Below are 57671 nucleotides of genomic sequence, written 5' to 3'. Positions count from 1 at the left end.
GCAACTCCGATATCGACTGGTTGCTGTTCAGTGACTGCGGTACGCCCGAAAATCTGCCGCCCAATGTAACTGTCGAGGCTATGAGCTTCAGTGAGTACTGCGCGCTGGTGTCGCAACGGCTGAATATCGACTTTGCGCCTGAGGCGGCGTACAAGCTCTGCGACATCAAGCCGGCTCTGGGACATATCCATGTCGACCGCCTGCAAGGCTATGATTTCTGGGCGTTCGGGGATATCGATCTGGTGTACGGTGACCTGCGAAGTTATTTCACCTCTGCTCGGCTGGCCAGTTATGACCTTTTCTCCACCCATGAGCGGCGAGTGGCGGGGCATCTTTGCCTGATGCGTAATACTGCGCGCAAGCGTGAGTTGTTCATGCAGATCAAGGACTGGCAAAAGCGATTTACCGATCAGGCGCATCACGCGCTGGATGAGGGCGCATTCAGTCGAATCTTCCTCTGGCGCAAAAATTTTCCCGAGCCGTTGTTCTCCCTGGTGGGCAAGTTCAATCCCTGGCGTCGCCGCAGCGAGTTCACCGAGGCGTTCAGCACCCCGGGTGGCTGCATCAAATGGCACGACGGCACGGATGATTTTCCGCATCACTGGTATTGGCGCGATGGCTGTTTGAGCAATGATCGCGATGGCGATCGCCGGTTTCCGTACTTTCACTTCGTCTGCTGGAAACGCAACGAATGGTCACGGTTGCCTCCACCCGATCCGGCCGAGGTCAAGCGCATCGCCGCCGAACCGGCCTGGGTCATCGATGCGACTGGTTTTCACCGGGGAGAGTTATGAGTCAACGGTCAAAGGTTCTGCAATTGCAGCCTGACTACAACGTCAAAGCCCATGATTTTGCCGACCTCGCAGAGCAAATCGTCAAGGCCTTGCCGAGCGATCGCTATGAAGTGACCGCGGCGTTCCTGCGCGGCAAGCCCGGGGCAGGCGAGGCGGTGAGCCGCGCTGACCGTTCGGTGTATTTCGAGTTTTCCGACAAGTCCCTCAAGGGCATGCGCCTGCGCGCCATGTGGCAGCTGTACAAACTCTGCCGCAAAGAAAAATTCGATGTGGTGATTTGCAACCGCTTCAAACCGGTGAACATGATGCTGGCGCTCAATCGCTGGTTGAAAGTGCCGTTGTGCATCGGCATCTCCCATGGTTTTGGCGAGTACGACCGGTTTTACCGGCGCCGCCAGACTCAGCGCCTGATCAGTCGCCATTGGCGCTTCGTCGGTGTGTCGCCGGCGGTCAAACAGTACTTGCTCGATTGTGACTGCGGCTTTACCGACCAGAATACCTACGCCATCACCAACGCCATCGACATCGAGCAGGCTGAAGGTTTGCAGCACAGTCGAGAGCATGCTCGCGAGCTGCTGGGCATCGACCCGTCGGTGCGTTTGATCGGCGCATTGGGGCGGCTGGTGCCGGTCAAGGGCCACACCTATCTGTTGCAGGCTTTTGCCGCGCTCAAGGACAAATACCCTGACACCCAACTGGCAATCATCGGGGCGGGGCGGGAAGAGTCGCGCCTGGCCGCCGAGATCGAGCGCCTGGGGTTGACCGGCCGCGCGCATTTGCTGGGTTTCAAGGAAAACGCCTTGCAGTATGTTCGGGCGTTCGACATCTGGACCATGCCATCGCTGGCTGAAGGCCTGGGGCTGGCATTGCTCGAGGGCATGAGCGGGCACCTGCCGGTAATCGCCTCGAACGTACCGGCCATGTTGCCGCTGATTCAGGGCGCGGGCGGTCTGGCGATCACCCCGGCGGACGTGCCGACGCTGGTCGCGGCGCTGGATAACTACCTGGGGCTGTCGGACGACGAGCTCAAGGCCAAGGGCGAACAGGCCTACCGTTATCTTCAGGAGCAACATGACATCGAGGTGTTCCGCCAGGAGTACCTGAACCTGATCGACTCCGGCTTGAGTCAAGCCCGCAAGGAACAACCATGAGCGACGCGCAACCCCTCGTCACGGTCATCATCGCGTCGTACAACCACGGTCGCTATATCGAGGAAAGCATTCTCAGCGTCCTCAACCAGACCTACAAAAATATCGAGTTGCTGGTCATCGATGACGGCTCCAGCGATGACAGTGTCGAGCGGATCAATGCCTTGCAGGCGCAGCACGGTTTCGATTTCCGGGTCCAGCAGAACCAGGGGCTGACCAACACCCTCAACGGCGCCATTGCGCGCTCAAAGGGCAGTTTGATCGTGCCGTTCGGGTCCGATGACATCATGCTGCCGGAGCGCATCGCCACTCAGGTGGCATATATGGATGGCAAGCCCGAGGTCGGGATCTGTGCGGGCAACATCGAACTGATCGACGCCGACGGCAATCTCTATCCGGAGAAACGTCAGCGTCGTGATGTACCGTTCCGTCGTCTGGATTTCGATGACATGTTCCTGGAGCGCAAACCCTACCCGCCGGCACCGACCCTGATGATCCGCCGCGAAGCGCTGGACAAGGTGGGTGGCTTCGATCCGAACATTCGGCTGGAGGACTTGTTGATCGAGTTGAAGGTGACCCGCGCCGGTTACTACATCGATGGCCTGAATGTGCTGATGGCGCGCTATCGCAAGCACGCCACCAACTCTTACAAGAATCATCGCTTCATGATTGACAACATCCTGCGCTCCTACGCGCTGTTCAGTGATCATCCGCTGTATGACGAGGTACGTTACAAGTTCCTCAGCTCGATGTTCCTGAAAGCCTCCAATCGTGATCACAAACTGGCGCGGGAGCTGCTGGCGCAAATACCGTTCAAGGCCTGGAACAAGAAGACCTGGCGCGGTCTGGGCCGGCTATATTTCTCGCCGCTGGAAAAAGACTGATTCAGTCTTGAGGCGTACTTCGTAGCAACTGGCGAAGCCTGCGCCAGCTGCTACATAGCCTTATCAAGCCTCAGCGAGTGATCTTCTCGGTGGAAGGTTGGTGGATGGTTTGGCTGATCAATGAACCCGTGCCGGGTGTCCTCCGGCCAGCACTTGCCTGTGCAGACTATCGACCGCGGATTTCGACGCTGCTGCGGCGTATCCCTGGAGTAGCGCGTCAAAGTGGTCTTCGAACAACCAGCGTCGGTCCTCGTTATAACGCTGCATATGACGCAGATTGCGCTGTCGCAGGGACAGGCTCAGCGACGAAGGATAGATGCGCATGTCCGCCAGGTCGATCAGGCCAAACTCACCGTCGTTCAGTACTAATACGTTGCCCAGATGCAGGGAGCGGAAATAGACGCCTTGCTCATGCAACTGCGCCATGAACTTGCCAAAACGCTCTACCAGCGCCTGACGCACAGCGGGGGCGGTGATGCCTTGAAGCACCTGGCGCAAGGTGCTGCCCGGCAGTGGCGAATAGTGCACGGCACTGCTGCCGTCATTGAGTCGGTACAGATCCAGAATTGGTGGAGTCGGGATTCCCTTGTTGCGCAATTGCTCGCTGTTGACGGCAAAACGTTCGGAGTAGGGGTTGAAGCTGCCCGAGGTGTACCAGCGGCGGCGGCGGAACAGCTTGAGGAAGCTGCTATCGACCAGGCGCAGGACTTTGGGGCCAAGCCCGTCTTCTTCGATCACCTGGGCATTGGCGGTCAGCTGTTGTAAGGCCGTCGGCGTCAACGTCTTGACTGGCATCGCCAACAGGCGCCTGGCTCGCCGGTTGATGCTCAGCGCGGCGATCAGTGCCAGTGGAATCCACAGCAGTAACCAGTGTTCCTTGGGCCGAGAGATGATCCCGCCGCCTTCGGTCAGGCCTGCCCCGATGCCGAATACCAGCCAGGTCGAGGCGATGATGAACAGCGGTTGCAGGCGGTTCCGCCAGCTGCTCAGCAAACCCCAGATCTGGAAAAACAACCATGGCAGCAGGCCGAAGATGCCGACGTAGTAAAGCACGCCCAAGGCGAAGCTATGAGGCTCCTGCAAGGTGTAACCAATACCCGGGTCGAGGGTCAGGCTGGCGTTGTAGCCATGACCTATCCACGGGTGCTCGGCAATTTTTTGCAGGGCCAACTGCCAGATTTCGAAGCGATAAGAGTCGCCGCGTTCGATGACCATCTTTGAAAACAGTATGGCAATCGCCGCGCTGCTGATAAGCAAGGCCCCTATCAATACGAAAGAACGGCGGTTCCAGCAAATGAAGCTCAGCCAAAGGGCGGCCAGTGTCAACGCAACCAATGGCGTTCTGGACCCGGTAGCGATCACTGCGGCGAACATGATTAGCATCGCCGGAATGCTCAGCCAGAGCATCTGGCGACGCTTGCAGGTCATGCTCAGGCTCAGCCAGTAGGTACAAAAGAAACCGAATACATGGGAACTGAGCAGCGGATTGTCGAATGCGCCGCCCCCGATCAGGCGCATGCCCGGCTCATAGATGCGGGCAAACATGAACAAGTTGTAGACCGAAGCGATCAGCCCGACCATTGCGGCACTGAATAGAAGCGGCTGGACGATCTCGCTGCGGTAGCGCACCAGCAGGTAGCAGCCGGTGACCAGCATCAGGGTATGCAAGGCGGGCTTGGACTGACCCAGGACGCTCACCTCCATCGGCGGCCCCCAGCTCAGGCTGAGCAATGCCCAGGCGGCGAACAGCAGCATCGCGACGAAGATCGGTTCGCGCAGCAGTTCCTTGAATTCACGGGGGCGCAGGCACAGGGCGATCAGCGATGGAATGCTGAACAGGCCATAAAAAAGTTTGTGATACAGACTGCGGCCCGGCAGAAAGAACAGCGCACACAGGAGCAGAAAATAGCCGAGTGGAAGAATCCAGAGGCAAATGAAATCGAAGACTCGATTGGACGTGCTGTTGAAACCACTGAGTTGCATGCTGAGAGATTCAATCCTGAAGTTGATCGGCCATTTCGGGATGATGGCTATTTGGCGCTGAATATGACGCCTAACAATAACAGCCTTTATGCGATTGCCAGAACCCCGCAGAAGCTGTGCTAAAGTCAGCGTCCTTTTTATCGACATTCGCGTGATATGACCGACTCCAGTCTCGCTGCAAGCCCATCGAGCTTGAAAATCTACTTCCGCCTGCTCGGCTATGTCCGGCCGTACATCAGTCTGTTCCTGATCAGCATTGTCGGTTTCCTGATTTTCGCTTCGACTCAGCCAATGCTCGGCTACGTCCTCAAGTACTTCGTCGACGGCCTGTCCAACCCCGAAGCCGTGCTGTTTCCAGGCGTACCGTTCCTGCGGGACCTGCAACTGCTGCAGGCGGTACCCTTGCTGATCATCCTGATTGCCGCGTGGCAGGGGTTGGGATCTTATCTGGGCAACTACTTCCTGGCCAAGGTTTCCCTCGGGCTGGTTCACGACTTGCGTGTGCAGTTGTTCAACAACCTGCTTGTCTTGCCCAACCGCTACTTCGACAAGCATAACTCGGGTCATCTGATTTCGCGCATCACCTTCAACGTGACCATGGTCACGGGGGCGGCTACAGATGCGATCAAGGTCGTAATCCGAGAAGGCATGACGGTGATCTTCCTGTTTGCCTCGCTGCTGTACATGAACTGGCGCCTGACGCTGGTCATGGTTGCGATTCTGCCGTTGATCGCCTTGATGGTGCGTACCGCCAGCAAAAAATTCCGCAAACAGAGCAAGAAGATCCAGGCCGCCATGGGTGACGTGACCCATGTGGCTTCGGAAACCATCCAGGGCTATCGCGTGGTGCGCAGCTTCGGCGGCGAGGTCTACGAAGAGAAACGCTTCTTTAATGCCAGCCAGGGCAATACCGACAAGCAACTGCGCATGACCCGTACCGGCGCCATCTATACGCCATTGTTGCAACTGGTGATCTACAGCGCCATGGCGGTGCTGATGTTCCTGGTGCTGTTCCTGCGCGGTGATGCATCCGCCGGTGATATGGTGGCCTACATCACCCTGGCGGGCTTGCTGCCCAAGCCGATCCGTCAATTGTCGGAAGTCAGTTCGACCATCCAGAAAGGTGTGGCCGGCGCCGAGAGCATCTTCGAGCAACTGGACGTCGAGCCCGAAGTCGATACCGGTACCATCGAACGCGATGCTGTCAGCGGTCGGCTGGATGTGCGTCACTTGAGCTTCACTTATCCGGGTACCGATCGCCAGGTACTCGATGACATCAGTTTCTCGGTCGAACCGGGGCAAATGGTGGCGTTGGTGGGGCGTTCGGGCAGTGGCAAGTCGACCCTGGCCAACCTGATTCCGCGCTTCTATCACCATGACAAGGGCGAGATTCTTATCGATGGCGTTGAAGTGGAGCAGTACAAACTGCTGAACCTGCGCAGACACATCGCCCAGGTAACGCAGCATGTGACACTGTTCAGCGACACAGTGGCCAACAACATTGCTTATGGCGATCTGGCGGGTGCACCCCGCGAAGACATCGAGAAAGCCGCAAGCGACGCTTACGCGATGGACTTCATCGCGCAATTGCCCGAAGGCCTGGACACCCAGGTCGGCGAGAACGGCGTACTGCTGTCCGGCGGTCAGCGTCAGCGTCTGGCAATTGCCCGGGCCTTGTTGAAGAACGCGCCGTTATTGATCCTCGACGAAGCTACTTCAGCCCTCGATACCGAGTCCGAGCGGCATATTCAGGCCGCTCTGGATCAGGTCATGAAAGGCCGGACTACCCTGGTGATTGCTCACAGGTTGTCGACGATCGAGAAGGCTGACCTGATTCTGGTCATGGATCAGGGCCGGATCGTCGAGCGTGGCACCCATGCCGAGCTTCTTGCGAAAAATGGCTACTACGCTCGCCTGAATGCCATGGGCCTCGACGCCCCGGCTGAAGATATTGCCTGACCGCGCCGCGAGGGTGGGCCCAGCCACCCTCGCACTCCCCCGGCGTGCAACGCGTCCGGTGGCTTTGATCCAGGCCGTTACGTGTCTTCACCAGGCCGGAATAGATCCTGCCAGCATTTTTTGATCAATAAATGAACAGAAAACTCCGCTGTTTCATCCGGTTGCAGCCATCGCGCAAGCCAGCGGCAACCCTGTGCTAATATCGCGCCCCTGTTCATTTTGTATGTGGGTTGCTCCATGAAGTTGTCCATGCCGCGATTCGATCAAGCCCCTGTCTTGGTGGTCGGTGATGTCATGCTCGACCGTTACTGGCATGGTGGTACCTCACGGATCTCCCCTGAGGCGCCGGTACCGGTGGTCAAGGTCGAGCAAATCGAAGACCGCCCGGGCGGTGCCGCCAACGTTGCCCTGAACATTGCCGCGCTCGGTGCGCCGGCGTCGCTGGTCGGCGTGACCGGCGACGACGAAGCGGCCGATAGCCTGGTCAATAGCCTCAAGGGTGCTGGCGTGCGGGCGTTGTTCCAGCGCATCGCGCACCAGCCGACCATCGTCAAGCTGCGGGTCATGAGCCGTCACCAGCAATTACTCCGTATCGACTTCGAAGAACCCTTCGCAACCGACGCCCTGGCGTTGGGCGAGCAAGTCGACGAATTGCTCGAAGGTATCAAGGTGCTGGTGCTGTCCGACTACGGTAAAGGTGCGCTGAAAAACCATCAGGTGCTGATCCAGGCCGCCCGTGCCCGTGGCATTCCAGTGCTGGCCGATCCCAAGGGCAAGGATTTCTCGATTTACCGTGGCGCAAGCCTGATCACCCCGAACCTCAGCGAATTCGAAACCATCGTCGGCGGTTGCGCCGATGAGCACGAGCTGGTCAGCAAGGGCGCGCAGCTGATGCACGACCTTGATCTCGGCGCGTTGCTGGTGACCCGTGGCGAGCACGGCATGACGTTGTTGCGCCCGGATCATCCGGCGTTGCACCTGCCGGCCCGTGCCCGTGAAGTGTTCGACGTGACCGGTGCCGGTGACACGGTGATTTCTACCTTGGCGGCCGCGATCGCCGCTGGTGAAGAACTGCCCCACGCGGTGGCTCTGGCCAACCTGGCGGCGGGCATCGTCGTCGGCAAGCTCGGCACGGCAGCCATCAGCGCACCGGAACTGCGTCGCGCGATCCAGCGCGAAGAGGGCTCGGAACGCGGTGTCTTGGGGCTGGAGCAGTTGTTGCTTGCAGTCGACGATGCTCGTGCGCACAAAGAAAAGATCGTCTTCACCAACGGCTGCTTCGACATCTTGCATGCCGGCCACGTGACCTACCTCGAGCAGGCGCGGGCCCAGGGCGATCGTCTGATCGTGGCGGTCAACGACGATGCGTCGGTGAGTCGCTTGAAAGGGCCAGGTCGTCCGATCAACAGCGTCGACCGTCGCATGGCGGTACTGGCGGGGTTGGGTGCCGTGGATTGGGTGATCAGCTTCCCTGAAGGCACGCCGGAAAACCTGCTGCGCGAGGTCAAGCCGGACGTGCTGGTCAAGGGCGGGGATTATGGAATCGACCAAGTGGTTGGCGCGGACATCGTGACCGCTTACGGCGGGACCGTGAAAGTTCTGGGGCTGGTGGAAAACAGCTCGACAACAGCAATTGTCGAGAAGATCCGTAGCCGTTAATGAGATGGACTTTTTCGCCTTGCCCTGTGTGGATGTTCCATAAGGATAATATTCGTCCCTCCGTTAATATCGGCAGGTAAGAACCCAATGCGCCTAGCTGCTTTTGCCCCGCGGTAAATTAATATATGAAAGTCATGCTTCTGGTGATGGACGAGCAACGAGTCATTCTGGATCGTCTGTATGAGATCGTGCAGCAGAACTGCGAGGATTGTGTCGTCTATCGCCTGAGCAAAAAACAGCAGATGAACCTCGGTCCGTTCCTTGCCTCGGTTAATTACCAGGGCTTCGACCGGGTCGTGATTTTCTCCAGGGTCAAGCGCCTCGTACGACAACTGCGCGTTCTGAAGTGTATTCCCGGGCTGATTTTTCTTGAGCATGACGCCTATCAAAACTACATGCCTGACAGTAAGTACCGGCGAGTATATTCACGCCTGTATAGCCGTCTGCCGAGTTCTCGCGTACTGGTATCCGGGGCTGTTGTTGCACGTCGGATGAAAGCCGAGAATATTGACGCCGTATTCGTTTCCAAGGGATACGACGAACAAATGCTGCGGAACATGGGCGGTGTTCGAGATATTCCCGTCGGTTTTCTGGGGAGTTTGAAAAGCTCCGAGTATGCACAGCGCAAAGCACTCCTCGAATCGCTATCTCAGCGCACTGGAATGTTGGTGACCCGCACCCAGTCCGGCGCCGAGTATCTGGAAATGCTCAATCGCATCAAGATTTTTGTCAGCGCTGACATCGGCATGAACGAGTTCATGATCAAGAACTTTGAAGCGATGGCGTGTGGCTGTGTGCTGCTGGCCTGGAGTCAGGGGGAAGAAGACGAGCTACTGGGTTTTCGGGATATGCACAACACGGTGTTCTATCGTTCTGAAGACGAGGCCGTGGAAAAGCTCAAGTTGCTTCAGAGCGACCCGTTGCTGACAGCTCGTATCGCCAGTAACGGACAGGCATTCGCGCAGAGCCAGTATTCCTTTGCCCGGGTGGGGCGTACGCTCGCTGCCGAGATACAGCGTGAGATGCGCCCCTGGCAACCACCATCGTCGTTCATTCGCCTGTGGGTAAAGTTACGTCATGGAATGAAGGTCCCGGGGTAGACGATGGATTCTCAACAGCCTCAAGCCGATGAGCAAATGGTGCTGGATGCGCTGCCTGGTGGTTACCAGTCTGTTCTGGATGGACTGCCGGAGGCGCTGAAAATGAGTTTGCACGGCGCTACTCGTGTTGTACTCATCGCCAATAATCCGGCCATTACACCGGCCGATTTCGAGGCGCTGGAGATTGGCATTGATGATGTAGTAGTCAGCTTCAACACCTGTGTTAAATCGGCACTGCTTTGCCCACAGAGCGTCAATGTATTCGTACATGGTTTCAATGCGCCTGACGCTTATTTCTTTGGTCTTCCGTACGGACCTGAAGTCCAGCGACTTTTCAAACAGGCTGGCGCCCGTTGTTTCACGATGTTGGTGGGAAGCACGCAAGCGATGTGCCCTTTGCCGAACGTCGCTCTTTATTGGGAGCGTATTCCGTTACCGGCATTGTGGAACTACCCGGTCGATCGGCCGGGAGGAAAACATTACGTCGGACCCTCCACGGGCTTCAATGCGCTGGTGTTATTCGATTGGCTGCGCAGTCAGGCGGGTTTTAGCTATCAACTCCTGACATTAGGTTTTTCCAACGAAGCGGGAAAGCTTTGGGGGGGGCATGCCTGGAGCTATGAGCGAGATTGGTTGCAGAAGGCAGACGTCATCGTCGTACCGCTGCGACGCCGCAGTTGGTGGCAAGTATTGCTCCGTCGCAAATGAATGATGGTTTGTGACCGGTGCCGGCAAGCAGCGAAAAGTGAGCTTTTTTCAGGGGAGCTGTCGAGTGTTAAATGTTGCGGTGGCTTTTTTTGGTATTCCAAGAAATTCGGAGATTTGCTTTCCCTCCATCCAGGAAAACGTGCTTGCGCAGTTGCCTTCGAACAGCAACGTAAAGTGCTTTTACCATCTCTATAAGATTGATGAAGTCCATAACTCGCGCTCAGGTGAAACGGGTGAGCTGAAGGCAGACAACTACGAAGCTTTCGAGGGTATGACAGGCTTGCTCACCTCAACGGACGGTGTTCTGGAGCGTTGGAACTTTGAGCAAGTCAAATCACTTGGTGATACATGGGCTGATGAGTATGCATCTCTCAGGAATCTGGTCTATCAGCTGAATTCGCTGCATACCGTCACCGCCATGATGGAGTCGTTCAATCCTGATTTCGTAGTGTTCGTGCGGCCGGACAATTTCTATCACTCCTCACTTCCCGCTTATGTGTTCAAGCACCCCAAGGCCAGGCGGCTGAATTGCTACATCCCTGATTGGCAGTGGTGGGGAGGGCTGAACGATCGTTTTGCCATTTGCGGACGTGATACCTACGGCGGCTTATGGGAACAGGATCGAGCAAATCTTCGACTTCTGTAAGGCGACGGGAAGAAAGCTACATTCCGAGCGACTGCTCAAATATGCACTCCAACAAGCGGGAGCCAGGATCTGCACCATGGATACCAAGGCTTCCCGCGTTCGTATCACCGGTGCATTTGCTGAAGAGTCGTTCTCTCCCAAGCGAGGGATGGGCAAGCGCGAGAATCGTTACTTCCATCTGTTTGCGCGGTTTCGCACTTTCATGGACAAACAGCGATCGGATTAGCTTGCAGCCGCATGAGGTGCGCCTTTCGGTCGACTCTTCAGGATGAGAATCTCACCTCATGTGCGCAACAGCTTTGCAATTATTTACGCATTGTTCCCCGTACCAGGTTCACCAGTCGTAGAGCCTTGACACTCAGTTGCTTCAGCCCTTGTCGCTGAGCTTTCGGAGCCAGTCCTTGTTGTGCAATCCAGTCCTTCCAGCGAATACGTTCTTCACGGACCACCCAACCGTCCTGGACAGCGAAGCTCTCCGCCAGATGCAGTCCACGGGTACTGGCCGGTACAAGGTTATCGCGCTTGAGCGTATACAGTTCGGGAAGAGGCACTCCATCCTTAAGTGGCATCAGGTACAGATCGGGACGCTTGCGATCGAGCCGTGCGATCAGTTGATCGCCTTCTAGCCGTTCGTCGACATGAAACAGGCTCAGGGACTTGGCTTCCTTGGGCACGTCCAGGCGCAAGTCGTAGATCAATTGCAGCGATGCAGTCGGCAAATGTACGTAGGCCCGTGGGCGTTCGATCAGTGGCATGTTGGCGCAGCGCACCGGGCGCGCCGAGCCGGATAGCGGCGTCAGGCGAAACGGCAGGGCTTCGCGGTAATGCAGGGCGCTCGAGTAGGGTGCTGGCAGCCAGGTATCGTTGAAGCGCCCGCTGAGCCAGCCTTCCGGGGTTTCCAGCAGGCACTCTTCGGCAATTTCCTGGGTCGCCGTGAGCAGCGGCAGGTTCAGCTCATGGGCCGGCACGTAACCGGAGATCAGCTTGAGTACCACATCGCCGCGGTCCTGCCGACGCTGACGCACCAATACCCAGTAATCGCGATTCTGCCAATGCAGGGTCAGACGCACCGAGACCCCGAGGTTTGCCAGCTCAAGGGCGAAGCGTTCGGCATCCGGCACGCTGACCGGACGCCGCCGTTGCAGGGTCTGGGCGAAATTCAGCGGCATGCCGACACTCTGGTAAGTCAGGCCTTCGGGGGTTGCTTCGACGAATAACGGCAGGGTCTTGAAATTGCTCGGGTTCTTTCTGATCAGCGTACGCGGCATGTCGGCTCCTGCTTAAGGCCGCGTGGGCGGCGTCAATGGCTAGGGTCTGTTGACGTTTGGCGTCGCGGTCGTCACCACACGTCAACAGGCCCTATGAAGGACCTGGGCAACGGTCGCGACGTTGTGGGCGAGGTGCAGCGGATTGATGGTCCCGACAATAGCACTGGCCACGCCCGGATGTTCAAACAACAACTCGAAGCTGGCGCGTACCGGGTCCACGCCCGGGCTCAGGCAGACATGGCCGCTGGCCAGGGCTTTTTTGACCAGGATCGCTTTGCCGTGAGCAGCAGCATAGTCAATGACTGCCTTCTCGTTCTGTTCGTTCAGATTGTAGGTGACCATTGCGCAATCACCTTGTTCCAGAGCCTTCAAGCCGCCGTCGACGGTTTTGCCGGAAAAACCGAAACCGCGAATCTTGCCTTCGCGCTTAAGCTCGGCGAGGGTGGCATAGACCTCGCTGTCATTGAGGATCGCCAGGTCGTTGCCGTCGGAATGCACCAGCACCAGATCGATGACCTCCGTTTCCAGGCGTTGCAGGCTGCGTTCCACCGAAAACCGGGTATGCGCGGCGCTGAAATCATGGCGAGACTGGCCGTCGGCAAACTCTTCGCCGACCTTGCTGACGATCACCCAATCCTGACGCTGACCACGCAGCAATGGGCCGAGACGCTCTTCACTGCGGCCATAGGCCGGTGCGGTGTCGATCAGGTTGATGCCCAGGTCGCGCGCGAGTTTGAGCAGCATGCGGGCTTCGTCGTCGCCGGGGATCTGAAAACCGTTGGGGTATTTCACCCCTTGATCGCGGCCAAGTTTCACTGTGCCCAGGCCCAGGGGCGATACCAGCAGGCCGGTGCTGCCCAGCGGACGATGCAGGTCATGCAGGGTCGGTTGGCTCATGGCAGCAGTTGCTCCCAGGCAGGGGTGCCTATCGGCGGTTTCGGCAGTTCCGGCAGCGGGGCCGGATGGCTCGGCTGAATACCGTCGCGTTGCAGCGTGGCGAAGACGCGGTCGGCGAAGTCCGGTGCCAGGGCCAGTTTGGTCGGCCAGCCCACCAGCAGACGATTCTGTTCGGCGAGGAAGGCGTTGTCCGGGCGGGTCAGGCCCGATTGCAGCGGCTCGGCGCGTTCGACCCGCAAGGTCGCCCACTGTGCGGTGCTCAGGTCGATCCACGGCAGAAGTTGGCCAAGTTCTTTCTGGGCGGCGGCAATTTGCGCGGCTGGCTCGCGGGCCACGCCTTCGGCTTCGGCGATGTCGCCGCCCACGTACCAGACCCACTGGCCATCGGCGGCCGGGTGAGTGGTCACGGTGACGCGCGGCTTCGGCCCGCCGCCCAGGCAGTGGGCGTACAGCGGTTTGAGGCTCGGGCCTTTGACGATGATCATGTGCAGGGGACGGCGCTGCATGGCCGGCTGGCTCAGGCCCAGCGCGGTCAGCAGGTCAGCGGTGCCGGCACCGGCACTGAGAACGATGCGCTGGGCGCGGATTTCGCGTTCGTCGACTTTCAAACCGACCAGTTCGCCATTCTCCAGCAGCGGTTCGATGTGCTGACCGGCCAGCAGACCGTCGCCAGCCAGGTCGGCCAGGCGCTGGATCAGGCTTGGCACGTCGACCACCAGTTCCGTCAGGCGATAGACCTTGCCCTTGAAGCGCTTGTCTTGCAGCGCCGGCGGCAATTGATCACCTTTGACCTGATCGACCCGCCCGCGCACAGCTTTGCTGGCGAAAAAGCTGGTGAGGTTGCCAGCGAGGGTGCCGGGGGACCAGAGGTAATGGGCATCGGACAATACACGCACGCCGGACAGGTCCAGTTCACCGTCGCCGGCCAGCGCTTCACGCCAGCGACGCGGCATGTCAGCAATGGCTTCCGAGGCGCCGGTCAGGGCGCCGTGCAACGCGTATTTGGCACCGCCGTGGATGATGCCCTGGGACTTCAGGCTTTGCCCGCCACCGAGGCTGGCGCTTTCCACCAGCACGGTCGAGAAACCCTGGCGGCGCAGGCGTGCATTCAGCCAGAGGCCGGCGACACCAGCGCCGACAATCAGAACGTCGGTGGAAATAACGGATGGCATGCAGCGACCTCAGTGTTCAAGACGAGGGCGCAGTATACAGACTCATAGATTGGAGGTTTTGCTGGCGATCAAGAGATTCATTGTGGCGAGGGGGCTTGCCCCCGTTCGACTGCGAAGCAGTCGCAAAACCTGCCGCTGCAATATGTCAGAAAAAAGCGGTGACTGGATTTGGGGCCGCTTCGCAGCCCAGTGGGGGCAAGCCCCCTCGCCACAAGAGCATTGGTTGTGTCAGTTAATGCCCCGCAGTTTTCGAGAACAGCTGAATAACCACAACCCCCAGCACAATCAACGCCATCCCCAGCATCGCCGGCACATCCAGTTTCTGCCCGTAGATAAACAGCGCCGCGACGCTGACCATCACGATGCCCATGCCGGCCCACACCGCGTAGGCCACGCCGACCGGAACGCTGCGCACCACCAGGGTCAGCATCCCGAAAGCAATGCCGTAACCGACGATGACCAGCAGCAGCGGCAGTGGCGTGCTGATACCCTTGACCGCTTTCATCGACACGGTGGCGATCACTTCGGCGCAGATGGCGATGGCCAAGTAGTAGTAAGCGGTCATGGGTCAATCCTCGTATGAAGTGTTGCTTCTGAGGTCGGCATTCTAGAGATCCGCCAGATGCGGTAAAGTCATTACCTATCTGTTCTGAAGATGGGTTGAGCCATGAACATGCAATGGAGTCTGGAACAGCTGCACTTGTTTGTCAGTGTCGCGGAACAGCGTTCCTTTTCCGCGGTGGCGCGGGATCAGCGCAAGGCGCAGTCGGCGGTCAGCAGTTCGATTGCGCTGCTGGAAGAAGACCTGGGCGTCAGCCTGTTCGATCGCAGCAGTGGTCGCCAGCCGAAACTCACCGAAGCCGGCACCGCGCTGCTTGAAGAGGCGCGGGAAGTGCTGCGCCAATGTGAACGCCTCAATGGTCGGGCACTGGCGATGATGCGCGGCCAGGAAGCGAGCCTGCGTGTGGCTCAGGACGAGGCAATGCCCTATCAAGCGGTGGTTGAAAGCTTCGAGGCTCTGGCGGAAAAATTTCCCAGCCTCGAAGTGCAGCTGACCAGCGCCGCCCAGGGGGATGTTGCGCGCAAGCTAGTGGAGCGCAGGGCCGATCTGGGCTTGCTGTTTTATCACGAGCAGATTCCCGAAGCCCTCGAGCGGCGGGTGCTGGGCAGCGTGGAAATGGTCACGGTGTGCGGCACGGGGCATCCTTTGGCGAAACAGACGCAGGTCGATTGCCAGCAATTGGCGCAGCATCGACAGCTGCTGATGTCCACGCAGTCCAGCGTTTATCCCGGCAGCGAACCGGCCAGCCCGCAGGTCTGGCGCGCCGACAGTTTCTACGTGATGGCCGAATGGGTGATGCGCGGCCTTGGCTGGGCCTGGTTGCCGCGCCATGTGGTGCAGTACCCGGCGTATCAGAATCTGATGGTCGAACTGGCCAGCGAATGGACGCCGCCGGCATTGATTGTGGAACTGGTCTGGCGTCGTGACGAACCCCTTGGCCCGGCGGCCCGCTGGCTGGCGGAACGTTTTGCCGTGCACTTGCAGGCGATCGGCTAAAAAACCGATAAACTCCGCCGCCATGAATAGAACTCTCTACACCGCGCTGTTTTACCTGGGGCTGCCGTTGGTAGCGATTCGGCTTTGGCTGCGGGCGCGCAAGGCGCCGGCGTACGCTAAACGCATTGGCGAGCGTTTCTCCCTCGCGCTGCCCGCGATGAGGCCGGACGGTATCTGGGTGCATGCGGTATCGGTAGGCGAAAGCATCGCTGCGGCGCCGATGATCCGTGCCTTGTTGCAACGTTATCCGACGTTGCCGATCACCGTTACCTGCATGACTCCGACCGGGTCCGAGCGGATCCAGGCATTGTTCGCCAACGAGCCACGCATCCAGCACTGTTATTTGCCTTACGATTTGCCATGCGCGGCCAAGCGGTTCCTTGATCAGGCCCGGCCGAAACTGGCGGTGATCATGGAAACCGAACTCTGGCCCAACCATATCCACCAATGTGCCAAGCGGGGCATTCCCGTGGCACTGGCCAATGCGCGATTGTCCGAGCGCTCGGCTAAAGGCTATGGCCGCTTCCATAAACTGACCGGACCAATGCTCGCCGAAATGAGTTTGTTCGCGGTGCAGACCGAAGCCGAGGCGCAGCGTTTCCGAGATTTGGGTGCGCGCCCGGAAACCGTCGAAGTGACCGGTTCGATCAAGTTCGACCTGACCATCGACCCGCAACTGCTGCAGCGTGCTGCCGACTTGCGCGGGCAATGGCAGGCGCAGGAGCGCCCGGTGTGGATCGGGGCGAGTACCCATGAAGGTGAAGACGAAGTGGTGCTCGATGCCCATCGTCGGCTACTGGCTAATCATCCCGATGCCTTGCTGATTCTGGTACCGCGTCATCCGGAGCGCTTCAACCCGGTGTTTGAGTTGTGCCGGCAAAAAGGTTTCGCCACGGTGCGGCGTTCGACGGGCGAGCCGGTGACCGCAGACACTTCGGTGCTGCTGGGTGACACCATGGGCGAGTTGCTGTTTCTCTACGCCTTGGCCGACAGTGCTTTCGTCGGTGGCAGCCTGGTGCCCAACGGCGGCCATAACCTGCTGGAGCCGGCGGCCTTGGCCAAACCGGTGCTCAGTGGGCCGCACCTGTTCAACTTCCTCGAAATCGCCGCGCAGTTACGCAGCGCCGGAGCGTTGGCCGAAGTCGATGATGCCGAAAGTCTGGCGCTGGCGGTGCAGCGGCTGTTCGAACTGCCGCGCGATGCACAGCGGATGGCGGAGGCGGGGCTGAAGGTGATGCGCACCAATCAGGGCGCGTTGCAGCGCTTGCTGGATGGGTTGGGGCGGTTGATCGACAAGTCCTGAATTTGTCACTGCTCCTTTGTGGCGAGGGAGCTTGCTCCCGCTCGGCTGCGAAGCAGTCGTGGAATCAGCCGATATGATGTACCTGACAGACCGCATGCTCAGGATTTGGGGCCGCTTCGCAGCCCAGCGGGAGCAAGCTCCCTCGCCACAGGCAAGCCCCCTCGCCACAGGTTTACTTTTTATTGATGAGTGGGATTAGCCCGTAATTGCTCCGCCGCAGCCTTGGCCAGATCCGGCGGCAGGAAGTCCTTGTCCGGGTTGTAGTCGGCTTTGAGATAGCGCGTCAGGTCCTGCAAATCCCCTGGGTTCAGCGTGCCGGCGGCCTGCTTCAGGCGCAAGTTGTCGAGGATGTAGTCGTAGCGGGTGTTGTTGTAGTTACGCACCGAGGTGTACAGCTGACGCTGGGCATCAAGTACGTCGACGATGTTGCGCGTCCCCACCTGATAACCGATTTCGGTCGCTTCCACCGCGCTCTGGTTGGAGATGATCGACTGTCGGCGTGCCTGCACCTGCTCGACGTCGGTATTCACGGCGCGGTGCAGGTTACGGGTGTTTTCCACGACCTGGCGACGCAGCGCTTCGCGTTGTTGTTCGGTCTGATCCAGCCGTGAGTAAGACTCGCGCACCTGGGAGCTGGTCAGCCCGCCGCTGTAGAGCGGAATGCTCAGTTGCAGGCCAACCGTGCGCTGCTCGACATCGCCACCGTAACGCACGCCGTTCGGGTTCGGGTTGGTAAGGCCGAGGGCGTCGTTGTCACCTTTCTTGTATTGCGCGACTGCATCCAGGGTGGGCGCATGCCCGGCCTTGCGCTGCTTGAGGGTTTCTTCGGCGGCGCTCACCGCGTAGTTGCTGGCCAGCAAATTCAGGTTCTGCTTGGCGGCAGTGTCAACCCAGGCCTTGGCATCGTTCGGCGCTGGCGGCAGGATCGGCAAGGTGTGGACGATGCCCTGGATCGAGTTGTACTGACGGTTGGTCAGGGTGATCAGCGCTTCGAACGCGTCATCCACCTGACGCTGAGCGAGAATCCGGTTGGCCCGCGCCGTGTCGTAACTGGCCTGGGATTGCAGCACATCGGTCTTGTCCGACAGGCCGACGTCGAAGCGCTCGTTGGACTGGTCGAGCTGGCGTTTGAACGCTGCTTCTTCGGCCTTGGTCGAGGCCAGGTTGTCCTGGCTGCGCAGCACGTTGAAATAACTTTCGGCGCTTTGCAGGATCAGGTTCTGTTCGGTGGCCGAGAGTTGCAACGCCGCCTGTTCGTTGACGTCCTTGGCGGCCTGGAACTGGAACCAGCGATCGGCGCGGAAAATCGGTTGCGCCAGGGTCGCCTGATACACCGTGCCGCTGCGGGTCGAGGTCACCGATGGTTGATCGATCGAGGTGCGGGTGTTGTTCAGGTCGGCACCGGCTGACAGGTTGGGCAGCAGCCCGGCACGGGCCTGGGGTACGACTTCCTTCTGGGCGCCATATTGGGCGCGGGCGGCGGCGATATCGGCGTTGTTGTCCACCGCTTCCTGATAGACGCTGACCAGGTCGGTCTTGGTCGATAAGGGCGCTTCTGCTGCCCAGGCCATTCCATTGGACGCACAAGACACGGCAAGGGCCAGTGAGAGTTTGCGCAGCATGAGGCCATCCCTAAAAATTACGCTGATAATTTGAGCGCCAAGGCTACGGCGCGGCTCGTGCAGCGTCAAGGCGCGGCACGGCGTAGCGAGTGTAGTAGCACGCGCGTACCGCAACAATCCGGCAATTGCGCCATTCATCATGTGTTTGCAGCGGTGTTGGCGTTCTTTGCCGGTTGTGTCTAGACTGGCCGGGTTCTTGTCGGGGTGCCTTGCTATGAGGCTGAGATCGAATAATTTCGGATCCCGTTGAACCTGATCAGGTTAGCGCCTGCGTAGGGAACAAGATTTCTCGTCACCCGGCGAGTCCTCTTGTGCTTCGTCCGGGATGTTGTTCGACAATCGAACACCCCTCGAGCTCCGAGCACAGCACCTGCTGGAATTTCCAGCGCCCGTGCGTCCATTCGTTTACAGGTTCGCTCCGACAAAAATCCACTGCCTGGATGTGTGTCTGGAGAGCCCGTGATGACTACAAAATCAAAAATCGAAACCAATCTGAGTGACTCGGCCAAGGTCGATCAGCAATCGGTTCAGCCGTTTACCCGCTCGCAAAAAATCTATGTCCAGGGCTCTCGCCCCGACATCCTTGTGCCGATGCGCGAAATCAGCCTGGACGTGACCCCGACCGACTTCGGCGGCGAAATCAACGCGCCGGTGGTGGTGTATGACACCTCGGGCCCGTACACCGATCCCAACGTCATCATCGATGTGCGCAAAGGTCTGGCCGATGTGCGTTCGCCTTGGATCGAATCCCGTGGCGACACTGAGCGTCTGCCGGGTTTGAGCTCGAACTTCGGCAAGGAGCGCCTCGCAGATCCGGAACTGACCAAGCTGCGCTTCGCTCACGTGAACAACCCGCGCCGCGCCAAGGCCGGTGGCAACGTCACCCAGATGCACTACGCCCGCAAAGGTATCATCACGCCCGAGATGGAATACGTTGCCATCCGCGAAAACATGAAGCTGGAAGTGGCCCGCGCCGCTGGTTTGCTGGACCAGCAACACGCCGGTCACAGCTTCGGCGCCAGCGTGCCGAAAATCATCACCCCCGAATTTGTCCGTGAAGAGATCGCCCGGGGTCGCGCGATCATTCCCGCCAACATCAACCACACCGAACTGGAACCGATGATCATCGGCCGTAACTTCCTGGTGAAGATCAACGGCAACATCGGCAACAGCGCACTGGGTTCGTCCATCGAAGAAGAAGTGGCGAAACTGACCTGGGGCATTCGCTGGGGCGCGGACAACATCATGGACTTGTCCACCGGTAAGCACATTCACGAAACCCGCGAGTGGATCATCCGTAACTCGCCGGTACCGATCGGTACTGTGCCGATCTACCAGGCCCTGGAGAAAGTCGGCGGCGCCGCTGAAGACCTGACCTGGGAGCTGTTCCGCGACACGCTGATCGAACAGGCCGAACAGGGCGTCGACTACTTCACCATCCACGCTGGCGTGTTGCTGCGCTACGTGCCGCTGACCGCCAAACGCGTGACCGGTATTGTTTCCCGTGGCGGTTCGATCATGGCCAAGTGGTGCCTGGCGCACCATAAAGAGAACTTCGCTTACACGCATTTCGAAGAGATTTGCGAAATCATGAAGGCCTACGACGTCAGCTTCTCCCTGGGCGATGGCCTGCGTCCGGGCTCGATTGCCGACGCCAACGACGCGGCACAATTCGGTGAGCTGGAAACCCTCGGCGAGCTGACCAAAATCGCCTGGAAGCATGACGTACAAACCATGATCGAAGGCCCGGGCCACGTGCCGATGCAGTTGATCAAAGAGAACATGGACAAGCAGTTGGAGTGCTGCGACGAGGCGCCGTTCTACACCCTCGGCCCGCTGACCACCGACATTGCTCCAGGCTACGACCACATCACTTCCGGTATCGGCGCGGCGATGATCGGCTGGTTCGGTTGCGCCATGCTCTGCTACGTGACGCCGAAGGAACACCTGGGCCTGCCGAACAAGGATGACGTGAAGACCGGGATCATCACCTACAAGATCGCCGCTCACGCCGCCGACCTTGCCAAGGGCCATCCGGGGGCGCAAATTCGCGACAATGCCTTGAGCAAGGCGCGTTTCGAATTCCGTTGGGAAGACCAGTTCAACCTGGGCCTCGATCCGGACACCGCGCGCTCGTACCACGATGAAACCCTGCCGAAGGATTCGGCCAAGGTCGCGCATTTCTGCTCCATGTGCGGACCGAAATTCTGCTCGATGAAGATCACCCAGGAAGTCCGTGAATATGCGGCCAACCAGCGGATCGAAACCGTCGATGCCGAAGTCGCCAAGGGGCTGGCGGAACAGGCTGAGCGGTTCAAGCAGGAAGGCAGTCAGCTGTACAAGAAGGTTTGATCTGATCGGCGCACCCAAGTGCGCCGCTTACCCCTGTGGCGAGGGAGCTTGCACCCGCTCGACTGCGAAGCAGTCGTAAAAAACCGGCAATCGCGATCTGACAGTCAGAATGCGGTGACTGATTTTGGGGCTGCTGCGCAGCCCAGCGGGAGCAAGCGCCCTCGCCATAAAGGGTGGTCAACACAACAACATATGTTCCTCTGAGATAACACCCTTGAGCATCCAACCCAGCACTTACTCCCCGGATACCGCGGTGCCGACCGACAAACGTGTGTTCGGCGGCCGCGATCTGTTTTCTCTGTGGTTCTCCCTTGGCATCGGCCTGATGGTATTGCAGACCGGCGCGCTGCTCGCACCTGGCCTGGGCCTGTCCGGCTCGTTGCTGGCGATTTTTCTTGGCACGCTGGTCGGTGTTCTGTTGCTGGCTGCCGTTGGTGTGATCGGCAGCGACACCGGTCTGTCGTCGATGACGGCACTCAAGCTCAGCCTCGGTAAAAAAGGCGCGAGCCTTCCGGCGGTGCTGAACCTGCTGCAACTGATCGGTTGGGGTTCGTTCGAAATTATCGTGATGCGCGACGCCGCCAGCCTGCTGGGCGCCCGTGCATTCAGCGAAGGCAGCCTGTGGTCGAATCCGCTGCTGTGGACGCTGTTCTTCGGTGCACTGGCAACCCTGCTCGCCGTCAGCGGCCCGCTGACTTTCGTGCGCAAGATTCTGCGTAAGTGGGGCATCTGGCTGCTGCTGGCCGCGTGCGTCTGGCTGACCTGGAACCTGTTCGCCAAGGCTGATCTGGCCGCATTGTGGGCGCAAGCCGGTGATGGTTCGATGCCGTTTGCCGTGGGCTTTGACATTGCGATCGCCATGCCGCTGTCCTGGTTGCCGCTGATTGCCGACTACTCGCGTTTTGGCAAACGGGCGAAAAACGTCTTCGGCGGTACGGCGCTGGGTTTCTTTATCGGCAACTTCTGGCTGATGAGCCTGGGCGTGGCCTACACCCTGGCATTTGCGCCGAGCGGTGAAGTGAACGCCTTGCTGCTGGCGCTGGCCGGTGCAGGTCTGGGAATTCCGTTGCTGCTGATTCTGTTGGACGAGTCGGAAAATGCCTTTGCCGATATTCACTCGGCGGCGGTGTCCAGCGGGATCCTGTTGCGCTTGAAAGTCGAGCACCTGGCGTTGGCCATCGGTGTGATCTGCACGCTGATCGCCTGCCTGGCGCCATTGGCCCAGTACCAGAACTTCCTGTTGTTGATCGGTTCGGTGTTTGCGCCGCTGTTCGGCGTGGTGCTGGTGGATCACTTCATCCTGCGCAAACGCAGTGGCCAGGTGACGTCAGCCGCATTGCGCTGGCCGGCATTGCTCGCCTGGTTGGGCGGGGTCAGTACCTATCATTTGCTGGCCAGTCTCTATCCGGACATCGGCGCAACCCTGCCGTCGCTGGTACTGGCAGGGCTGCTGCAATTGCTGCTCGGTCGAGCCTTCAGCTACGGCCCGGAAACAGCTCAGGCTTGAGAATGCCGTTCAGGCGTGGGTAGGGGATCTTCAGTTCGACGTGGCCCAATGCGTAAGGCGCGAGGGTGCTCACTTCGTACTTGAGGATCACCCCGCCGTACGTCAACGCCACGTTCTGGGTTTTCACGAAGGGCCAGCTCTTGACGAACTCTGGCTCCTGATCGAGTTTGGTGCTGATCAGCCAGCTGTTGTGCGCCACCTGGGCCGCTTTCCAGAACGCTTCTTCCTGCCCCGGGATCACCATGTCCGACAGCGTCAGCACTTTATGCTGCTGACGTGAATAGTTGATGAAACCGCGACCCGGCGTGCCGTGGTCACCGCCGGTGTCCAGGTAGCTGGACAATTCAATGATCACCAAGCCGTCATGCTGTTCACGTACCTTGGCTTGCAGGTAGCTGCTGTAGTGCGGCCCGGCGCTGCTTAAAAACTGCTCTCGATACGCCGCCAGCGTCGGCGCCACAGGGGCGTCGGGCGCGGTGCGGGTCATTTGCAGCAGGCGTTTTTCGATGATGCCATCAAGCGCAGGCTCATCCGGGAAGCGCAGCGTATCGATGTTCACCAGCGGGCAATCAGGATTGGCGCAACCTGGTTTCAGCTGTTCAGAGGCATCGCGGGTGGTTTCCAGCGGCGCCCGGTAATTGGGTTGGAAAAGACTCTGGCACGCACCCAGGGTCAAGGCGATGGCGGCCACGGAGGCGATCTTGAAAAGCGACATGGGCGTCCTTAATGAAACAGGGGAAGGCGAAAAGTTACCCGCTTCGACTCTCAACGAGGCAGTCAGTTCGCCACTAAGCTAATTAGAGTTGGTTTCGCCCTCACCGTCTATCCCGCTGACTGTAAAGGGGCTGCATCAAACATCGCGGGCGCGTTAGGATGGCGCGAAGTCGAGGTTGCAAGTAACAAAAAGGAGCCTCGTAACGGATTTGCAGTAAACGAGGATTGTCATGACTGATTTTGCCAACGCCATTCCGACCGCCGTTGATATCGTTCGGCGTGAAAAGTGCTACGAGGGTTTCTACAAGCTCGACCGCGTGCACCTGCGCCACGAATTGTTCGACGGCGGCATGAGTCGCGAGATCAATCGTGAAGTGTTCTTGCGCCACGATGCAGTGTGTGTGCTGCCTTATGATCCACAGCGCGACGAAGTGGTGCTGATCGAGCAGTTTCGCGTCGGCGCCATGGGCAAGACCGACAATCCGTGGCTGATCGAACTGGTCGCCGGTCTGATCGACAAGGATGAAATACCGGAAGAAGTTGCTCACCGCGAAGCGCAGGAGGAAGCTGGACTTGTGTTCGGGGCGCTCTGGCCGATGACAAAATATTTTCCATCGCCGGGTGGCAGTAACGAGTTTGTGCATTTGTACCTGGGGCGTTGTGACAGTGCCGGGGTTGGCGGCCTGCATGGGCTGGAGGAAGAGGCTGAAGATATTCGCGTCACGGTCTGGGCTTTCGAAGATGCCCTGCAAGCCGTGCGTGACGGACGTATTGCCAACGCGGCGAGCATCATTGCCTTGCAATGGCTGGCTTTGAACCGCGTGGAAGTGAGGGGGTTATGGTCGTAAACAAGCTGCGCGATCGCTATCGTATCGACCTCGTGGGGCTGCAAGCTTCCTGCGAGGCCAACTACGCGCGCCTGATGCGACTGCTACCGGATATGCGTAACGAGCCGCAGGCGCGGCGCATTGCCGTGACCCACGGCGACCAGATGCTGGGCGTGCTGGCCCTCGAAGTGCTTCAGGTCTGTCCGTACACCACGACCCTGCAAGTGCGTCAGGAACACAGCCTGCCGTGGCTGCCGGTTCCTCAACTGGAAGTTCAGGTCTATCACGATGCGTGCATGGCCGAGGTGGTCAGCGCCGAACATGCACGACGCTTTCGCGGCATCTATCCTTACCCGAATGCCGCGATGCATCAGCCGGATGAAAAGGCCCAGCTCAATCTGTTCCTGGGGGAATGGCTGAGTCATTGCCTGGCTTGCGGTCACGAGTACGCCGTTGTGCGCTAAGAGCTCTGTGTTGTTGTGAACTGCGTCCGGTTCACAGGTTTCCTCTTTTGATCATCCCCCAGCATAATTGCGGCACTTACCCATCCCGTGATTCCCTGGGAGAACGCCTTGCCGAGCGTATCCACATTGACCACCGCCGATTCGGCGTTGCTGGTGCAACTCTCCGACAGTCATCTGTTTGCCGAGGCGGACGGGACATTGCTGGGCATGAATACCCGCGACAGCCTGCAACAGGTCATTGAGCTGGTATTGAAGCAGCAGCCGCAGATTGATCTGATGATTGCCAGTGGCGACCTTTCACAGGACGGGACGCTGGAGTCTTACCAGCTGTTTCGCGACCTGACCCGGCAGATCGATGCCCCGGCGCGCTGGATTCCCGGTAATCACGACGAGCCGCGGATCATGGCGGAGGCGGCGGTGCAGAGTGCGCTGCTGGAGCCGGTGGTGGATATCGGCAACTGGCGGGTCACGTTGCTCGATTCGGCAGTGCCGGGGTCGGTGCCGGGGTATTTGCAGGATGAGCAATTGCAGTTACTCGCTCGCTCGTTGAGTGAGGCACCGCAGCGGCATCATCTGGTGTGTTTCCATCATCATCCGGTGTCGATCGGGTGTGCGTGGATGGAGCCCATTGGCTTGCGCAATCCAGAAGCGTTATTTGCGGTGCTGGATCGGTTCCCTCAGGTGCGTGCGGTGTTGTGGGGACATGTGCATCAGGAGATTGATCAGGTGCGCAATGGCGTTCGCCTTATCGCATCGCCCTCGACCTGCATTCAGTTCGAGCCCGGCAGCGACGATTTCAAGGTGAGTGAGCAGGCGCCGGGGTATCGATGGTTGCGGCTGTTGCCCGATGGTCAGCTTGAAACTGGCGTTGAGCGCGTGATCGGGTTCGATTTCCAGATTGATTACGGTTCCAGCGGCTACTGACACTTTTCCTGCGGATGTACCGACACCCCCTGTAAACTCCGCCTTCTTTACCCGACGCAAAGGGAACTCAAATGTCTGGTTCGATCCTTTATATCCATGGATTCAACAGCGCGCCGGCGTCGAAAAAGGCCTGTCAGTTGATTGATGTGATGGAGCGGTTGGGCTTGAGCGACCAATTGCGTGTGCCGGCCTTGCATCACCATCCCCGCGAGGCCATCGCTCAGCTGGAACAGGCTATTGTGGAGCTGGGTCGGCCACTGCTGGTCGGCAGCTCACTCGGCGGCTACTATGCGACTCACTTGGCCGAGCGCCATGGCTTGAAAGCCCTGTTGATCAACCCTGCCGTCAGCCCGCACCGGATGTTCGACGGATTTCTGGGGACGCAGAAAAACCTGTATACCGGTGAGACCTGGGAAATGACCCACGACCACGTGACGGCCCTGGCCGAGCTGGAAGTGCCGGCGCCCCAGGATCCGCAGCGGTTTCAGGTGTGGTTGCAGACTGGTGATGAAACGCTGGATTATCGCCTCGCCCAGCAGTATTACCGGGCCTGTGCCTTGCGCATTCAGGCCGGCGGCGACCATAGTTTCCAGGGTTTTGCCGCGCAACTGCCGGCGATTCTGAGTTTTGCCGGTATTGGCGCAGATTTGTATCAGGCGATTGATTTCACAGCACTGTGAGTCCTCGCCTCTTTTTCACTGGAACACTCTTTTTACAGGCGGACGACGAGACCCCATGGCCACTCCCAGCGCTAGCTCTTATAACGCAGACGCCATCGAAGTCCTCTCGGGCCTCGACCCGGTGCGCAAACGCCCCGGCATGTACACCGACACCAGTCGGCCGAACCACCTTGCCCAGGAAGTCATCGACAACAGCGTCGATGAAGCCTTGGCCGGGCACGCGACGTCGGTGCAGGTCATCCTGCACGCCGATCACTCCCTGGAAGTCAGCGATGACGGCCGTGGCATGCCGGTGGACATTCACCCGGAAGAAGGGGTGTCGGGTGTCGAGCTGATCCTCACCAAACTCCACGCGGGCGGCAAGTTTTCCAACAAGAACTACCAGTTTTCCGGCGGTTTGCACGGGGTGGGTATTTCCGTGGTCAACGCCTTGTCGACCGAAGTCCGGGTGCGTGTAAAACGTGACGGCAACGAATACCAGATGACATTCGCCGACGGTTACAAGAAAACCGAGCTGGAAGTCATCGGCACCGTCGGCAAGCGCAATACCGGCACCAGCGTGTTCTTCGCACCGGACCCGAAGTATTTCGATTCGCCGAAATTCTCCATCAGCCGCCTCAAGCACGTACTCAAGGCCAAGGCCGTTCTGTGCCCGGGGTTGCTGGTCAGTTTTGAAGACAAGGCCACCGGCGAGAAAGTCGAATGGCATTACGAAGACGGTCTGCGCTCCTATCTGGTCGACGCCGTCAGCGAATTTGAACGCCTGCCGGACGAGCCGTTCTGCGGCAGCCTGGCCGGTAACAAGGAAGCAGTCGATTGGGCGTTGCTGTGGTTGCCCGAGGGCGGCGACAGCGTTCAGGAAAGCTACGTCAACTTGATCCCGACCGCTCAGGGCGGTACTCACGTCAATGGTCTGCGTCAGGGTTTGCTCGATGCCATGCGCGAGTTCTGCGAATTCCGCAGTCTGTTGCCGCGCGGTGTGAAGCTGGCGCCAGAAGACGTCTGGGAGCGTATCGCGTTCGTGCTGTCGATGAAGATGCAGGAGCCGCAATTCTCTGGTCAGACCAAAGAGCGCCTGTCATCGCGTGAAGCGGCCGCCTTCGTTTCCGGTGTGGTCAAGGACGCCTTCAGCCTGTGGCTCAACGCCAACCCGGAAACCGGCATGTTGCTGGCCGAACTGGCAATCAACAACGCTGGCCGTCGTCTGAAGGCCAGCAAGAAGGTCGAGCGCAAACGCATTACCCAAGGGCCGGCATTGCCGGGCAAGCTCGCCGACTGCGCCGGGCAGGACCCGATGCGTTCCGAGCTGTTCCTGGTGGAAGGTGATTCCGCCGGTGGTTCGGCCAAGCAAGCGCGAGACAAAGAGTTTCAGGCGATCCTGCCGTTGCGCGGCAAGATCCTGAACACCTGGGAAGTCGACGGCAGCGAAGTGCTGGCCAGCCAGGAAGTGCACAACATCGCCGTGGCGATTGGTGTCGACCCGGGTGCGGCGGACATGAGCCAGCTGCGTTACGGCAAGATCTGCATCCTCGCCGACGCCGACTCCGACGGTCTGCACATCGCAACCTTGCTTTGCGCCTTGTTCGTCCAGCATTTCCGCCCGTTGGTGGATGCCGGTCACGTCTACGTCGCCATGCCGCCGCTGTACCGCATCGACTTGGGCAAAGAAATCTACTACGCCCTCGACGAGGCCGAACGCGATGGCATTCTCGATCGCTTGGTGGCCGAGAAGAAACGCGGCAAGCCGCAGGTCACCCGATTTAAAGGCCTGGGTGAAATGAACCCGCCGCAGTTGCGCGAAACCACCATGGACCCGAACACGCGGCGTCTGGTGCAACTGACGCTGGGTGAAGATTTCGCCGAGACCTCGGAAATGATGGACATGCTGCTGGCGAAAAAACGCGCAGGCGATCGCAAGACCTGGCTGGAATCCAAAGGCAATCTGGCCGAGGTTCTGGGCTGATGCGATTTGGCTGGGCCGTGGCGTGTGCGTTGCTGCTGACTTCGGTGACGATTTGCGCGGAACCCGCGCCAGAGCTGCGGCTGTTGTCCGAACATGCCGTCGACGGCATGCGCGGCGGCAATCTGTCGGGGCTGGCCCAGTGTGGCAAAGAGCTGTGGAGCGTTTCGGATCGCGACGATGATCAAATCTATCGCCTCGACACCCGCAGCAACACCTGGCAAGCCGAAACCGTGCGCATCGACGTGCCCCTGGTGCCCGACAGCGGTTTGCCCTGGGGTCTGCGTTCACGGACGTGGGCCGCGTCGTTCGTGCGGGGCGGGGACCTGGATTTCGAAGGCATCACCTGCGACAGTGCCGGCAATCGATACATCGTCAGCGAAGCCCACGCCGCGGTATTGCAAGTACCGCCAATCGGGCCTGCGTCCTGGCTGAAAATCTCGCCGATGCTGGTTCGCGAAGCGCGGGCCAGCGGCATGCTGTTGCACTTCAATGCGTTGTTCGAAGGCCTGGCAATCAATCCGGCCGGCGATACGCTGTGGCTGGCCGCTGAACGTGAACGCCGCGGTCTGTTGTTGATCAAGCGCAAGCAAACGGTCTGGGATTGCGACGGTGGTTGTGTGCTGCTGAGTGAAGGCGGAATGGAAATGCAGCCGAAGCAATTTCCCCACGCCAGAGCGCGCCCTCGGGATTTTGCCGATCTGTCATTGTTCGACGGCAAGCTGTTTACCCTTGAGCGCAACGCCTTTCAGATCTGTCGCCGTGATGCGGTGACGACCAAGGTCGAGCGCTGCTGGTCGTTTGCCGCCGAGGCCTTGCAGGAAAACCGTCGTTATTCACAGCCCTTTGGGCTGGCGGAGGCGTTGATCGTGGACGCCGACGGCGCCTGGATCGGCATCGACAACAATAACGGTGCGCGAGCTGATGGCGAGGTACGCCCGATTGTCTGGCGCTTTGCCGCGCCTGAAGGCGGCTGGAGTGCCAAGCCATGAGTCAGCAACCGCCAGGCAAGCGCGCCGGTCGGGTGTTGATGGTGCTGGCCTGGTGCGCCGCGCTGTTTCTGGCGACGCGGTTCTTCGGTCAGTGGGAGGAGCGCCAGCAAAATCCCAACACTGTCGTCAGCTCTGAGCAGGGCCAAGGTTTTATCGAAGTGAAGCTGATCGGCAACAGCCAGGGGCATTTTGTCGCTACCGGCCAGATCAACGGCCAGCCCGTGGAGTTCATGCTCGATACCGGCGCAACCGATGTGTCGATCCCGGCCGAAATGGCTGAGCGATTGAAACTGGAAAAAGGCTTCGGGGTGACCCTGAGCACCGCCAATGGCTTGAGCGAGGGCTATCGAACCCGCCTCGACCGGCTGCAATTGGGCGCCATCGTGCTGCGTGACGTTCGCGCGCTGGTGGCGCCCGGTTTGCACGGCAATCAAGTGCTGCTCGGCATGAGCGCACTGAACAAACTTGAATTTACCCAGCGCGGTGGCACCATGCTGCTGCGCCAGACCACGAAATAATGAGGCCCGCATGAGCGACTCCCTTGATCTCAGCCTGGACGGTGTAGAACGCCGGTCACTGGCTGACTTCACCGAAAATGCCTACCTCAACTACTCCATGTACGTGATCATGGACCGTGCCTTGCCGCATATCGGCGACGGCCTGAAACCGGTACAGCGACGCATCGTCTATGCGATGAGCGAGTTGGGGCTGGACGCCGATTCCAAGCACAAGAAGTCGGCGCGTACCGTCGGTGACGTGCTCGGTAAATTCCACCCCCATGGCGACTCGGCGTGCTACGAAGCCATGGTGTTGATGGCCCAGCCGTTCAGCTACCGCTACACGCTGGTCGACGGCCAGGGTAACTGGGGTGCGCCGGACGATCCCAAGTCCTTCGCCGCCATGCGATACACCGAAGCGCGGCTGTCGCGTTATTCCGAAGTGCTGCTCAGCGAACTGGGCCAGGGCACCGCGGACTGGGGCCCGAACTTCGACGGTACCCTGGAAGAACCTCTGGTGTTGCCGGCCCGTTTGCCGAACATCCTGCTCAACGGCACCACCGGTATCGCCGTGGGCATGGCCACCGACGTGCCGCCGCATAACCTGCGTGAAGTCGCGACCGCTTGCGTGCGTTTGCTGGATGAGCCCAAAGCCACGGTCGAACAGCTTTGCGAACACATTCAGGGCCCGGATTACCCGACCGAAGCGGAAATCATCACCCCGCGCGCCGATCTGCTGAAAATCTACGAAACCGGCAAGGGCTCGGTGCGCATGCGCGCCGTGTACCACATTGAAGACGGCGACATCATCGTCACCGCTCTGCCGCACCAGGTGTCCGGTGCCAAGGTGCTGGAACAGATCGCGGGCATGATGCAGGCCAAGCCCTCCAAGGCTCCGCAGATCGCTGACCTGCGTGACGAATCCGACCACGAAAACCCGTGCCGGATCGTGATTATTCCGGGGGCACGCAAAAACTTTGACCACGACGCGCTGATGCAACACCTGTTCGCCAGCACCGAGCTGGAGTCGAGCTACCGGGTCAACATCAACATTATCGGCCTGGACGGCAAACCGCAGCTGAAAAACCTGCGGGCGCTGCTGGTCGAGTGGCTGGAATTCCGGGTGCAGACCGTGCGTCGTCGTCTGCAATTCCGCCTGGACAAGGTCGAGCGTCGCCTGCACCTGTTGGACGGTTTGTTGATCGCTTACCTCAATCTGGATGAAGTGATTCACATCATCCGCACCGAGGAGCACCCGAAAGCCGCACTGATCGAGCGTTTCGCCCTGAGCGAAATCCAGGCCGATTACATCCTCGACACCCGTTTGCGTCAATTGGCGCGACTGGAAGAAATGAAGCTGCGTGCCGAGCAGGATGAACTGCTCAAGGAACAGGCCAAGCTGCAAGCCTTGCTGGGCAGCGAAGCCAAGCTGAAAAAGCTTGTACGCACCGAGCTGATCAAGGACGCCGAAACCTACGGCGACGACCGTCGTTCGCCGATTGTCGAGCGCGCCGAGGCCAAGGCGCTGACCGAGCACGATCTGCTGCCGAACGAGAAAGTGACGGTCGTGCTGTCGGAAAAAGGCTGGGTTCGTTCGGCCAAGGGGCACGAAATCGACGCCACAGGGCTATCCTACAAAGCAGGGGACGGCTTCAAGGCCTTGGCGGCCGGTCGCTCCAACCAGTTTGCAGTGTTCATCGACTCCACCGGTCGCAGTTATTCGGTGGCGGCGCACACGTTGCCATCGGCCCGTGGCCAGGGCGAGCCGTTGACCGGTCGTCTGACGCCGCCGCCAGGGGCAAGCTTCGAATGCGTGCTGATGCCTGAAGACGATTCGCTGTACGTGATCGCCTCCGACGCCGGTTACGGTTTCGTGGTCAAGGGCGAAGACCTGCAAGCCAAGAACAAGGCCGGCAAGGCTTTGTTGAGTCTGCCGAATAACGCCAAAGTGATTCTGCCGCGTCCGGTGGCCGATCGTGAGCAGAACTGGCTGGCCTCGGTGACCACCGAGGGTCGGCTGCTGATCTTCAAAATCAGCGATCTGCCACAATTGGGTAAAGGTAAAGGTAATAAGATCATCGGTATTTCCGGTGAGCGTGTTGCCAGTCGCGAAGAATATGTCACAGACATCGCCGTTTTGCCGGAGGGTGCCACTTTGGTGCTGCAGGCCGGAAAACGCACCTTGTCACTGAAGGCGGACGACCTTGAACACTACAAAGGTGAACGTGGGCGTCGCGGTAACAAGTTGCCACGTGGCTTTCAGAGGGTGGATGCGCTGCTCGTCGAAAACCTCAATTAGGCGTCCTAGAGCGCTCGATCTACGATTTAGCGCGTAGATCGACGCTTTGGCGCTGGAGTCGGAACGCATATTCACGGATGATATGGCCTTTCAAGCGCCGGCGTGGCCGAGCGTTCTTCATATTTTTTGAGTATTTTCACTGTGGTGAGCCTTGTGGCAGCCACCTGGATGGGACGATGACTGCTCTGCGCCTTCCTTTTATTTTGATGCTCGCCGGCGTTCTTGGCCTGGCGGGTTGCAGCGTTCACCAACCGGTGTCGCTGTATCAGCTGGACAGCGGAAGTCCGGCTCAGCCTGCGCAAAGCGCGGGCATGGCGGTATTGTTGGGCCCGGTAACGGTTGCTGATTACCTGCAACGCGAAACCTTGTTGCAGCGTCAGCCGGATGGCAGCCTGCAAGCGTCGGTCGATGGTCGTTGGGCGGGTAGCCTATCGTCCGATATCGACCAGCTGCTGCTGCGTCAGGTCGCCGGTCATCTGGACAGTCAGCGCGTTGTCCTGGCGCCTGCGACAGTAGGTTTTACACCGGATGTTCAGGTTCTGCTGACGATCACGCGTCTGGACTCGGGTGAGTCGCAACCGGCAGTCCTTGATGCGCAATGGCGTCTGATCGACCGTCGTGGGCAAGTGCGTGATAACCGCATCATTCATCTGCAGGAGCAGCACGCCGGCGGGACTGCGGCTCAGGTACAGGCTCAGGGTGTACTGCTGCAGCGTCTGGCCGAGCAACTGTCGACAGCACTCAAGCCGCTGGCCAACCAGCCGCCCGTGGCAGAAGCCCCGCGCAAACCGGCACCTAAACCGGCAGCGCCGGCAGCGGAAGCGGAAAAGCAGCCGAAGATCCCGATGGCCTCGCCGATTCGTACGGATATGGAAGTGTTCAGGTTCTGAGCCTGGATTGATCCAAAGCAAAGCCCGCCATTGATGCGGGCTTTGTTGTTTCTGCGGATTGAGATATCTAGTGCTGCTGGCCTCTTCGCGGGCAAGCCTCGCTCCTACAGGGCGTGGTAGATGCAATACCTGTAGGAGCGAGGCTTGCCCGCGAAGGCGTCGCAACAGGCAACAAAAAGCCCGCAGACGATCACTCATCTGCGGGCTTCTTTACAGCAGGGGCAAGGCTTACGCCCGGCGCTCGTGCATCCGCGCCAGTTGCCGCTCCAGCATCGACGGATAAGGCTCCATCAAGCGTTCTACGCAGCACGCCCCCTCGGGGCTTGCAATCGGCCGGATTCGCGCACGCTGGCGAATCAGCGCATCGTCACTGATCTTGCGCTCCACTAGCAGCAGGTTGCGGCTGTGTTGCGACAGGGCCAGTGCATCCTGGGCGGGTTCGGTCAGGAGCAGGTCGATCTGGCTCAGGCCGAACAGTTCGTCACCGAGCGTCAGGCCCAGCTGCAATTGCAGGGTGATGCCGCTGTCGGCGACTTCGATCTGCAACTGATGGCCCAAGGCTCGCAGCAACTCGCCGCAGCAGATGGCGTTGGTCAGGTAGTCATCGCCGCTGTCTTCGGTGTGGAACAGCATCAGCGTGCTGCCATCGTTCAAGGTGTGCAGTTCGCTCTGGTAGAGCGACGCGGCCTGGTCGAGGCAATCGCGGTAGCGTTTGAGCAGCTCTTCCAGGCGTGCACGGGGCAGGCGACGCAGTTGATCCTGTGCACCCAGCTGCACCGCCAGTACCGCGCTGTGTTGAGGTACGTTCGATACTTGCGACTTTGCGACGGGTTTCGGCGCGCTGTCTGTCGAGTCGTCACGCAGGTCGGCAAACGGATCTTCGTCGTCCTCATCGTCTTCGACTGTGCTGACTATGCGTCGTGGCGCAGGCTTGAGACCTGCCACCGGTCGGGTTTCATCGAAGCTCGGATCACGCAGGTTGCGCACTTCGAAGGCCGGATCGGTCCCTTCGTCGTCATCGCTGTCGTCGAACTCGGGCTCCGGAACAGGCTCCGGTTCGGCCGGCTCCGGCGCGAAATTGGCGTGCAGCTGACGAGCGAGATCGCCGACTTCATCCTGACGCTCGGTGGCCGGGGTGTATTCGTCGATATTGCGCAGCCACACCCGCAGCTGCAGCAGCGGCGTGGAGATATTGCGCCCCAGGCGCAGGCTCAAGGCCAGGGACAGCGCCAGCAGAATCGCACTCAGAATGCCCATGCTTTGCAGGCTGATGGTCATCGGCTGCTGGAACTGATCCATGTCCAGGCTGATGCGCAGTTGCCCGGCGGTCACGTCCTGGAAGGTGATCTTGCTCTGGTACATGCCTTCGGCTTCGCCCAACAGGCTGTGCTTGGGGCGCTGACCGGCTTCGGCGAGGATACGGTTATCCACGCTGTAAATGGCGGCGTGGGCCACCAGTTTGTTCTTGGTCAGGTTGTTGAGCAGCACGTTCAGGCTGAGGATGTCATTGGACACCAACAGTTCCGTGGCCGAGGTCGCAGTCTGGGTGGTCAGGCTTTCGCCCAGGGCATCCGCCTGCTCATGCATGGCCTGCTTGAACTGCAAACCCATCACACAGGCATAGATCACCAGGGCCAGGGCGACCAGGATCACGTTATGGCTGGCAATGCGCAATGCAATCGGTACACGGCGATGACGCAGTGCCCGGAAGATCAGCAGAAAGAAGTTATCGGTTTTTACTGGCGTAGGCCGGTTCACTTGAGCTCGGCTCTTTAGTCCGTGAAGTTGACGCGCAGTATAGCGACAGGCCCTAGGCCGTCAAAGCGCTCGCGGTGCCCGATGGTCACTGAAAATGGGTAGAATGCGGTTTTTTTCCACCTGCGGGGGTGCGCCTTGCGCGAAATCGTCCTGATAAACATCACGGGAGTCGACCGTCCGGGTCTGACTGCGGCCATAACCGGCGTTCTGGCCCAGGGTGGTGTGAACATTCTCGACATCGGTCAGGCGGTGATCCACGACACCCTGTCGTTTGGCATCCTGGTTGAAATTCCCGATACCGAACAAGGTAATTCGGTGCTCAAAGACATCCTGTTCAAAGGCTATGAGCTTGAGCAACAGGTGCGTTTCACGCCGGTGTCCGAAGAGGATTACCAGCAGTGGGTCGGCAATCAGGGCAAGAAACGTCACATCGTCACCCTGCTGACTCGCAAAGTGACCGCCGAGCAATTGCAACGTGTGAGCTCGATCACCGCTAAATATGGCCTGAACATCGATCATATCGATCGCCTGTCCGGACGCATGCCGCTCGATACCCCGGCTGACAAGGGCAAGGGCTGCATCGAGTTTTCCGTGCGCGGCGAGGCGGCGGATCCGCAAGCGCTGCGGGCCGAATTCCTCAGCGTCGCTCAAGAACTGAACGTCGACATCGCCTTCCAGGAAGATTCACTGTTTCGCCGTAACCGCCGTCTGGCGGTGTTCGACATGGACTCGACGCTGATCGAAGCCGAAGTCATCGACGAACTGGCCAAGGCCGCCGGTGTGGGCGACCAGGTGTCCGCGATTACCGAGCGGGCAATGGCCGGCGAGCTGGACTTCCGCGCCAGTTTCAAGGAGCGCCTGGCCTTGCTGCAAGGTCTGGACGTCAGCGTGCTGGACTCGATCGGCGCTTCCCTGCGCTTGACCGAAGGCGCTGAAACCCTGTTCGCCGAACTCAAGCGTCTGGGCTACAAGACCGCGATTCTGTCGGGCGGTTTCACCTACTTCGCCAAGCAATTGCAGGCTAAGCTGGGTATCGACTATGTGTTCGCCAACGAACTGGAAGTGGTCGACGGCAAGGTCACTGGCGTGGCGGTCGAGCCGATTGTCGATGCACAACGCAAGGCGGACCTGTTGCGTGAGCTGGCGCATAAAGAAGGTTTGCGTCTGGAGCAGACGATTGCCGTCGGTGACGGTGCCAACGACCTGCCGATGCTGGCGATTGCCGGTCTGGGCGTGGCATTCCGTGCCAAGCCTTTGGTCAAGCAGTCGGCGAAACAGGCGATCTCCACCCTCGGGCTGGATGGCGTGCTGTATCTGCTGGGCTTCCGGGATCGCGACGGGCAGCTCTGAGTTTCAGGTTGTCCGGGCGGGCCTCTTCGCGGGCAAGCCTCGCTTCTACAGGATTTGCGCAGACCTGTAGGCGCGAGGCTTGCCCGCGAAGGCATCATCGCCGATCAAAATGTCTGACACTCAAAGCGACCTCCACAACGAATCAAACTCTTGCGCTGCCCCGACCACGCCGCTTTGCGCGGCGTTTTCGTTTCTGGCTACCTCAAGCAAACGATAGGCAAACTGATTAAAGCTGTTGGTGCTCGCTACCCGTCGCTCCAGCCCGGCCTGACGTTCCTGGCCGTTGGTGTTGATCAACACGTTATTGCCCTCCTGGAACGGCAGGCGCGGAGTGAGCAGGGTGGCCGGCAGGTCGATGGCGCTGATGGCTGGCAGTAACAGTGCGCGCAAGTACTGACTGTGATCGTCATGGGCGCGCATCAATTGCAGGCCGCAGGGTTCGGCGTGAGGCGCGACCAGTTCGATACCCATCTGCGTGCCGCCGCCCCGCACCTGGCGGATCCAGCGCACCACTGCAACGCTCCAGCCTTGGCCGGCAGTATCCTCGATACCGACCATCTCGCCGGCTTGCAGCTCGGCGGGCACAGCGCCAGGCCAGGCCAGGCAATAACCGCCAGGGCTGTGATTGATCACCGGTAGCGCATAGGTCGGGAAATGCTGCTGGCGGTCGGTCGCCTCATGACTGTCATCGTTTTGAAGGTGCGGGTATTCGATCTCTTCGTAGGGCAGCAGCGTGTCTGCCGTACCATGGGGGGCGGCGTCGAAGGCCTGGCTCCATTGGTCTTTGGCGCGACCTGCCGGGTCGGTCGCCGAGAACCGCGCGGGACGGGCACCGGGTTTTTTCAGGATGTCGCTGAACGAGCGCTGCCCGCCAAGATAAAAGTGCAGAGCGCTCATGCCCACGCACAGGGTCTGCGTGCCGTGGCCGACGGTGCGCTGGAAACTGCGCTCGGCGGCCTGGCCCCAGGCCGCATGCAGGTGTTGCAGCGTATCCAGATTCAGCCCCGCCGGAACGGGCAGCGGCGATGCCTTGTCGGCCGACTGCTGCAGATGAACTTCGATGGCCGCGACCAGAGGCTGCGGGTCGATTCCCAGCAAGCTCTTTTGTTCTTCGGCCAGGAACTTGGAGCGATAACGCGGGCCAGTGTCGAGATTCGGGGCGATGGCGAACAACCCGTTGTCGGGTTTTCCCGGTTGCAGTTTGACCCATTGGCTCCAGGGTTCCAGTACCTCGGCGAGCCGGGCGATCTGGTTTTGGCGCAGTTGATTGCAGCGTGAAGCCCCCAGCAAGAGAGCGACGACGTAGGTTTGTTCGATGCTCAGGTTATGCGCCTGACTGTTCGGTTCATCGCGCATGTTCTGATGCTGCAGTTGATGCTCGCAGCCGATCCGATACAACTGATGCAATTCCAGCCACACACCCTCGGGCACCGGGCAATAGAGTTGGGTGGCGCGGATCAGCGCACCGTTCAGGCAATGGATCGCTCGTTGCAACGCCTGGGTCAGCAGCGGCGCACGGTCCTTGCTCAAGCGCGGTGCGACGCGGATGACGATCTGCTTGTAGCCGATCGCCAAGTGGCTCTGTAGCGCCTGGCAGAGGTTGGCGATCTTGCGCGAACGCTCGTCGAGCACAATGGCCTGATGCAGGAAATGTCGCTCCAGGTGCTTGCAGACGTAATACACCTCGGGCCGCAGCAGCTCGAGCAATTGCAGGCGATTGTCGCTGGGTGTGAACAGTTGGTTGAGTTCGCTCAAGCCTTGATACAACAGGCGAGCGGTTTCGCCGATGTTGGCTTTGGGCAGGTTGGCGATCCAGCGCTTGAGGTCGCGAGGCGTGGCGTCGCAGAAGGACAGGCGCGACTGCGTCGGGATCGGTGCGCGTAGCAGCAGGGAAGGATTGGTCTCACTCATGCCGTGGACAAACTCCGACCGGGAAATGGGCAGTGAATGACTTGACTGTAGCAGCTATGGCAGAGGGATGTGGTGACGTACAGCGACGGAGGAAAGAGGCGGGGGCGCTGAGCGTGTCCGCCCCATCGAATACATTCGATGGGGCGGACCGATGGATCAGGCTGTTGGCAAGCCGATGCCCTGGCCCATCTGCACGGGCGAAAGGGCGCCCAGGCCTTCAGCCCATTTCACTTGATCCGGCCCGAACAGCACGACAGCCGTGGAGCCGAGCTTGAAGCGACCCAGTTCCGCGCCTTTTTCCAAATGAATGGGCGCACGGGCCGCTTCGTCGTAGCGGAAGGTTTTCAGCTCGCGTTTGGGCGGCGTGACCAACCCGGCCCAGACAGTTTCGATCGACGCCACAATCATCGCGCCCACCAGCACCACGGCCATCGGCCCGCGTTCGGTGTCGAAAATGCACGCCACACGCTCGTTGCGGGCGAACAGTTCCGGAACGTTTTCAGCGGTGGTCTGGTTGACCGAGAAGATGCGGCCGGGGATGTAGACCATTTCGCGCAGGGTGCCGGCCAGCGGCATGTGCACACGGTGGTAGTCCTTGGGCGACAGGTAGATGGTGGCGAAATCGCCACCCATGAATGGCGCGGCATTGGCGGCATCACCGCCCAACAGTTCCAGCACGCTGAAGCTGTGGCCCTTGGCCTGGAAGACACGACCGTGTTCGATTGGGCCGAGCTGGCTGACAGCGCCGTCGGCCGGGCTGAGGATCGCGCCCGGGGTTTGGTCCAACGGGCGAGCGCCGTCTTTCAAGGCACGGGTGAAAAATGCATTGAAGTGCTCGTAAGCCGTCAGGTCTTCGACCAGCGCCTGGGACATGTCCACTTGATAACGCTTGGCGAACCAGGCGGTAAAGGCGTTCTTGAACCAGCGCACGCGGCATTCGGCAATGCAGCCGGCCAGTCGCGAGAGCAAGTGGTGGGGCAGCAGGTATTGGCTGAGGATAAACAAACGCTTATTCATTAACTGTCCTTAAAAACCTTAAATCTCTACGGGCGTGTCGGGATGGTTGCCCCATTCGCCCCAGGAGCCGGCGTAACCTTTGACTCGCGGATAACCGAGCGACTTGGCTACTAGATACGTGAAGCCAGAGCGATGGTGAGTCTGGCAGTGGGTAATGACTTCTTTGTCTTTGGTGATACCGAGTTGTTCCAGGATTTTCGGCATGTCGGTGCGGATACGCAGGTTGCGCGCCTGATCCATGCCGGCGGTCCATTCGAAATTGACCGCGCCGGGAATATGCCCGCCCTTGGCCGCCAGCACTTTCTCGCCGGAGTACTCCAGCGGCCCGCGTGCGTCCCAGATCGCCAGGTCAGCGGCACCGAGGCGGCTTTGCAGGTATTCGCGGGTGGCGGTGGGTTCGTCGTGCAGGGTCAAGGCCACTGGGCCGCCGACCGCTGGCGGGATCTGGATCGACATGGGCATGCCTTCCGCCAGCCAGGCTGGCAGACCACCGTTGAGATAGTGGTAATTGCGATGGCCGATGACATCCAGCAGCCAGATAAAGCGCCCGGCCCAACCGCCGCCTTCGTCGTCATAGACCACGTAGACCGCATCGGGGTTGTGTCCCAACTCGCCGAACAATGCTTCAAGCGCGGCATGGGTCGGTAGCAGGCCTGGGGCAGGCGCATGCCCCAGCTGAGTACGTTTTGGATCGACAAAGCGTGCACCGGGGATATGCCCTTCGGCATAGCGGGCGCTGCTGGTCAGGTCCACCAGAATCAGATCGCGGGCGTCGAGACGCGGGAGCAGGTCGCTCGGTTCGATCACCAGCGCCAAGCCAGAGAAATCAGACATGTGAGGTCTCCAGAGCACAAAGGGGGGGATTGTAGCGCAGCGTCATGAGGCTCTGTTATCAGTTATTTCAGCACGGGCTTGTGGCGAGGGGGCTTGCCCCCGTTGGACTGCGAAGCAGTCCTAAAACCTACAACCTCATTCTGCCAGGCACACTGCATCCACTGGATTTGCGACTGCTTCGCAGCCGAACGGGGGCAAGCCCCCTCGCCACAAACACTGCATTTGGCACGTGCTTTTCTTAGCGGTGGCTAAAACTGTGCAGGGCTTTCTCGATGCATTGCGCGGTTTTGCCGAATGCTTGCACGGTGATTTCCGAGAACGGCCCGCCGCCCTGATCCGCCACCACAATCATGATCACCCGACCGTTATTGACCAATGAGCGCAGCAGCAGGTGTTCACCGCTGAACTGTTTACGCAGGCTGGCCGGCAACAGGGCCGAGAATTGTGCATTGTTGGCCGGCGTCAGGCGCACCTGAGCCTGTTGCGCGAGCAGGCGTTGCAGCACGCTGCTCTGGCTGACCACCAGGTTCAGGCCGGCCACTTCCTTGGGCAGCCCGGCAGTCTGGTGCACCCGCAGATTGGCGTGCGTTCGGTCGGCCATCAAGATCATCACTCGCCGCATGCCACACGCCACCAGGGCGTCGCGGGCCGATGTGGTCAAGTGCATGGCATTGGTAAAGCGGCTCGGCTCCACCAGCAATTCGGCACATTGTTTACGCCACTTCGCCAAGTCTTCTGCGGTCGGCGCCGCCGCAGGCAGCAAACCGGCGTGCACGCGATTGGTGCCCAACGGCCAGATCAGCGCGACAGCCGGGTGCCACAGGTCCGGCATGGCGTGATGCCGGGCACTGTTGGCGGCCTGCTGGTGCAATTGCTGTTGCACTTCATCCATCGGCATTTGCAGATAAAGGCTGGTCAGGTATTGCCAGCGTTCAATGTGCGGACTGTCCCAGGCCTGTTGTGCCGACAATGCCAGGCCGTTGGCCAGCAGCACGGTATTGGCTGGCTGATTGAGCCAGCGGCGCAGGGTCGGGTCGTCATCGAGGCGGTTCTGTTGGCGCAAGGGGTGATCGCTGTCGCGCGCGATGCGCAGGACTTTCACCAGTTCACGTTGGTCGGCGAGCAGCGTTCGATATCCCTGCTGCACCCAGATCGGCAAGCGCCAGATGTCCACCAGTGCCTGGCAGATTTCCAGCAGGCGCACGCCGAACAATTGCTGTTCGACCGTACTCGCCCGTTCGCCTTTGTGCATCACCCGCAGCTCCCAGTCTTCGAGCAGTTGCGGATGCGTGAGCGCCAATGGCCAGAGCGGTGAAAGAAACAGCAGGCTGCCCCAGTGAATGTCCTGCCACAACCGCGCCAGGCGACTGGCAAAAAAGCCGTTGGCCTGTTGGGTGGCATGCTGGCTGATCAGTTGAAGCTGACGCAGGGCGAGGGGAATCTGCGATTGGGGTTCGGCGGGCAGGCGCTCAAGCAATTCTTCGGTGCGTTTCAAACCGAGGCGATTGATCGCCACTTCGAGGTTTTCCGCGGGTTCGGTCATGCTGCCATGAGTATGGCGGTTGGCTTCGCGAATCACGCTCAAGGCCAGGGCCGGGCTGTCCTGCATCAGTTCGGCGATGTCGCGCAGTGAGCTGCGGTTATCGCGAATGGCTCTGCAGACGCGGTCGTGACTGGCTTGCGGAACTGGCAGGCGTACGCCATCGAGAAGCTTGACCCAGCCGTCGAGGGTGGTTGGTTTTGGCGTTGGGACGTTCGTTTCGTTAGCCATGTCTGGACGCGATCATCGTCTGCTTTACCTATCCCCGGAGCGGGTCAAATTAGCTTTTCGCCTGAACGGGCTATAGTCTGGCGCAGTTTTGCCGATAAGTAGAAGAAGAGATTTTTTAACTTCCGAATATGACCTTGAACCCGACTCAGTAAGTGCTCTCCTACCTATGGCTAAAATTATCGGCATCATCGTCGTATTCGCGAGCGTGCTCGGCGGATACGTGCTTTCCCACGGCAAGATTGCCGCCCTCATCCAGCCTTTCGAGGTGATGATTATCGGTGGCGCGGCCCTTGGCGGCTTCCTGCAGGCCAACCCCGGCCATATGACGATGCACGTGCTCAAGAAGGCCTTGGGCATGTTCAGTTCGCGTTTCAACCACACCTTCTACCTGGAAGTGCTGGGGCTGATTTACGAGATCCTCAACAAGAGCCGTCGCGAAGGCATGATGGCGATCGAAGGCGACATCGAAGATGCTGCCGCGAGCCCGATTTTCGCCAAGTACCCCGCGGTTTTGAAAGATGAGCGCATGACCGCGTACATCTGCGATTACCTGCGCATCATGTCTTCCGGCAACATGGCTCCCCATGAGCTTGAAGGCTTGTTCGACATGGAGCTGACCAGCCTCAAGGAAGACCTGGACCACCCCTCCCACGCAGTCAGCGGCATTGCTGATGCCATGCCCGGTTTCGGTATCGTCGCGGCGGTATTGGGTATCGTGGTGACCATGGCCTCCCTGGGTGAAAGCGACCAGAAGTCCATTGGTCTGCACGTGGGTGCGGCGCTGGTCGGTACCTTCTTCGGTATTCTTGCCGCCTATGGTTTCTTCGGCCCGCTGGCCCATGCCCTGGGCCACGATGCCAAGGAAGAACTGAACGTCTACGAAGCCATCAAGGCCTCTTTGGTCGCTTCGGCTTCCGGCATGCCGCCATCGCTGGCGGTGGAGTTCGGCCGCAAGGTTCTTTACCCGGCGCACCGTCCTAGCTTCGCTGAGCTGGAACAAGCGGTTCGCGGTCGCTAAGTCATGGAAAATAACCAGCCAATAATCATCAAGCGCGTCAAGAAATACGCGGGCGGGCATCACGGGGGCTCCTGGAAAATCGCCTTCGCGGACTTCGCGACAGCGATGATGGCGTTCTTCCTGGTGTTATGGCTGTTGTCCACGGCAACGCCGGAACAGAAAATCGCCATCGCCGGTTACTTCAAGGACCCGGTCGGTTTTACCGAAAGCGGCACGCCGTACATCATCGACCTGGGCGGCTCGCCGACCCTGGCACCGGAAACCACCCTCAACCCGGAGGTGAAATCCCAGCCTCAGCCGGACAAGGTGACGGTCGACTCCGAACAGGTCGAAGGCATGGCCGAGCAGGTCGAGAAGGAACGCCTGGAACTGTTGCTGCAAGAGTTGCAGAACAAGGTCGAAGAAAACCCGCAGTTGCAGAAGTTCAAGGACCAGATCCTTTTCGAGATCACCCAGGATGGTTTGCGCATCCAGATTGTGGACGCCGAAAACCGCCCGATGTTCGACTCCGGCAGTGCGCGTCTGAAGCCGTATTTCGAAGACATCCTGCTGGCCATGGCCGACACCATCAAAGCGGTGCCGAACAAAATCAGCATCAGCGGCCACACCGATGCCAAGCCGTATTCGGGCACGGGTGACTTCGGCAACTGGGAACTCTCGGCCAACCGCGCTAACGCGGCTCGTCGTGCGTTGGTCGCCGGCAGCTATCCGGACTCACAAGTGGCGCGCGTCGTGGGTTATGCCTCGTCGGCGCTGTTCGACCGGGAGAACCCGTTCAACCCGGTTAACCGCCGAATCGACATCGTGGTGCTGACCAAGAAAGCCCAGCGTGCCATCGAAGGTTCACAAGGCGCCGAACCTGCGCCAGTACCGACGCAAGGGCAGGGCGGCCCGGGCGAAGTGCACGCACCGCCAGCCGATCCGAACGCATTACCGGCGGATAAACAGCCGTTGCCGGCGCATGAGCTTCGTGAGCGGTTGAATCTGTTTGATGATCCGGTCAAACCTGCTGTACCGCCCAAGCAATGACCTGCAAAAAAGCCACTGTCTCGTCCTGAATAAGGTTTACACCTGTATCAGGACGAAGCACTGAAAATAAGAAAGCCGCGATGATCGCGGCTTTTTTGTGTCTGCGGGAAGCTGCTGATCATTTTCGTGGCATCACAAAAATGATCCAGGCTACTTAGTAGCTGCTTTCCGGCAAGCTGGCGATGATCGAGCGGTAGCTGTTCATCCGTTGCTGCTGCACGCGGCCATCTTCCAGGGCCTTGAGCAGGGCGCAGCCCGGTTCGCGGTCATGTTTGCAGTCGCGGAAGCGGCAGGTGCCAAGCAGGTCGTTGAACTCGATGAAGCCGGCTTCTACGTCGGCACGGCTGACGTGACCCAGGCCGAATTCCCGAATGCCCGGGGAGTCGATCAACTCACCGCCACCGGGGAAGTGGAACAACCGTGCGGTAGTCGTGGTGTGAGTGCCCTGGCCCGACAGCTCGGACAGCGGGCCGACGCGGGTGTCGACTTCCGGCAGCAGGCTGTTGACCAGCGACGACTTGCCGACACCGGACTGGCCGACGAATACGCTGATGCGTCCGTCCAGTTGTTTCTGAAGTTGCTCCATACCGTTGCCGTGGTGGGCCGACACTTCCAGCACCGGGTAACCCAGCGTGCGGTAAACCGCGAGCAAGGCATTCAGCGCCGGGGCGTTTTGTTCGTCGATCAGGTCGAATTTGTTCAGCAGCAGCAACGGCCGAATACCCGCATGTTCTGCGGCGACCAGGTAACGGTCGATCAGGTTGGCGTGAGGCTCGGGCAGCGGCGCGAAGACGATGACGATCATGTCGACGTTGGCCGCTACCGGCTTGAGCTGGCCACGGCTGTCCGGACGGCAGAGTTCGGTGTTGCGCGGCAGTTGCGCCACGATCACGCCGATGCCCTGGTTGCCGGCGCGCCATACAACCTGATCGCCGGTCACCAGCGCTGGCAGGTTGGCGCGCAAGTGGCAGCGGAATACCTGGCCGGCCAACTCGCCATCGAGGGCCTCGACTTCGACCTGCACACCGAAGTGCGCGATCACCAGGCCCGTCTGTTCCGGACCCAGGTCGCCGCCTTCGAGTGCCTCGACAGCCGAGGACTCGCGTTTGGCGGCGCGGGCAGCGCGTTCGCCCTGAATCTTTTCGATGCGCCAGTTTTGACGACGATTGAGTTGGCGTTTGGCCATGGGTGTTCCGTATCGAGAATGCAGCGATTAGGTAAAACGGCCGCGAGTTTAGCACGCCCGGGCGCCCTCCCTAGGCTAAACTGCGCACCTACGCCGAGGAGCCGACATATGCAGAACCCGCAGAATCTGATCTGGATCGACCTGGAAATGACCGGTCTGAACCCTGATACCGATGTCATCATCGAGATGGCCACCATCGTCACCGACAGTAATTTGAACACCTTGGCCGAAGGTCCGGTGATCGCCATCCATCACAGCGACGAGATCCTCGCCGGCATGGACGAGTGGAATACCCGTCAGCACGGCGGCTCCGGGCTGACTCAACGGGTTCGCGAGAGCCGCATCAGCATGGCCGAAGCCGAAGCCGAGACCATCGCCTTCCTGGAAAAATGGGTGCCGAAGGGTAAGTCGCCGATCTGTGGCAACAGCATCTGCCAGGACCGTCGCTTCCTTTATACCCACATGAAATCGCTGGAAAGTTACTTCCACTACCGCAACCTCGATGTGTCGACCCTTAAAGAGTTGGCCGCACGCTGGGCGCCGGACGTACGCGACAGCTTCAAAAAGGGCAGCACCCACCTGGCCCTGGACGACATCCGCGAATCGATCGCCGAGCTGCAGCATTACCGCAAGAACTTCATCAAGTTCTGATTGGGCGGCAAAGAGGCCTTTTGTGGCGAGGGAGCTTGCTCCCGCTCGGCTGCGCAGCAGTCGTAACGTCAGCCGGCACGGTCTATCTGAAGAATTGCCTTGTCAGGAAATAGGGCCGCTCCGCGGCCCAGCGGGAGCAAGCTCCCTCGTCACAGGTTCTCAGTGCTTTTTCTTGCCCCCTTTTGGTGCCGCCCCTAAATGGCTAGACTGCGCGCCTTTCTGCCAGGACCGCCACCATGTTGCTGATGCTTTACCTGATCGCCATTACTGCCGAAGCCATGACGGGTGCCCTGTCTGCGGGCCGTCGCGGCATGGACTGGTTTGGCGTGGTGCTGATTGCGTGCGTCACGGCATTGGGCGGCGGTTCGGTGCGCGACGTGTTGCTCGGCCACTACCCGCTGACTTGGGTCAAGCACCCGGAATACCTGGTGCTGACCTCCGTCGCGGCGATGTTGACGATCTTCATCGCCCGCTGGATGCGCCACCTGCGCTCGCTGTTTCTGGTGCTCGATGCCGTGGGCCTGGTGGCGTTTACCCTGATCGGTTGCATGACGGCTCTGGAAATGGGCCACGGCATGCTGGTGGCCTCGGTCAGCGGCGTGATCACAGGGGTGTTCGGCGGCATCCTGCGGGACATCTTCTGCAACGATATCCCGCTGATCTTTCGCCGCGAGCTCTACGCCAGCGTCTCGTTTGCCGCGGCGTGGTGCTACCTGATTTGTATCTACCTGCAATTGCCCGGCGAACAGGCGATCCTGATCACCCTGTTCGGCGGCTTCCTGCTGCGCTTGCTGGCGATCCGTTTCCACTGGGAAATGCCCAAGTTCGTTTATAACGACGAAGCCTGACACGGTCCCTGTAGCAGCTGCCGAAGGCTGCGTTCGAGGCCGCAGGACTCGCTTTGCGGAATGACGACTGCTGCGCAGCCGAACGCAGCCTTCGGCAGCTGCTACATAAGTCCGTGTTGTTTCAGGGCCCACTCCACGTGCTCACGCACCAGCTCCGACGGATAGTCCCGGCGTGCCTTCAGTGCTTCCAGCACCGGAATGCTCGACGGCGCATTGCCCAGGCCGACCGCCAGATTGCGCAACCAACGCTCGTAACCCGCGCGTCTGAGCGGTGAACCCTCGGTGCTGCTGAGGAATTTTTCTTCATCCCACATGAACAGTTCGGCCAGTTCGGCGTTGTCCAGGTTGTGCCGGGGTTTGAAGTCGCCTTCCCCGGAAGGCCGGGCGAAGCGGTTCCATGGGCAGACGATCTGACAGTCATCGCAACCGAACACCCGATTACCGATCAGCGGCCGCAAATCTTCGGGAATCGCACTTTTCAGTTCGATGGTCAGGTATGAAATGCAGCGGCGGGCGTCCAGCACATAGGGGCCGACGAAGGCGTTGGTCGGGCAGATGTCCAGACAGGCGGTGCAGCGACCGCAATGTTCGGTGGCGTGGGGCGGGTCCACTGGCAGCGGCAGGTCGACGAACAGTTCGCTGAGGAAGAAGTAACTGCCGGCCTTGCGATTCAAGACCAGCGTGTTTTTGCCGATCCAGCCCAGGCCAGCCTGTTCGGCGATGGCTTTTTCCAGCACCGGTGCGCTGTCGACAAAGGCGCGGTAGCCGAACGGGCCGATTACCGCCTGAATTTTTTCCGCCAGTTGTTGCACGCGTTTACGGATCAATTTGTGGTAATCGCGGCCCAGGGCATAACGCGAGACGTAGGCTTTTTCCGGTTGGGCCAGCCGTTGCGCCATATGCGTGTCGCCCGGCAGGTAGTCCATGCGCAGGGAAACCACGCGCAGGGTGCCCGGCACCAGTTCTTCCGGGTGCGAGCGTTTGCTGCCGTGGGCGCCCATGTAATCCATTTCGCCGTGGTAGCCGGCCGCGAGCCAGCGCTCCAGGTGCTGCTCATGCTCGGCCAGGTCGAGGCCGCTGATGCCGACTTGCTGAAAGCCCAGCTCCCGGCCCCAGTCCTTGATGGATTGGGCGAGGGCGGGCAGGTCTGTGGTAATAGCGGGCATGAGGCGAGAGAAACCGGAGCTGAGATGCGTATAATTCTGCCAGACATCGGAGCCCGAAGACGCATGCCGCACACTAAAGATGAATTACCCGACGCGCTGTATAGCGCCGCGCAAGTCCGAGGGCTCGATGCGAGCCTGATCGCGGCCGGTACACCGGGCTTCGAATTGATGCAGCGTGCGGCACGGGCGACCTGGCGTGCGCTGGTCCGCCATTGGCCGAGCGGGCACGAATTGAGTGTGGTGGCCGGCCACGGCAATAACGCGGGCGACGGTTATCTGGTGGCCGTGCTGGCCCGACGTGCCGGCTGGCATGTGCGGGTGCTGGCCGCCGGCGACCCCGGGCGTTTGCAGGGCGATGCCGCGTCGGCGCATGCCGAGGCAGTCGCGCAAGGCGTTGCCATTCAAGATTGGAGCGCGCATTCCGAATTGCGCGGCATTGTGCTGGATGCCTTGCTCGGTACTGGCCTGACCGGTGAAGTACGCGAGCCGTATGCCAGCGTCATCGCCGCGATCAACGCCAGTGGGCTACCGGTTGCGGCGGTAGATATTCCTTCGGGGCTGTGCGCCGATACGGGGCGCCAGCTCGGCATTGCGGTTCGAGCTGACCTGACGGTGACGTTCATCGGTTTGAAGCTGGGGCTGTTCACTGGCGACGCTGCGGATGTGGTTGGCGATTTGGTCTTCAACGATCTGCAAGCGTCCCCCGAAACGTTTATCGGGGCCACGGTCAGTGCTCGTCGCCTGACGGCCGGTAACGTGCCGCGCCTGACCAGTCGCGCTCCCAGCGCCCATAAAGGCAAATTTGGCCACGTATTGCTGATCGGTGGTGATCGCGGTTTTGGCGGCGCCATCCTGCTCAGTGCACAAAGTGCCCTGCGCAGCGGCGCCGGCATGGTGTCCGTGGCCACTCGCAGCGAGCATGTTCCGGCTGCTTTGGCGCGGTTACCTGAAGCCATGGTGCTCGGCACGTCGTCGGCCAATCAATTAATGGGGCTGCTGGAGAAGGCTACAGTGCTGGTGGTCGGCCCGGGGCTGGGGCAGGCCGCCTGGGGGCGCAGTCTGTTGTCGGCCGCGGCCAATGCGTCGCTGCCACAAGTCTGGGATGCCGATGCATTGAACCTGTTGGCCGAAGGTGGTGTGAGCTTGCCTGCAGGCTGTGTCATCACCCCGCATCCTGGCGAGGCAGCGCGATTGCTGGGAATGTCGACGGTCGACGTTCAGGCAGATCGTCCTGCTGCTGCCCATGCGTTGAGCAAAAAATATACAGCGGTGGTGATCCTCAAGGGCGCCGGCAGTTTGATCGCCAGCCCCGACGGGCATCTGGCGTTGTGTCATCAGGGCCATCCGGCCATGGCCAGCGCAGGCTTGGGCGATGTGCTGGCCGGTCTGGTCGGCGCTTTGCTCGCCCAGGGCATGGGCGCGTATGACGCGGCATGCCTGGCGGTCTGGTTGCACGCCAATGCCGGCGAGCAACAAGGTAAATTCGGCCGCGGGCTGGCGGCCAGTGATCTGATTCCAGCCATTCGTCAGTTGTTGGAGGAGCAAGCGCCGTGTCTGAAGTAACCCTGTACCTGGCCGATGAACAGGCCATGAGCGACTTTGGCGCACGTATCGCCAAAACCACCGAAGGGCACGGTTTGATTTTTCTCGAAGGCGATCTGGGTGCGGGGAAAACCACGCTGTCCCGGGGCATCATCCGTGGCCTGGGGCACACAGGCGCGGTGAAAAGTCCGACCTTTACCCTGGTCGAGCCTTACGAGATTGGTGAGATCCGCGCATTTCATTTCGACCTGTATCGGCTGGTCGATCCAGAGGAGCTGGAGTACTTGGGCATCCGCGACTATTTCGAAGACGACGCGTTGTGCCTGATCGAATGGCCCCGTAACGGTGCAGGCTTTTTGCCAAAGCCCGACCTGACCATTACCATTAGCCCGCAAGACAGCGGGCGTTCGCTGAAAATTTTACCGCAAGGCTCGCGTGGCGAGTCGTGGTGTGCCGCTTTGGCATTGGAATCCAAATAAATGATGGGGTTAGGTATGCGCTTTCGCGCGTTGGTTGCTGCCGTAGGGTTGTTGTTTCTGGCGGTGACCGTCGACGCTGTGGCCGAGACGAAGGTCAACAGTGTTCGCCTGTGGCGGGCGCCGGACAACACGCGGCTGGTGTTCGACCTGACAGGGCCTGTCCAGCACAGCGTCTTTACCCTGAGCGCCCCGGATCGGCTGGTGATCGACATTAATGGTGCGACGCTCGGTGCGCCACTGAACGTCAATACCTCGAACACCCCGATCACCGCGATGCGCTCGGCTCAGCGCACGCCGACTGACCTGCGGGTGGTCATCGACCTGAAAAAAGCCGTCACACCCAAAAGCTTCACCCTGGCGCCAAACGCCCAGTACGGCAATCGCCTGGTCGTCGACCTGTTTGACAACGCGGCCGACGCCGCGCCACCGCCTGCGCCGACTCCGTCCGTGGCCACGGTGCCCGCTGTGCCCGTCACGCCCTCCGAGCCTTCGATCAAACTACCACCCGCTCCGGCTGGCAAGCGCGACATTATTGTGGTGATCGATGCCGGCCACGGCGGCGAAGACCCGGGCGCCTCGGGCTCTCGCGGTCAGCGTGAGAAAGACGTGGTGCTGGCCATCGCCCGTGAGCTGCAGCGTCAGGTCAATGGCATGAAAGGTTTCCGCGCCGAACTGACCCGTACCGGCGACTACTTCATTCCGTTGCGCGGCCGTACCGAAATCGCTCGCAAGAAAGGCGCCGACCTGTTCGTTTCGATCCACGCCGACGCCGCGCCTTCAGCCGCCGCGTTCGGTGCGTCGGTGTTTGCCTTGTCTGACCGCGGCGCTACGTCGGAGACCGCCCGTTGGCTGGCCGACAGCGAAAACCGTTCCGACTTGATCGGTGGTGCCGGCAACGTCAGCCTCGACGACAAGGACCGCATGCTGGCTGGCGTGCTGCTCGACCTGTCGATGACCGCTTCCCTGACCTCCAGCCTGAACGTTGGCCAGAAAGTCTTGAGCAACATCGGTCGCGTCACGCCGCTGCACAAACAACGCGTGGAGCAAGCCGGGTTCATGGTGCTGAAGTCGCCGGACATCCCATCGATCCTGGTGGAAACCGGGTTTATCTCCAACGCCAATGAAGCCTCGAAACTCGCGGCATCGAGCCACCAGCAGGCGCTGGCGCGCTCCATCAGCAGCGGCGTGCGGCAGTTCTTCCAGCAGAACCCGCCGCCGGGCACCTACATTGCCTGGCTGCGCGATTCCGGCAAGATTGCCCAAGGCCCGCGTGACCATCGCGTGAGCCCCGGTGAAACCCTGGCGATGATCGCCGTGCGTTATCAGGTGTCTGCAGCCACTTTGCGCAGTGCCAACAACTTGCAAAGTGACGAGCTGAAGATTGGTCAGACATTGACCATTCCCGGTACCGAGCTGGCGGCCAAAGAATGAACCAGGTGCTAACCAATACCGCGCGCATCGAGCTGCTCAGCCCGCGACTGGCGAACCAGATTGCCGCCGGCGAGGTGGTTGAGCGCCCGGCGTCGGTGATCAAGGAGTTGCTGGAAAACAGCCTCGATTCCGGTGCCAAACGCATCGATGTCGATGTGGAGCAGGGCGGCGTCAAGCTGCTGCGGGTGCGCGACGATGGCAGCGGCATTTCCGCCGATGACCTGCCCCTGGCGCTGGCCCGTCACGCCACCAGCAAGATTCGCAATCTGGAAGATCTCGAACAGGTCATGAGCCTTGGCTTTCGCGGTGAGGCGCTGGCGTCCATCAGCTCCGTCGCGCGCCTGACCCTGACGTCCCGCACTCGTGATGCCGATCAGGCCTGGCAAGTGGAAACCGAAGGCCGGGACATGGCGCCTCGCGTGCAACCGGCGGCCCATCCGGTAGGCACTTCAGTAGAAGTGCGCGACTTGTTCTTCAATACCCCGGCGCGCCGCAAGTTTCTCAAGACCGAAAAAACCGAGTTCGATCACCTGCAAGAAGTGATCAAGCGTCTGGCACTGGCGCGATTCGATGTGGCGTTTCATCTGCGCCACAACGGCAAAACCATCCTCAGCCTGCACGAAGCCCATGACGACGCGGCCCGCGCCCGGCGTGTGGCGGCGATCTGCGGGGCGGGTTTCCTGGAGCAGGCGCTGCCGATCGAGATCGAACGCAATGGCCTGCATCTGTGGGGCTGGGTCGGGTTGCCGACCTTCAACCGCAGCCAGGCGGACTTGCAGTATTTCTTTGTGAACGGCCGCGCCGTGCGCGACAAGCTGGTGGCCCACGCAGTGCGCCAGGCTTATCGCGACGTGCTGTTCAACGGTCGGCACCCGACGTTCGTGCTGTTTTTCGAAGTCGATCCGGCGGGCGTCGACGTCAACGTGCACCCGACCAAGCACGAAGTACGTTTCCGTGACGGGCGCATGGTCCACGACTTCCTCTATGGCACCTTGCACCGCGCCCTCGGCGATGTGCGGCCGGATGACCAGTTGGCCGCGCCTGTCGCGACGGCCATGGTTCGGCCGACCGGCATCGAGGCCGGCGAGTTCGGTCCTCAGGGCGAAATGCGTCTGGCGGCCAATGCGCTGCTGGAACAGCCTCAGGCCCAGCCGTCCTTCAATACTACGGCGGGCTCTGGCTCCGGCGCCGGTTATCAGTATCAATACACGCCGCGGCCGCAGTCTGGTGTGCCCGTCGCTGAAGCCCAGGCGGCCTACCGTGAGTTTTTCGCGCCGCTGCCCGAGGCCAACGCGGTCGCGCTGCCGGCCGGGCAGGACGACATTCCGCCGCTGGGTTACGCGTTGGCGCAGCTCAAGGGCATCTATATTCTTTCGGAAAACGCCCAGGGCCTGGTGCTGGTGGACATGCACGCCGCCCATGAGCGGATCATGTACGAGCGCCTGAAAATCGCCATGGCCAGCGAAGGCCTGAGTGGTCAGCCGCTGTTGGTACCGGAATCCCTGGCCGTCAGTCAGCGCGAAGCCGATTGCGCCGAAGAACACGTCGCCTGGTTCCAGCGCCTGGGCTTTGAATTGCAACGTCTGGGTCCGGAAACCCTGGCCATCCGGCAAATCCCCGCGTTGCTGAAACAGGCTGAAGCCAATCGGCTGGTTGGCGACGTTCTGGCGGACTTGATGGAGTACGGCACCAGCGACCGGATTCAGGCGCACCTGAACGAACTGCTTGGCACCATGGCCTGCCACGGCGCGATTCGTGCGAATCGGCGTCTGGCCCTGCCGGAAATGAACGGTCTGCTGCGGGACATGGAAAACACTGAACGCAGCGGTCAATGCAACCATGGCCGACCGACCTGGACCCAGCTGGGCCTGGACGATCTGGACAAACTGTTTTTGCGCGGTCGTTGATGAGCCAGTTCCCTCCTGCGATTTTCCTGATGGGGCCGACGGCTGCCGGCAAGACCGACCTGGCCATCGAACTCACCAAGGTCCTGCCCTGCGAGCTGATCAGCGTCGATTCGGCGCTGGTTTACCGTGGCATGGACATTGGCACCGCCAAGCCTTCCAAAGAGTTGTTGGCCGAATTTCCGCATCGGTTGATCGATATTCTCGACCCGGCCGAGAGTTATTCCGCTGCGGATTTTCGTCGTGATGCGCTTGAGGCCATGGCAGAGATCACCGCTCGGGGCAAAATTCCGCTGCTGGTAGGCGGCACAATGCTCTACTACAAGGCTTTGCTCGAAGGTCTGGCCGACATGCCTGCGGCTGATCCCGATGTTCGCGCGCAAATCGAAGAAGAGGCTGAACGCCTTGGCTGGCAAGCCCTGCACGATCAATTGGCGGTGATCGATCCGCAATCGGCCGCGCGTATTCATCCAAACGATCCGCAGCGCCTGAGTCGCGCATTGGAAGTTTATCGCGTCAGTGGTCAGAGCATGACTGAGCTACGCTTGCGACAATCTGCGCAAAGTACTGAAGCAGCCGCTTCGGGACAGCAACAATTGCCCTATACTGTCGCGAACTTGGCCATCGCTCCGGCAAATCGCCAGGTACTGCACGAGCGTATTAAACAAAGATTCACAAATATGTTGGAACAGGGATTCATCGAGGAGGTCGTAGCCCTGCGAAATAGAGGTGACCTGCATTCAGGGTTGCCGTCTATACGTGCTGTGGGCTATCGACAAGTCTGGGATTACCTGGATGGCAAGCTGACGCAAGCCGAGATGCAGGAGCGTGGAATCATTGCCACGCGCCAATTGGCAAAGCGCCAGTTCACCTGGCTACGCAGTTGGGCTGATTTACACTGGTTGGACAGCCTCGATTGCGACAATCTGCCGCGCGCCTTGAAATACCTTGGGACCATCTCCATATTGAGCTGAGTCCTTGCAATTGCCGTCTATCCTTGGGGGTGTGACGGCCCCAAGCCATCTGTTTACCTATTTTTTATATTGAATCCTTAAAGGAGTGCGGCACATGTCAAAAGGGCATTCGCTACAAGACCCTTACTTGAATACTTTACGTAAAGAGAAAGTGGGGGTTTCCATCTACCTGGTCAACGGGATCAAACTGCAAGGCACGATCGAGTCTTTCGACCAGTTCGTTATCCTGCTGAAAAACACCGTTAGCCAAATGGTTTACAAACACGCTATCTCTACAGTGGTGCCGGTTCGTCCAATTCGTCTGCCTAGCGCAACCGAATCCGAAGCAGGTGACGCTGAGCCAGGTAACGCCTGATAGGAGTCTCCTTTGTTCTTTGAGCGCCACGGTGGTGGTGAACGGGCAATTCTCGTTCACTTGGATGGTCAGGACCCTGAGGCGCGCGAAGATCCGCAGGAGTTTCAGGAGTTGGCAATTTCGGCTGGCGCCGAGACCGTCGCGTTTTTTAACGTGCCGCGTCATCGGCCAACCGCCAAAACCCTGATCAGCAGCGGCAAGGTCGAAGAATTACGCGACCTGGTCAGCGCCGAACAGGTCGATCTGGTGATTTTCAATCACATCCTCACGCCCAGTCAGGAGCGTAACCTCGAACGTATTTTCGAGTGCCGCGTGATTGACCGCACGGGTTTGATTCTCGATATCTTCGCCCAACGTGCCCGTACCCATGAAGGCAAGCTCCAGGTTGAACTGGCCCAGCTTGAGCACATGAGTACGCGGCTGGTTCGTGGCTGGACTCACCTTGAGCGGCAGAAGGGCGGTATCGGTCTGCGCGGCCCGGGTGAAACCCAGCTCGAAACCGACCGGCGCCTGTTGCGGGTTCGCCTGCGGCAGATCAAGGGGCGCCTGGAAAAGGTCCGCAGCCAGCGCGAGCAATCTCGTCGCGGGCGCAAACGTGCTGACATTCCGACGGTTTCACTGGTGGGTTATACCAACGCCGGCAAATCGACGCTGTTCAACTCGGTCACCGATTCCGACGTCTTCGCCGCCGACCAGCTCTTCGCCACCCTCGACCCGACCTTACGCCGACTCGAGCTCGACGACCTCGGGCCGATCGTGCTGGCCGATACCGTAGGCTTCATTCGTCACCTGCCGCACAAACTGGTCGAGGCATTTCGGGCTACGCTCGAAGAGTCGAGCAACTCCGACCTGCTGCTGCACGTGATCGATGCACATGAGCCTGAGCGTATGGCCCAGATCGAACAGGTCATGGTGGTGCTCGGGGAGATCGGGGCGCAAGACTTGCCGATCCTTGAGGTATACAACAAACTCGATTTGCTCGAGGGCGTTGAGCCGCAGATCCAGCGCGATGCCGATGGCAAGCCGCAGCGGGTCTGGTTGTCGGCCAAGGACGGTACCGGTCTGGATTTGCTGAAACAGGCTGTGGCCGAACTGTTAGGCAGTGATTTGTTTGTTGGCACCTTGCGCTTGCCGCAACGTTTTGCTCGACTGCGTGCGCAGTTTTTCGAACTCGGTGCGGTGCAAAAAGAAGAACACGACGAAGAAGGCATCAGCTTGTTGGCCGTTCGCTTGCCACGGATCGAATTGAATCGACTCGTGAGCCGCGAAGGTCTGCAACCGATGGAGTTCATCGAGCAACACACTTTGCAATAAAAGCCTGAGAAAGCGGTTGTGCCGCGGTGACAGGCATTCTGTAGCATTGGTCGGCGCGCCGTGGGTGCGTCTTTGCTTTATCAGATGGAGAGCGCTATGGCTTGGAATGAGCCGGGTGGCAACTCGAATAATCAGGATCCTTGGGGTGGCAAGCGCCGTAATAACGGCGACCGCAAGGGTCCACCAGATCTCGACGAGGCCTTCCGAAAGCTGCAGGAAAGCCTGAACGGGTTGTTCGGTGGTGGCAGGAAACGTGGTGACGAGGGCGGCGGTCCGGGCAAGAGTGGCGGCTTCGGCGGCCTGCTCGGCATCGGTCTTTTCGTGCTGGCGGCCGTGTGGCTGTACAGCGCGGTCTACGTGGTCGACGAGCAGGAGCAGGCCGTGGTGCTGCGCTTCGGCAAATACTACGAAACCGTCGGCCCGGGTCTGAACATCTATTTCCCGCCGATCGATCGCAAGTACCTGGAAAACGTCACGCGTGAGCGTGCCTATACCAAGCAGGGTCAAATGCTGACTGAAGACGAAAACATCGTCGAAGTGCCGCTGACCGTGCAGTACAAGATCAGCAACCTGCAGGACTTCGTGCTGAATGTCGATCAGCCGGAAATCAGCCTGCAGCATGCGACCGACAGTGCCTTGCGTCATGTGGTGGGGTCTACCGCCATGGACCAGGTGCTGACCGAAGGTCGTGAGTTGATGGCCAGCGAAATCAAGGAGCGTCTGCAACGGTTCCTCGATACCTATCGCACCGGTATCACTGTCACCCAGGTCAACGTACAGAGCGCAGCCGCACCGCGTGAAGTTCAGGAAGCCTTCGATGACGTGATCCGCGCCCGTGAAGACGAGCAGCGTTCGCGCAACCAGGCTGAAACCTACGCCAACGGTGTTGTGCCGGAGGCCCGTGGTCAGGCCCAGCGCATCCTTGAGGATGCCAACGGTTACCGCGACGAGACCGTCTCCCGCGCCAAGGGTGAGGCTGACCGCTTCACCAAGCTGGTGGCCGAGTACCGCAAGGCGCCTGAAGTTACCCGTCAGCGTCTGTACCTGGACACCATGCAGGAAATCTTCAGCAACACCAGCAAGGTTCTCGTGACCGGCAACAAGAATGGCCAGAGCAATCTGCTGTATCTGCCGCTGGACAAGATGGTCGAGGATGGTCGCCGCACCAGCACTCCGGTGACCGGCGCGGCAGCCAGCAGCAATGAAGTGAATGTGCGTGCGGCAGCTGATCTGCAGCAGCAGGCACGTACCAGGGAGAGTCGCTGATGAGCAATAAATCGCTGATCGCCCTTATTATCGGCGTCGTCGTGGCGATCGTTGCCTGGAACTGCTTCTACATCGTGGCTCAGACCGAGCGCGCGGTGTTGCTGCAGTTCGGTCGCGTGGTCCAGGCCGATGTCCAGCCGGGCCTGCATGTGAAAGTGCCTTACGTTAACAAGGTGCGCATATTCGACGCGCGCCTGATGACGCTGGATGCACCAACGCAGCGCTTCCTGACGCTGGAAAAGAAAGCCGTGATGGTCGATGCCTATGCCAAGTGGCGCGTGAAAGATGCCGAGCGCTTCTACACCGCGACTTCCGGTCTCAAGCAGATTGCCGACGAGCGTCTTTCCCGTCGCCTGGAATCGGGCCTGCGTGACCAGTTTGGTAAACGTACCCTGCACGAAGTGGTGTCTGGTGAGCGTGATGCACTGATGGCAGACATCACCTCTTCGCTGAACAAGATGGCGGAAAAAGAGCTGGGTATCGAAGTTGTCGATGTCCGGGTCAAAGCCATCGACTTGCCGAAGGAAGTGAACCGCAGCGTGTTCGAACGTATGAGCACAGAGCGTGAGCGTGAGGCTCGCGAGCATCGCGCCAAGGGTAACGAGCTGGCCGAGGGCATCCGTGCCGACGCCGACCGTCAACGCCGCGTGCTGCTGGCTGAAGCCTATCGTGAATCCGAAGAGGTTCGCGGTGACGGTGACGCCCAGGCTGCTGCGATCTACTCCAAGGCATACGGCCAGGACCAGGAGTTCTACGCGTTCTACCGTAGCTTGCGTGCCTATCGTGAAAGCTTCGCGAACAAATCCGACGTCATGGTCCTGGACCCGAGCAGTGACTTCTTCCGTTACCTGGAAAAAGCCAAGCCTTGATACGACGTTGACTGAATCATCCCCCGCCTGGCGGCTAAAGCCTCGGGCGGGGTGATCCTTTGGGAAAACGTGTGTATGATGCGGCAGCCGGGAAATTCCCGGCTTTTTTGCGTCTGCACGTTTGATTGCTGTTTTTATGCAGGCGCCCGAGTTGAATGACTCGACAGGTTTTTCGAGGAAAGTGGTAGGCG

Annotated in this window: 48 protein-coding genes, 1 pseudogene and 1 riboswitch (1 of these 50 cut by a window edge); of the genes and pseudogenes, 35 read left to right on the top strand and 14 right to left on the bottom strand. The window is 60.0% G+C overall.

Annotated features, from left to right (window positions below; all coding sequences use genetic code 11):
• The 3 genes in view from ACZ9BB_RS21570 to ACZ9BB_RS21560 are tightly spaced (each overlapping or abutting the next) and all read left to right on the top strand, a layout consistent with a single transcriptional unit that may run on beyond the window.
• Positions 1-794: the 3' portion of a DUF6625 family protein gene (locus ACZ9BB_RS21570; protein WP_476216050.1), read on the top strand. Its footprint begins 91 nt before the window's first position; the window shows 794 of its 885 coding nt (coding positions 92-885); its start codon lies beyond the left edge, outside the window; its stop codon occupies positions 792-794.
• Positions 791-1945, top strand: a complete 1155-nt coding sequence (locus tag ACZ9BB_RS21565) for a glycosyltransferase family 4 protein (protein ID WP_476216049.1) — start codon at positions 791-793, stop codon at positions 1943-1945. Before ACZ9BB_RS21570 ends, ACZ9BB_RS21565 begins: the two co-directional genes overlap by 4 nt.
• Positions 1942-2826, top strand: a complete 885-nt coding sequence (locus ACZ9BB_RS21560) for a glycosyltransferase (RefSeq protein WP_476216047.1) — start codon at positions 1942-1944, stop codon at positions 2824-2826. Before ACZ9BB_RS21565 ends, ACZ9BB_RS21560 begins: the two co-directional genes overlap by 4 nt.
• A gap of 117 nt (positions 2827-2943) precedes the next feature.
• Here ACZ9BB_RS21560 and ACZ9BB_RS21555 read toward each other — a convergent pair whose 3' ends face one another.
• Positions 2944-4809 carry an O-antigen ligase family protein gene (locus ACZ9BB_RS21555; RefSeq protein WP_476216046.1) on the bottom strand — a complete coding sequence of 622 codons (1866 nt, stop codon included), beginning with the start codon at positions 4807-4809 and terminating at the stop codon, positions 2944-2946.
• Positions 4810-4965: 156 nt separating this feature from the next.
• Between ACZ9BB_RS21555 and msbA the strand changes: the two genes are divergently transcribed.
• From msbA to ACZ9BB_RS21530, 5 genes and pseudogenes are all read left to right on the top strand, one after another.
• Positions 4966-6768, top strand: coding sequence for a lipid A export permease/ATP-binding protein MsbA (gene msbA / locus ACZ9BB_RS21550; RefSeq protein ID WP_476216044.1), 1803 nt, complete (start codon positions 4966-4968; stop codon positions 6766-6768).
• Between the two features lie 237 nt (positions 6769-7005).
• On the top strand, positions 7006-8427 hold the full coding sequence (hldE, locus tag ACZ9BB_RS21545; RefSeq protein ID WP_476216042.1) for a bifunctional D-glycero-beta-D-manno-heptose-7-phosphate kinase/D-glycero-beta-D-manno-heptose 1-phosphate adenylyltransferase HldE: 1422 nt from the start codon (positions 7006-7008) through the stop codon (positions 8425-8427).
• 125 nt (positions 8428-8552) lie between these two features.
• Positions 8553-9527, top strand: coding sequence for a glycosyltransferase (locus ACZ9BB_RS21540; protein ID WP_476216041.1), 975 nt, complete (start codon positions 8553-8555; stop codon positions 9525-9527).
• Between the two features lie 3 nt (positions 9528-9530).
• Positions 9531-10235: a hypothetical protein gene (locus ACZ9BB_RS21535; protein WP_476216039.1), complete on the top strand. Its 705-nt coding sequence runs from the start codon at positions 9531-9533 to the stop codon at positions 10233-10235.
• 64 nt (positions 10236-10299) lie between these two features.
• A pseudogene (locus ACZ9BB_RS21530) lies at positions 10300-11107 on the top strand (hypothetical protein).
• Positions 11108-11186: 79 nt separating this feature from the next.
• On the opposite strand, the gene ACZ9BB_RS21525 reads toward ACZ9BB_RS21530, so the two are convergent.
• The 4 genes from ACZ9BB_RS21525 to ACZ9BB_RS21510 all read right to left on the bottom strand — a co-directional run bounded on the left by ACZ9BB_RS21525 (position 11187) and on the right by ACZ9BB_RS21510 (position 14783).
• On the bottom strand, positions 11187-12149 hold the full coding sequence (locus ACZ9BB_RS21525; RefSeq protein ID WP_476216037.1) for a metal ABC transporter ATPase: 963 nt from the start codon (positions 12147-12149) through the stop codon (positions 11187-11189).
• Positions 12150-12230: 81 nt separating this feature from the next.
• Entirely contained in the window at positions 12231-13046 is an 816-nt protein-coding gene (locus ACZ9BB_RS21520; protein ID WP_476216035.1) for an aldo/keto reductase, read from the bottom strand.
• On the bottom strand, positions 13043-14218 hold the full coding sequence (locus tag ACZ9BB_RS21515; RefSeq protein ID WP_138866688.1) for an NAD(P)/FAD-dependent oxidoreductase: 1176 nt from the start codon (positions 14216-14218) through the stop codon (positions 13043-13045). The genes ACZ9BB_RS21520 and ACZ9BB_RS21515 overlap by 4 nt, the downstream gene beginning before the upstream one ends.
• Before the next feature lie 232 nt (positions 14219-14450).
• The gene (locus tag ACZ9BB_RS21510) at positions 14451-14783 is read right to left on the bottom strand and encodes a DMT family transporter (RefSeq protein ID WP_007939639.1); all 333 of its coding nucleotides are present in this window, start codon (positions 14781-14783) and stop codon (positions 14451-14453) included.
• Positions 14784-14885: 102 nt separating this feature from the next.
• Between ACZ9BB_RS21510 and ACZ9BB_RS21505 the strand changes: the two genes are divergently transcribed.
• Together ACZ9BB_RS21505 and waaA are read left to right on the top strand one after the other, a co-directional pair.
• Complete coding sequence (locus ACZ9BB_RS21505; RefSeq protein WP_476216032.1) at positions 14886-15776, top strand: LysR family transcriptional regulator; 891 nt, start codon at positions 14886-14888, stop codon at positions 15774-15776.
• A gap of 22 nt (positions 15777-15798) precedes the next feature.
• Positions 15799-17079, top strand: coding sequence for a lipid IV(A) 3-deoxy-D-manno-octulosonic acid transferase (gene waaA, locus ACZ9BB_RS21500; RefSeq protein WP_476216030.1), 1281 nt, complete (start codon positions 15799-15801; stop codon positions 17077-17079).
• Positions 17080-17258: 179 nt separating this feature from the next.
• Here waaA and ACZ9BB_RS21495 read toward each other — a convergent pair whose 3' ends face one another.
• Positions 17259-18701, bottom strand: a complete 1443-nt coding sequence (locus tag ACZ9BB_RS21495) for a TolC family outer membrane protein (RefSeq protein WP_476216029.1) — start codon at positions 18699-18701, stop codon at positions 17259-17261.
• A 190-nt stretch (positions 18702-18891) separates the two neighbouring features.
• A riboswitch (TPP riboswitch) is annotated at positions 18892-18997 on the top strand.
• A gap of 166 nt (positions 18998-19163) precedes the next feature.
• Between ACZ9BB_RS21495 and thiC the strand changes: the two genes are divergently transcribed.
• On the top strand, positions 19164-21053 hold the full coding sequence (gene thiC / locus ACZ9BB_RS21490; RefSeq protein WP_476216027.1) for a phosphomethylpyrimidine synthase ThiC: 1890 nt from the start codon (positions 19164-19166) through the stop codon (positions 21051-21053).
• A gap of 214 nt (positions 21054-21267) precedes the next feature.
• The gene (gene cytX, locus ACZ9BB_RS21485) at positions 21268-22560 is read left to right on the top strand and encodes a putative hydroxymethylpyrimidine transporter CytX (RefSeq protein ID WP_476216025.1); all 1293 of its coding nucleotides are present in this window, start codon (positions 21268-21270) and stop codon (positions 22558-22560) included.
• Here cytX and ACZ9BB_RS21480 read toward each other — a convergent pair.
• Positions 22529-23275 carry an RsiV family protein gene (locus tag ACZ9BB_RS21480; protein WP_476216023.1) on the bottom strand — a complete coding sequence of 249 codons (747 nt, stop codon included), beginning with the start codon at positions 23273-23275 and terminating at the stop codon, positions 22529-22531. The two genes, cytX and ACZ9BB_RS21480, sit on opposite strands and share 32 nt — an antisense overlap.
• Before the next feature lie 229 nt (positions 23276-23504).
• Between ACZ9BB_RS21480 and ACZ9BB_RS21475 the strand changes: the two genes are divergently transcribed.
• From ACZ9BB_RS21475 to ACZ9BB_RS21435, 9 genes are all read left to right on the top strand, one after another.
• Positions 23505-24122 carry an NUDIX domain-containing protein gene (locus tag ACZ9BB_RS21475; RefSeq protein WP_007939630.1) on the top strand — a complete coding sequence of 206 codons (618 nt, stop codon included), beginning with the start codon at positions 23505-23507 and terminating at the stop codon, positions 24120-24122.
• Positions 24113-24565 carry a DUF1249 domain-containing protein gene (locus ACZ9BB_RS21470; protein WP_008004854.1) on the top strand — a complete coding sequence of 151 codons (453 nt, stop codon included), beginning with the start codon at positions 24113-24115 and terminating at the stop codon, positions 24563-24565. The genes ACZ9BB_RS21475 and ACZ9BB_RS21470 overlap by 10 nt, the downstream gene beginning before the upstream one ends.
• 108 nt (positions 24566-24673) lie before the next feature.
• Positions 24674-25489 carry a 3',5'-cyclic-AMP phosphodiesterase gene (gene cpdA, locus ACZ9BB_RS21465; RefSeq protein WP_476216020.1) on the top strand — a complete coding sequence of 272 codons (816 nt, stop codon included), beginning with the start codon at positions 24674-24676 and terminating at the stop codon, positions 25487-25489.
• Positions 25490-25560: 71 nt separating this feature from the next.
• Positions 25561-26169, top strand: coding sequence for a YqiA/YcfP family alpha/beta fold hydrolase (locus tag ACZ9BB_RS21460; RefSeq protein WP_476216018.1), 609 nt, complete (start codon positions 25561-25563; stop codon positions 26167-26169).
• Between the two features lie 55 nt (positions 26170-26224).
• Positions 26225-28132 (top strand): DNA topoisomerase IV subunit B, encoded by a 1908-nt coding sequence (gene parE / locus ACZ9BB_RS21455; protein ID WP_019582186.1) that lies wholly within the window; start codon positions 26225-26227, stop codon positions 28130-28132.
• Complete coding sequence (locus ACZ9BB_RS21450) at positions 28132-29121, top strand: esterase-like activity of phytase family protein (protein WP_476216016.1); 990 nt, start codon at positions 28132-28134, stop codon at positions 29119-29121. Before parE ends, ACZ9BB_RS21450 begins: the two co-directional genes overlap by 1 nt.
• Positions 29118-29639, top strand: coding sequence for a retropepsin-like aspartic protease family protein (locus ACZ9BB_RS21445; protein ID WP_476216014.1), 522 nt, complete (start codon positions 29118-29120; stop codon positions 29637-29639). The genes ACZ9BB_RS21450 and ACZ9BB_RS21445 overlap by 4 nt, the downstream gene beginning before the upstream one ends.
• Positions 29640-29649: 10 nt before the next feature.
• Positions 29650-31917 (top strand): DNA topoisomerase IV subunit A, encoded by a 2268-nt coding sequence (gene parC / locus ACZ9BB_RS21440; protein WP_476216012.1) that lies wholly within the window; start codon positions 29650-29652, stop codon positions 31915-31917.
• Positions 31918-32093: 176 nt separating this feature from the next.
• On the top strand, positions 32094-32807 hold the full coding sequence (locus tag ACZ9BB_RS21435; protein ID WP_476216010.1) for a PqiC family protein: 714 nt from the start codon (positions 32094-32096) through the stop codon (positions 32805-32807).
• 228 nt (positions 32808-33035) lie between these two features.
• Here ACZ9BB_RS21435 and ACZ9BB_RS21430 read toward each other — a convergent pair whose 3' ends face one another.
• Positions 33036-34565 (bottom strand): AhpA/YtjB family protein, encoded by a 1530-nt coding sequence (locus ACZ9BB_RS21430; RefSeq protein WP_476216008.1) that lies wholly within the window; start codon positions 34563-34565, stop codon positions 33036-33038.
• A 135-nt stretch (positions 34566-34700) separates the two neighbouring features.
• Here ACZ9BB_RS21430 and serB point away from each other — a divergent pair, with 135 nt between their 5' ends.
• Positions 34701-35915, top strand: a complete 1215-nt coding sequence (gene serB, locus ACZ9BB_RS21425; protein WP_007939616.1) for a phosphoserine phosphatase SerB — start codon at positions 34701-34703, stop codon at positions 35913-35915.
• Between the two features lie 120 nt (positions 35916-36035).
• On the opposite strand, the gene ACZ9BB_RS21420 is transcribed toward serB, so the two are convergent.
• The 4 genes from ACZ9BB_RS21420 to ACZ9BB_RS21405 all read right to left on the bottom strand — a co-directional run bounded on the left by ACZ9BB_RS21420 (position 36036) and on the right by ACZ9BB_RS21405 (position 41448).
• On the bottom strand, positions 36036-37826 hold the full coding sequence (locus tag ACZ9BB_RS21420) for a molecular chaperone (RefSeq protein WP_476216005.1): 1791 nt from the start codon (positions 37824-37826) through the stop codon (positions 36036-36038).
• 156 nt (positions 37827-37982) lie between these two features.
• Complete coding sequence (gene asd / locus ACZ9BB_RS21415; protein WP_007939614.1) at positions 37983-38843, bottom strand: archaetidylserine decarboxylase; 861 nt, start codon at positions 38841-38843, stop codon at positions 37983-37985.
• 18 nt (positions 38844-38861) lie between these two features.
• Positions 38862-39677 (bottom strand): thiosulfate sulfurtransferase, encoded by an 816-nt coding sequence (gene rhdA / locus ACZ9BB_RS21410; RefSeq protein ID WP_476216002.1) that lies wholly within the window; start codon positions 39675-39677, stop codon positions 38862-38864.
• A gap of 238 nt (positions 39678-39915) precedes the next feature.
• Entirely contained in the window at positions 39916-41448 is a 1533-nt protein-coding gene (locus ACZ9BB_RS21405) for an HDOD domain-containing protein (RefSeq protein WP_476216001.1), read from the bottom strand.
• 166 nt (positions 41449-41614) lie between these two features.
• Here ACZ9BB_RS21405 and motA point away from each other — a divergent pair, with 166 nt between their 5' ends.
• The gene (gene motA / locus ACZ9BB_RS21400) at positions 41615-42466 is read left to right on the top strand and encodes a flagellar motor stator protein MotA (RefSeq protein ID WP_476215999.1); all 852 of its coding nucleotides are present in this window, start codon (positions 41615-41617) and stop codon (positions 42464-42466) included.
• 3 nt (positions 42467-42469) lie between these two features.
• Positions 42470-43495 carry a flagellar motor protein MotB gene (gene motB, locus ACZ9BB_RS21395; protein WP_476215997.1) on the top strand — a complete coding sequence of 342 codons (1026 nt, stop codon included), beginning with the start codon at positions 42470-42472 and terminating at the stop codon, positions 43493-43495.
• A gap of 154 nt (positions 43496-43649) precedes the next feature.
• On the opposite strand, the gene rsgA is transcribed toward motB, so the two are convergent.
• Positions 43650-44681: a small ribosomal subunit biogenesis GTPase RsgA gene (gene rsgA / locus ACZ9BB_RS21390; RefSeq protein ID WP_476215995.1), complete on the bottom strand. Its 1032-nt coding sequence runs from the start codon at positions 44679-44681 to the stop codon at positions 43650-43652.
• Between the two features lie 108 nt (positions 44682-44789).
• On the opposite strand from rsgA, the gene orn reads away from it, so the two are divergent.
• The gene (orn, locus tag ACZ9BB_RS21385; protein WP_476215993.1) at positions 44790-45332 is read left to right on the top strand and encodes an oligoribonuclease; all 543 of its coding nucleotides are present in this window, start codon (positions 44790-44792) and stop codon (positions 45330-45332) included.
• Positions 45333-45568: 236 nt separating this feature from the next.
• The gene (locus ACZ9BB_RS21380; RefSeq protein ID WP_476215992.1) at positions 45569-46180 is read left to right on the top strand and encodes a trimeric intracellular cation channel family protein; all 612 of its coding nucleotides are present in this window, start codon (positions 45569-45571) and stop codon (positions 46178-46180) included.
• A gap of 101 nt (positions 46181-46281) precedes the next feature.
• Here the strand turns inward: ACZ9BB_RS21380 and queG are convergent, their stop codons facing one another.
• Positions 46282-47346: a tRNA epoxyqueuosine(34) reductase QueG gene (queG, locus tag ACZ9BB_RS21375; protein WP_476215990.1), complete on the bottom strand. Its 1065-nt coding sequence runs from the start codon at positions 47344-47346 to the stop codon at positions 46282-46284.
• A 63-nt stretch (positions 47347-47409) separates the two neighbouring features.
• On the opposite strand from queG, the gene ACZ9BB_RS21370 reads away from it, so the two are divergent.
• The 9 genes from ACZ9BB_RS21370 to hflC all read left to right on the top strand — a co-directional run bounded on the left by ACZ9BB_RS21370 (position 47410) and on the right by hflC (position 57480).
• Positions 47410-48909: an NAD(P)H-hydrate dehydratase gene (locus ACZ9BB_RS21370; RefSeq protein WP_476215988.1), complete on the top strand. Its 1500-nt coding sequence runs from the start codon at positions 47410-47412 to the stop codon at positions 48907-48909.
• Positions 48897-49367, top strand: coding sequence for a tRNA (adenosine(37)-N6)-threonylcarbamoyltransferase complex ATPase subunit type 1 TsaE (gene tsaE / locus ACZ9BB_RS21365; protein WP_476215986.1), 471 nt, complete (start codon positions 48897-48899; stop codon positions 49365-49367). The genes ACZ9BB_RS21370 and tsaE overlap by 13 nt, the downstream gene beginning before the upstream one ends.
• The gene (locus ACZ9BB_RS21360; protein WP_476215984.1) at positions 49368-50798 is read left to right on the top strand and encodes an N-acetylmuramoyl-L-alanine amidase; all 1431 of its coding nucleotides are present in this window, start codon (positions 49368-49370) and stop codon (positions 50796-50798) included.
• A complete protein-coding gene (mutL, locus tag ACZ9BB_RS21355; protein ID WP_476215982.1) occupies positions 50795-52705 on the top strand; it encodes a DNA mismatch repair endonuclease MutL in 1911 nt (636 codons plus the stop codon). The genes ACZ9BB_RS21360 and mutL overlap by 4 nt, the downstream gene beginning before the upstream one ends.
• Positions 52705-53676 carry a tRNA (adenosine(37)-N6)-dimethylallyltransferase MiaA gene (gene miaA, locus ACZ9BB_RS21350; RefSeq protein ID WP_476218372.1) on the top strand — a complete coding sequence of 324 codons (972 nt, stop codon included), beginning with the start codon at positions 52705-52707 and terminating at the stop codon, positions 53674-53676. The genes mutL and miaA overlap by 1 nt, the downstream gene beginning before the upstream one ends.
• Before the next feature lie 94 nt (positions 53677-53770).
• Entirely contained in the window at positions 53771-54031 is a 261-nt protein-coding gene (hfq, locus tag ACZ9BB_RS21345) for an RNA chaperone Hfq (RefSeq protein ID WP_007902656.1), read from the top strand.
• A 12-nt stretch (positions 54032-54043) separates the two neighbouring features.
• Positions 54044-55345 carry a ribosome rescue GTPase HflX gene (hflX, locus tag ACZ9BB_RS21340; protein ID WP_008009827.1) on the top strand — a complete coding sequence of 434 codons (1302 nt, stop codon included), beginning with the start codon at positions 54044-54046 and terminating at the stop codon, positions 55343-55345.
• Positions 55346-55441: 96 nt separating this feature from the next.
• The gene (gene hflK / locus ACZ9BB_RS21335; RefSeq protein ID WP_476215976.1) at positions 55442-56611 is read left to right on the top strand and encodes an FtsH protease activity modulator HflK; all 1170 of its coding nucleotides are present in this window, start codon (positions 55442-55444) and stop codon (positions 56609-56611) included.
• On the top strand, positions 56611-57480 hold the full coding sequence (gene hflC, locus ACZ9BB_RS21330) for a protease modulator HflC (protein WP_476215975.1): 870 nt from the start codon (positions 56611-56613) through the stop codon (positions 57478-57480). The genes hflK and hflC overlap by 1 nt, the downstream gene beginning before the upstream one ends.
• Positions 57481-57671 lie beyond the last annotated feature (191 nt).

The organism is Pseudomonas sp. TE3552, from assembly GCF_056278945.1.
This window is presented reverse-complemented; position numbering and strand designations above follow the sequence as displayed.

Bases quoted from the DNA above. Each gene is read 5' to 3' on its own strand.
- ACZ9BB_RS21525 (WP_476216037.1), bottom strand. From the start codon at position 12,149: ATGCCGCGTACGCTGATCAGAAAGAACCCGAGCAATTTCAAGACCCTG.
- ACZ9BB_RS21460 (WP_476216018.1), top strand. From the start codon at position 25,561: ATGTCTGGTTCGATCCTTTATATCCATGGATTCAACAGCGCGCCGGCG.
- msbA (WP_476216044.1), top strand. From the start codon at position 4,966: ATGACCGACTCCAGTCTCGCTGCAAGCCCATCGAGCTTGAAAATCTAC.
- hfq (WP_007902656.1), top strand. From the start codon at position 53,771: ATGTCAAAAGGGCATTCGCTACAAGACCCTTACTTGAATACTTTACGT.
- hflK (WP_476215976.1), top strand. From the start codon at position 55,442: ATGGCTTGGAATGAGCCGGGTGGCAACTCGAATAATCAGGATCCTTGG.
- thiC (WP_476216027.1), top strand. From the start codon at position 19,164: ATGACTACAAAATCAAAAATCGAAACCAATCTGAGTGACTCGGCCAAG.
- ACZ9BB_RS21520 (WP_476216035.1), bottom strand. From the start codon at position 13,046: ATGAGCCAACCGACCCTGCATGACCTGCATCGTCCGCTGGGCAGCACC.
- ACZ9BB_RS21555 (WP_476216046.1), bottom strand. From the start codon at position 4,809: ATGCAACTCAGTGGTTTCAACAGCACGTCCAATCGAGTCTTCGATTTC.
- ACZ9BB_RS21480 (WP_476216023.1), bottom strand. From the start codon at position 23,275: ATGTCGCTTTTCAAGATCGCCTCCGTGGCCGCCATCGCCTTGACCCTG.
- miaA (WP_476218372.1), top strand. From the start codon at position 52,705: ATGAGCCAGTTCCCTCCTGCGATTTTCCTGATGGGGCCGACGGCTGCC.
- rsgA (WP_476215995.1), bottom strand. From the start codon at position 44,681: ATGGCCAAACGCCAACTCAATCGTCGTCAAAACTGGCGCATCGAAAAG.
- ACZ9BB_RS21470 (WP_008004854.1), top strand. From the start codon at position 24,113: ATGGTCGTAAACAAGCTGCGCGATCGCTATCGTATCGACCTCGTGGGG.
- orn (WP_476215993.1), top strand. From the start codon at position 44,790: ATGCAGAACCCGCAGAATCTGATCTGGATCGACCTGGAAATGACCGGT.
- ACZ9BB_RS21360 (WP_476215984.1), top strand. From the start codon at position 49,368: ATGATGGGGTTAGGTATGCGCTTTCGCGCGTTGGTTGCTGCCGTAGGG.
- hldE (WP_476216042.1), top strand. From the start codon at position 7,006: ATGAAGTTGTCCATGCCGCGATTCGATCAAGCCCCTGTCTTGGTGGTC.
- ACZ9BB_RS21420 (WP_476216005.1), bottom strand. From the start codon at position 37,826: ATGAGTGAGACCAATCCTTCCCTGCTGCTACGCGCACCGATCCCGACG.
- ACZ9BB_RS21405 (WP_476216001.1), bottom strand. From the start codon at position 41,448: ATGGCTAACGAAACGAACGTCCCAACGCCAAAACCAACCACCCTCGAC.
- ACZ9BB_RS21495 (WP_476216029.1), bottom strand. From the start codon at position 18,701: ATGCTGCGCAAACTCTCACTGGCCCTTGCCGTGTCTTGTGCGTCCAAT.
- ACZ9BB_RS21535 (WP_476216039.1), top strand. From the start codon at position 9,531: ATGGATTCTCAACAGCCTCAAGCCGATGAGCAAATGGTGCTGGATGCG.
- queG (WP_476215990.1), bottom strand. From the start codon at position 47,346: ATGCCCGCTATTACCACAGACCTGCCCGCCCTCGCCCAATCCATCAAG.
- ACZ9BB_RS21370 (WP_476215988.1), top strand. From the start codon at position 47,410: ATGCCGCACACTAAAGATGAATTACCCGACGCGCTGTATAGCGCCGCG.
- parE (WP_019582186.1), top strand. From the start codon at position 26,225: ATGGCCACTCCCAGCGCTAGCTCTTATAACGCAGACGCCATCGAAGTC.
- parC (WP_476216012.1), top strand. From the start codon at position 29,650: ATGAGCGACTCCCTTGATCTCAGCCTGGACGGTGTAGAACGCCGGTCA.
- ACZ9BB_RS21435 (WP_476216010.1), top strand. From the start codon at position 32,094: ATGACTGCTCTGCGCCTTCCTTTTATTTTGATGCTCGCCGGCGTTCTT.
- ACZ9BB_RS21540 (WP_476216041.1), top strand. From the start codon at position 8,553: ATGAAAGTCATGCTTCTGGTGATGGACGAGCAACGAGTCATTCTGGAT.
- ACZ9BB_RS21560 (WP_476216047.1), top strand. From the start codon at position 1,942: ATGAGCGACGCGCAACCCCTCGTCACGGTCATCATCGCGTCGTACAAC.
- ACZ9BB_RS21510 (WP_007939639.1), bottom strand. From the start codon at position 14,783: ATGACCGCTTACTACTACTTGGCCATCGCCATCTGCGCCGAAGTGATC.
- asd (WP_007939614.1), bottom strand. From the start codon at position 38,843: ATGAATAAGCGTTTGTTTATCCTCAGCCAATACCTGCTGCCCCACCAC.
- ACZ9BB_RS21445 (WP_476216014.1), top strand. From the start codon at position 29,118: ATGAGTCAGCAACCGCCAGGCAAGCGCGCCGGTCGGGTGTTGATGGTG.
- ACZ9BB_RS21380 (WP_476215992.1), top strand. From the start codon at position 45,569: ATGTTGCTGATGCTTTACCTGATCGCCATTACTGCCGAAGCCATGACG.
- motB (WP_476215997.1), top strand. From the start codon at position 42,470: ATGGAAAATAACCAGCCAATAATCATCAAGCGCGTCAAGAAATACGCG.
- motA (WP_476215999.1), top strand. From the start codon at position 41,615: ATGGCTAAAATTATCGGCATCATCGTCGTATTCGCGAGCGTGCTCGGC.
- waaA (WP_476216030.1), top strand. From the start codon at position 15,799: ATGAATAGAACTCTCTACACCGCGCTGTTTTACCTGGGGCTGCCGTTG.
- rhdA (WP_476216002.1), bottom strand. From the start codon at position 39,677: ATGTCTGATTTCTCTGGCTTGGCGCTGGTGATCGAACCGAGCGACCTG.
- hflC (WP_476215975.1), top strand. From the start codon at position 56,611: ATGAGCAATAAATCGCTGATCGCCCTTATTATCGGCGTCGTCGTGGCG.
- ACZ9BB_RS21505 (WP_476216032.1), top strand. From the start codon at position 14,886: ATGAACATGCAATGGAGTCTGGAACAGCTGCACTTGTTTGTCAGTGTC.
- mutL (WP_476215982.1), top strand. From the start codon at position 50,795: ATGAACCAGGTGCTAACCAATACCGCGCGCATCGAGCTGCTCAGCCCG.
- ACZ9BB_RS21450 (WP_476216016.1), top strand. From the start codon at position 28,132: ATGCGATTTGGCTGGGCCGTGGCGTGTGCGTTGCTGCTGACTTCGGTG.
- ACZ9BB_RS21475 (WP_007939630.1), top strand. From the start codon at position 23,505: ATGACTGATTTTGCCAACGCCATTCCGACCGCCGTTGATATCGTTCGG.
- ACZ9BB_RS21515 (WP_138866688.1), bottom strand. From the start codon at position 14,218: ATGCCATCCGTTATTTCCACCGACGTTCTGATTGTCGGCGCTGGTGTC.
- ACZ9BB_RS21565 (WP_476216049.1), top strand. From the start codon at position 791: ATGAGTCAACGGTCAAAGGTTCTGCAATTGCAGCCTGACTACAACGTC.